Origin of the sequence: Delftia sp. WY8 (assembly GCF_018437695.1) — a bacterium.
GTDB lineage: Bacteria > Pseudomonadota > Gammaproteobacteria > Burkholderiales > Burkholderiaceae_C > Comamonas > Comamonas tsuruhatensis.
On the sequence record NZ_CP049795.1, the window covers coordinates 3686385 to 3743291 of the forward strand.

Annotated in this window: 46 protein-coding genes (2 of these 46 running past the window's edge); 30 read left to right on the forward strand and 16 right to left on the reverse strand. The window is 69.8% G+C overall.

The window, feature by feature from the left end; genetic code table 11:
* The 13 genes from G4D77_RS17015 to hutG all read left to right on the forward strand — a co-directional run.
* A protein-coding gene (locus G4D77_RS17015) for a LysR substrate-binding domain-containing protein (protein ID WP_046240486.1) crosses the window boundary here: on the forward strand, positions 1-415 show its final stretch. It extends 476 nt beyond the left edge of the window; 415 of the gene's 891 nt are visible here — the last part of the coding sequence; its start codon lies off the left edge, out of view; it ends in the stop codon at positions 413-415.
* Between the two features lie 272 nt (positions 416-687).
* Positions 688-1662, forward strand: a complete 975-nt coding sequence (locus G4D77_RS17020) for an ABC transporter substrate-binding protein (protein WP_154833037.1) — start codon at positions 688-690, stop codon at positions 1660-1662.
* Between the two features lie 63 nt (positions 1663-1725).
* On the forward strand, positions 1726-2565 hold the full coding sequence (locus G4D77_RS17025; RefSeq protein WP_154833038.1) for an ABC transporter permease: 840 nt from the start codon (positions 1726-1728) through the stop codon (positions 2563-2565).
* A complete protein-coding gene (locus tag G4D77_RS17030) occupies positions 2565-3344 on the forward strand; it encodes an ABC transporter ATP-binding protein (RefSeq protein WP_012202086.1) in 780 nt (259 codons plus the stop codon). Before G4D77_RS17025 ends, G4D77_RS17030 begins: the two co-directional genes overlap by 1 nt.
* Positions 3345-3370: 26 nt before the next feature.
* On the forward strand, positions 3371-4141 hold the full coding sequence (gene hutC / locus G4D77_RS17035; RefSeq protein ID WP_026062963.1) for a histidine utilization transcriptional repressor HutC: 771 nt from the start codon (positions 3371-3373) through the stop codon (positions 4139-4141).
* Between the two features lie 113 nt (positions 4142-4254).
* The gene (gene hutH / locus G4D77_RS17040; protein ID WP_213757694.1) at positions 4255-5826 is read left to right on the forward strand and encodes a histidine ammonia-lyase; all 1572 of its coding nucleotides are present in this window, start codon (positions 4255-4257) and stop codon (positions 5824-5826) included.
* A 39-nt stretch (positions 5827-5865) separates the two neighbouring features.
* Complete coding sequence (gene hutU / locus G4D77_RS17045; protein WP_016447381.1) at positions 5866-7599, forward strand: urocanate hydratase; 1734 nt, start codon at positions 5866-5868, stop codon at positions 7597-7599.
* Positions 7600-7622: 23 nt separating this feature from the next.
* A complete protein-coding gene (locus G4D77_RS17050; protein WP_043783094.1) occupies positions 7623-8183 on the forward strand; it encodes a HutD/Ves family protein in 561 nt (186 codons plus the stop codon).
* Positions 8184-8212: 29 nt separating this feature from the next.
* Positions 8213-9508: an imidazolonepropionase gene (gene hutI / locus G4D77_RS17055; RefSeq protein WP_154833042.1), complete on the forward strand. Its 1296-nt coding sequence runs from the start codon at positions 8213-8215 to the stop codon at positions 9506-9508.
* 10 nt (positions 9509-9518) lie between these two features.
* Positions 9519-10907, forward strand: coding sequence for an FAD-binding oxidoreductase (locus G4D77_RS17060; RefSeq protein ID WP_034397627.1), 1389 nt, complete (start codon positions 9519-9521; stop codon positions 10905-10907).
* The gene (locus tag G4D77_RS17065; RefSeq protein ID WP_154833044.1) at positions 10904-12049 is read left to right on the forward strand and encodes a histidinol-phosphate transaminase; all 1146 of its coding nucleotides are present in this window, start codon (positions 10904-10906) and stop codon (positions 12047-12049) included. Before G4D77_RS17060 ends, G4D77_RS17065 begins: the two co-directional genes overlap by 4 nt.
* Positions 12046-13446 (forward strand): formimidoylglutamate deiminase, encoded by a 1401-nt coding sequence (locus G4D77_RS17070; RefSeq protein ID WP_154833046.1) that lies wholly within the window; start codon positions 12046-12048, stop codon positions 13444-13446. Before G4D77_RS17065 ends, G4D77_RS17070 begins: the two co-directional genes overlap by 4 nt.
* Positions 13447-13460: 14 nt before the next feature.
* On the forward strand, positions 13461-14324 hold the full coding sequence (hutG, locus tag G4D77_RS17075) for an N-formylglutamate deformylase (RefSeq protein ID WP_213757695.1): 864 nt from the start codon (positions 13461-13463) through the stop codon (positions 14322-14324).
* Here hutG and soxR read toward each other — a convergent pair whose 3' ends face one another.
* The gene (gene soxR / locus G4D77_RS17080; protein ID WP_012202096.1) at positions 14325-14828 is read right to left on the reverse strand and encodes a redox-sensitive transcriptional activator SoxR; all 504 of its coding nucleotides are present in this window, start codon (positions 14826-14828) and stop codon (positions 14325-14327) included.
* Between the two features lie 224 nt (positions 14829-15052).
* Here soxR and G4D77_RS17085 point away from each other — a divergent pair, with 224 nt between their 5' ends.
* Positions 15053-15436 (forward strand): hypothetical protein, encoded by a 384-nt coding sequence (locus G4D77_RS17085; RefSeq protein ID WP_016447388.1) that lies wholly within the window; start codon positions 15053-15055, stop codon positions 15434-15436.
* Positions 15437-15467: 31 nt separating this feature from the next.
* Positions 15468-16280: an AraC family transcriptional regulator gene (locus G4D77_RS17090; protein WP_016447389.1), complete on the forward strand. Its 813-nt coding sequence runs from the start codon at positions 15468-15470 to the stop codon at positions 16278-16280.
* Positions 16281-16283: 3 nt separating this feature from the next.
* Here the strand turns inward: G4D77_RS17090 and G4D77_RS17095 are convergent, their stop codons facing one another.
* From G4D77_RS17095 to G4D77_RS17105, 3 genes are all read right to left on the reverse strand, one after another.
* Positions 16284-18293 carry a reverse transcriptase family protein gene (locus tag G4D77_RS17095; protein ID WP_154833050.1) on the reverse strand — a complete coding sequence of 670 codons (2010 nt, stop codon included), beginning with the start codon at positions 18291-18293 and terminating at the stop codon, positions 16284-16286.
* A gap of 307 nt (positions 18294-18600) precedes the next feature.
* On the reverse strand, positions 18601-20331 hold the full coding sequence (locus G4D77_RS17100) for an SWIM zinc finger family protein (RefSeq protein WP_154833052.1): 1731 nt from the start codon (positions 20329-20331) through the stop codon (positions 18601-18603).
* 31 nt (positions 20332-20362) lie between these two features.
* The gene (locus G4D77_RS17105; RefSeq protein ID WP_213757696.1) at positions 20363-23533 is read right to left on the reverse strand and encodes a hypothetical protein; all 3171 of its coding nucleotides are present in this window, start codon (positions 23531-23533) and stop codon (positions 20363-20365) included.
* Positions 23534-23940: 407 nt separating this feature from the next.
* Here G4D77_RS17105 and G4D77_RS17110 point away from each other — a divergent pair, with 407 nt between their 5' ends.
* The 9 genes from G4D77_RS17110 (at position 23941) to G4D77_RS17150 (ending at position 36957) form a co-directional block, all read left to right on the forward strand.
* Positions 23941-25155: an efflux RND transporter periplasmic adaptor subunit gene (locus G4D77_RS17110; protein ID WP_016447393.1), complete on the forward strand. Its 1215-nt coding sequence runs from the start codon at positions 23941-23943 to the stop codon at positions 25153-25155.
* 13 nt (positions 25156-25168) lie between these two features.
* Entirely contained in the window at positions 25169-28375 is a 3207-nt protein-coding gene (locus tag G4D77_RS17115; RefSeq protein WP_213757697.1) for an efflux RND transporter permease subunit, read from the forward strand.
* The gene (locus tag G4D77_RS17120) at positions 28368-29801 is read left to right on the forward strand and encodes an efflux transporter outer membrane subunit (RefSeq protein WP_154833056.1); all 1434 of its coding nucleotides are present in this window, start codon (positions 28368-28370) and stop codon (positions 29799-29801) included. The genes G4D77_RS17115 and G4D77_RS17120 overlap by 8 nt, the downstream gene beginning before the upstream one ends.
* Before the next feature lie 152 nt (positions 29802-29953).
* Entirely contained in the window at positions 29954-31108 is a 1155-nt protein-coding gene (locus G4D77_RS17125; protein ID WP_279993345.1) for an NAD(P)/FAD-dependent oxidoreductase, read from the forward strand.
* Between the two features lie 59 nt (positions 31109-31167).
* Positions 31168-32253, forward strand: coding sequence for a YkvI family membrane protein (locus G4D77_RS17130; RefSeq protein WP_154833058.1), 1086 nt, complete (start codon positions 31168-31170; stop codon positions 32251-32253).
* A gap of 54 nt (positions 32254-32307) precedes the next feature.
* Positions 32308-33003: a helix-turn-helix domain-containing protein gene (locus tag G4D77_RS17135; RefSeq protein WP_016447398.1), complete on the forward strand. Its 696-nt coding sequence runs from the start codon at positions 32308-32310 to the stop codon at positions 33001-33003.
* A gap of 247 nt (positions 33004-33250) precedes the next feature.
* Positions 33251-34315, forward strand: a complete 1065-nt coding sequence (locus G4D77_RS17140; RefSeq protein ID WP_154833060.1) for a homocysteine S-methyltransferase family protein — start codon at positions 33251-33253, stop codon at positions 34313-34315.
* A 22-nt stretch (positions 34316-34337) separates the two neighbouring features.
* The gene (locus G4D77_RS17145; RefSeq protein ID WP_154833062.1) at positions 34338-35660 is read left to right on the forward strand and encodes a Fe-S oxidoreductase; all 1323 of its coding nucleotides are present in this window, start codon (positions 34338-34340) and stop codon (positions 35658-35660) included.
* A gap of 298 nt (positions 35661-35958) precedes the next feature.
* Positions 35959-36957 carry a porin gene (locus G4D77_RS17150; protein ID WP_026062702.1) on the forward strand — a complete coding sequence of 333 codons (999 nt, stop codon included), beginning with the start codon at positions 35959-35961 and terminating at the stop codon, positions 36955-36957.
* Here G4D77_RS17150 and G4D77_RS17155 read toward each other — a convergent pair whose 3' ends face one another.
* Together G4D77_RS17155 and G4D77_RS17160 are read right to left on the reverse strand one after the other, a co-directional pair.
* Positions 36958-38610: a methyl-accepting chemotaxis protein gene (locus tag G4D77_RS17155; RefSeq protein ID WP_034365601.1), complete on the reverse strand. Its 1653-nt coding sequence runs from the start codon at positions 38608-38610 to the stop codon at positions 36958-36960. It abuts the gene before it with no gap.
* 672 nt (positions 38611-39282) lie between these two features.
* Positions 39283-40584 carry a CaiB/BaiF CoA transferase family protein gene (locus tag G4D77_RS17160; protein ID WP_154833064.1) on the reverse strand — a complete coding sequence of 434 codons (1302 nt, stop codon included), beginning with the start codon at positions 40582-40584 and terminating at the stop codon, positions 39283-39285.
* Between the two features lie 160 nt (positions 40585-40744).
* Between G4D77_RS17160 and G4D77_RS17165 the strand changes: the two genes are divergently transcribed.
* The gene (locus G4D77_RS17165) at positions 40745-41659 is read left to right on the forward strand and encodes a LysR family transcriptional regulator (protein ID WP_012202113.1); all 915 of its coding nucleotides are present in this window, start codon (positions 40745-40747) and stop codon (positions 41657-41659) included.
* 36 nt (positions 41660-41695) lie between these two features.
* Here G4D77_RS17165 and G4D77_RS17170 read toward each other — a convergent pair whose 3' ends face one another.
* Genes G4D77_RS17170 through G4D77_RS17185 form a run of 4 tightly spaced genes read right to left on the reverse strand, consistent with a single transcriptional unit; the run spans position 41696 to position 44925 of the window.
* Positions 41696-42124, reverse strand: coding sequence for a PaaI family thioesterase (locus G4D77_RS17170; RefSeq protein ID WP_034365600.1), 429 nt, complete (start codon positions 42122-42124; stop codon positions 41696-41698).
* 5 nt (positions 42125-42129) lie between these two features.
* On the reverse strand, positions 42130-43287 hold the full coding sequence (locus G4D77_RS17175; protein ID WP_013800068.1) for an acyl-CoA dehydrogenase family protein: 1158 nt from the start codon (positions 43285-43287) through the stop codon (positions 42130-42132).
* 25 nt (positions 43288-43312) lie between these two features.
* Entirely contained in the window at positions 43313-44524 is a 1212-nt protein-coding gene (locus G4D77_RS17180) for a thiolase family protein (protein ID WP_013800069.1), read from the reverse strand.
* Positions 44521-44925 carry a Zn-ribbon domain-containing OB-fold protein gene (locus G4D77_RS17185; RefSeq protein ID WP_026062701.1) on the reverse strand — a complete coding sequence of 135 codons (405 nt, stop codon included), beginning with the start codon at positions 44923-44925 and terminating at the stop codon, positions 44521-44523. Before G4D77_RS17185 ends, G4D77_RS17180 begins: the two co-directional genes overlap by 4 nt.
* A 366-nt stretch (positions 44926-45291) precedes the next feature.
* Between G4D77_RS17185 and fmdA the strand changes: the two genes are divergently transcribed.
* From fmdA to G4D77_RS17210, 5 genes are all read left to right on the forward strand, one after another.
* On the forward strand, positions 45292-46524 hold the full coding sequence (fmdA, locus tag G4D77_RS17190) for a formamidase (RefSeq protein ID WP_016452201.1): 1233 nt from the start codon (positions 45292-45294) through the stop codon (positions 46522-46524).
* Positions 46525-46541: 17 nt separating this feature from the next.
* A complete protein-coding gene (locus G4D77_RS17195) occupies positions 46542-46889 on the forward strand; it encodes a zinc ribbon domain-containing protein (RefSeq protein WP_154833066.1) in 348 nt (115 codons plus the stop codon).
* 146 nt (positions 46890-47035) lie between these two features.
* Complete coding sequence (locus G4D77_RS17200) at positions 47036-48061, forward strand: tripartite tricarboxylate transporter substrate binding protein (protein ID WP_016450260.1); 1026 nt, start codon at positions 47036-47038, stop codon at positions 48059-48061.
* A gap of 147 nt (positions 48062-48208) precedes the next feature.
* Positions 48209-49450, forward strand: a complete 1242-nt coding sequence (locus G4D77_RS17205; RefSeq protein WP_047473189.1) for an ABC transporter substrate-binding protein — start codon at positions 48209-48211, stop codon at positions 49448-49450.
* Positions 49447-50577, forward strand: a complete 1131-nt coding sequence (locus tag G4D77_RS17210; RefSeq protein ID WP_016450258.1) for a zinc-dependent alcohol dehydrogenase family protein — start codon at positions 49447-49449, stop codon at positions 50575-50577. Before G4D77_RS17205 ends, G4D77_RS17210 begins: the two co-directional genes overlap by 4 nt.
* A 68-nt stretch (positions 50578-50645) precedes the next feature.
* Here G4D77_RS17210 and G4D77_RS17215 read toward each other — a convergent pair whose 3' ends face one another.
* The 6 genes from G4D77_RS17215 to G4D77_RS17240 form a co-directional block, all read right to left on the reverse strand.
* Positions 50646-52037 carry an amidase gene (locus tag G4D77_RS17215; protein ID WP_016450257.1) on the reverse strand — a complete coding sequence of 464 codons (1392 nt, stop codon included), beginning with the start codon at positions 52035-52037 and terminating at the stop codon, positions 50646-50648.
* Positions 52021-52281 carry a hypothetical protein gene (locus tag G4D77_RS17220; protein WP_016450256.1) on the reverse strand — a complete coding sequence of 87 codons (261 nt, stop codon included), beginning with the start codon at positions 52279-52281 and terminating at the stop codon, positions 52021-52023. The genes G4D77_RS17215 and G4D77_RS17220 overlap by 17 nt, the downstream gene beginning before the upstream one ends.
* Positions 52259-53230, reverse strand: coding sequence for a tripartite tricarboxylate transporter substrate binding protein (locus G4D77_RS17225; RefSeq protein WP_016450255.1), 972 nt, complete (start codon positions 53228-53230; stop codon positions 52259-52261). The genes G4D77_RS17220 and G4D77_RS17225 overlap by 23 nt, the downstream gene beginning before the upstream one ends.
* Before the next feature lie 338 nt (positions 53231-53568).
* Positions 53569-55077: a class I adenylate-forming enzyme family protein gene (locus G4D77_RS17230; RefSeq protein ID WP_154833069.1), complete on the reverse strand. Its 1509-nt coding sequence runs from the start codon at positions 55075-55077 to the stop codon at positions 53569-53571.
* A 14-nt stretch (positions 55078-55091) separates the two neighbouring features.
* Positions 55092-56090, reverse strand: a complete 999-nt coding sequence (locus tag G4D77_RS17235) for a Bug family tripartite tricarboxylate transporter substrate binding protein (RefSeq protein WP_133072637.1) — start codon at positions 56088-56090, stop codon at positions 55092-55094.
* 156 nt (positions 56091-56246) lie between these two features.
* Positions 56247-56907 carry the 3' portion of a LysR family transcriptional regulator gene (locus G4D77_RS17240; RefSeq protein ID WP_017406639.1) on the reverse strand. 359 nt of this gene lie beyond the right edge of the window, so the window shows 661 of its 1020 coding nt (coding positions 360-1020); its start codon lies beyond the right edge, outside the window; its stop codon occupies positions 56247-56249.

Consider the following 56907-nt stretch of genomic DNA (forward strand, 5'->3'; position numbering starts at 1 on the left):
GCTGCCCGTGGCGGCGCTGCCGCCCTATGTGCTGCTGCCGCATCGCCATGCGCTGGCGGCCAGGACCAGCGTGAGCCTGGCCGAAGTGGCGGCCCACCCGCTGGTGCTGATCAACCTGCCGCACAGCCGCGAGTATTTCCTGTCGCTGTTCCGCGAGGCCGGCGTGACGCCGCTGGTGGCCCATGAGTTCGCCTCCATCGAGATGCTGCGTTCCATGGTGGCCAATGGCCACGGCCTGAGCGTGCTGACCACGCGACCGGTGGTGGACCGCGCCCACGATGGCCAGCGCCTGGCCTGCCGCCGCATCCGGGGCCGCGTGGCCCCCCAGCCCGTGGTGCTGGCTGTGCCGGCGGGCAATGCCTCGCCGCTGATTGCACCTTTTTTGAAGGTGGCGCGGGCTGTGATTGCACCGTAGCGGCGCGCCGTGCGGTGGCCTGCACCACGGTGGTGAATCGCGACCAGGGACTTTCCCCAGCTTGTATGGACAGGATGGGTTGGCACGGTGCTTGCTCTCGCTCTCTGTGTTGACCGCAGATGGATGCAGGTTTCCGCCCTTGCCAGGTTTGCCGGGTAATCCTGTATATACATGTTTGGTCGGCAAAAACACACTTCGGGCTTCCGCACCGGTCTGCCCGCGGACCCCGAAACTGCCATTGCCAACTTGCTTTCCCGACCGAGGAGTGCCACATGAGTTCGATCCCCACGTTCCGCCGCCTGCCCCTGGGGCCGCTGGCCGCCGCCCTCTGCCTTGCCGCCGCACTGCAGCCCGCTGCCGCGCAGGAGACCAAGATCACCCTGGGCATGTCGGGCTGGACAGGCTTCGCGCCGCTGACCCTGGCCGACAAGGCCGGCATCTTCAAGAAGAACGGCCTGGCGGTGGACCTGAAGATGATTCCGCAGAAGGACCGCCACCTGGCCCTGGCCTCGGGCGCCATCCAGTGCGCGGCCACCACCATCGAGACGCATGTGGCCTGGAACACCAACGGCGTGCCCATCGTGCAGATCTTCCAGATGGACAAGTCCTATGGCGCCGACGGCATTGCCGTGCGCAATGACGTCAAGGGCTTTGCCGACCTCAAGGGCAAGACCGTGGCCGTGAGCGCGCCGGGCACGGCGCCGTACTTCGGCCTGGCCTGGATGCTGCACAAGAACGGCATGACCATGAAGGATGTGAAGACCGTCTCGCTGGAGCCCCAGCCCGCGGCCCAGGCCTTCGTGGCCGGCCAGAACGATGCGGCCATGAGCTACGAGCCCTACCTGTCCACCATCCGCGCCAACCCGGCGGCGGGCAAGATCCTGGCCACCACCATCGACTACCCCATGGTCATGGACACCGTGGGCTGCGATCCCAAGTGGCTCAAGGCCAACGCGGCCGCCGCCAAGGCCCTGGCCCAGTCGTATTTCGATGCGGTGGCCATGATCGAGGCCGACAAGACCAAGTCCTTCGAGATCATGGGCACGGCCGTCAAGCAAAGCGGCGAGCAGTTCGGCAAGTCGGCCTCCTACCTCAAGTGGTCCGACAAGGACGCCAACCAGAAATTCTTCGCCAACGAGCTGGTGCCGTTCATGAAGGAATCGGCCGTGATCCTCAAGGAGGCCGGCATCATCCGCTCCATCCCCGAGAACTATGGCGTGATGTACGACGCCAGCTTCATCCAGTAAGCCCGCCAGGGGATGACCATGCAAGCCGCATCCACTTCCGCAGTCCAGCCGGCTAACAAGCCCATGACCCACGCCACACCGCACGCTCCCGCACACGCCGCGGCGCCAGCCCCCGTCCGCCGCCGCCGCATGGCGCCGCTGGAGCCCGTCAGCCCCACGGCCAAGTGGGTGCTGGGTGTGGCCTTCTTCGTGCTGTTCTTTCTCGTCTGGGCGGCTGTGACGCTGGGCGGCTTCGTCTCCCCGACCTTCCTGGCCAGCCCCATGACCATGGCGCGCGAGGGCGTGCTGCTGTTCACCGAGTACGGCTTCCTGCACGACATCGGCATGACGGTCTGGCGCGTGATGGGCGGCTTCATCCTGGCCTCGGTCGTGGCCGTGCCCCTGGGCATCGCCATGGGCGCCTGGAAGCCGGTCGAGGCCTTCTTCGAGCCCTTTGTCTCGTTCTGCCGCTACCTGCCGGCCTCGGCCTTCATCCCGCTGCTGATCCTGTGGGCCGGCGTGGGCGAGACGCAGAAGCTGCTGGTCATCTTCATCGGCTCGGTGTTCCAGATCACGCTGATGGTGGCCGTGACCGTGGGCGGCGCACGCAAGGACCTGGTGGAGGCCGCCTACACGCTGGGCGCCTCCAACACCGGCGTGGTGCGCCGCGTGCTGATCCCGGGCGCCGCGCCCGGCATTGCCGAGACGCTGCGCCTGGTGCTGGGCTGGGCCTGGACCTATGTGATCGTGGCCGAGCTGATCGGCTCGTCCTCGGGCATCGGCCACATGATCACCGACAGCCAGGCGCTGCTGAACACGGGCCAGATCATCTTCGGCATCATCGTGATCGGCCTCATCGGCCTGGTGTCCGATTTCATCTTCAAGACCGTCAACCGTCGCATGTTCGAGTGGAGCACCCTGTGATGAATCTGCTGTCCATTCAAGGTGTTTCGCGCACCTTCACCAGCCACAAGGGCACGAGCACGCAGGCCTTGTTGCCTGTGGATTTCGAGGTCCGCGAGAACGACTTCGTCACCATCCTCGGCCCTTCGGGCTGCGGCAAGTCCACCATGCTGCGCATTGCGGCGGGGCTGGATTTCCCGACCACGGGCCAGGTGCTGCTGGACGGCCGCGCCGTGGACGGGCCGGGCGCCGACCGCGGCATGGTGTTCCAGAGCTACACGCTGTTCCCGTGGCTGACGGTGGCCCAGAACATCCGCTTCGGCCTGCGCGAGAAGGGCGTGAGCGAGGCGCTGCAAAAGGAGCGCAGCGACTACTTCATCGCCAAGGTGGGGCTGCGCGGCTTCGAGAACCACTTTCCCAAGCAGCTGTCGGGCGGCATGCAGCAGCGCACGGCCATTGCGCGCGCGCTGGCCAACGATCCCAAGATCCTGCTCATGGACGAGCCCTTCGGCGCACTCGACAACCAGACCCGCGTGCTCATGCAGGAGCTGCTGCTGGGCATCTGGGAGGCCGAGCGCAAGACCGTGATGTTCGTCACCCACGACATCGACGAGGCCATCTTCATGGCCAACCGCGTGGCCGTGTTCAGCGCGCGGCCGGGCCGCATCAAGGCCGACATCCCCGTGAACCTGCCGCATCCGCGCCACTACACGGTCAAGACATCGCCCGAGTTCATGGAGCTGAAAGCCCGGCTGACCGAAGAGATTCGCGCAGAGTCGCTGGCCGCTGCTGCACACTGACGCTTTTCATGACCACTGCCCACACCATGTCTTCCCGCTCCACGGCTTCTCGTCTTTCCGCAACGACGGCGGAGGTGCCCATGGCCCTGTACCAGCAGGTCAAGGACCATGTGATGCGCAAGATCGCCGATGGCTCGCTGTCGGCCGGCGAGCGCGTGCCGTCCGAGCAGGAGCTGGTGCAGGAGTTCGGCGTGGCCCGCATGACGGCCAACCGCGCGCTGCGCGAGCTGGCCGAGCAGGGCGTGATCGTGCGGGTGGCGGGCGTGGGCTCGTTCGTGGCCGAGGAAAAGCCGCAGTCCACGCTGCTGCGCATCGCCAACATCGCTGAAGAGATCCGCCAGCGCGGCCATGACCACCGCTTCGAGCTGATCAGCGTGCGCCGCGAGTCGGCCTCGCCCGAGGCGGCGGCTTCGCTGCAGCTGTCCGCCGGCAGCTCGGTGTTCCACCTGCAGGGCGTGCATTTCGAGAACGACGTGCCCGTGCAGCTGGAAGACCGCCATGTGAACCCGCGCATGGCGCCGGACTTCATGGAGCAGGACTTCTCGCTGATCCAGCCTTCGGTGTACCTGGTGCGCAACGTGCCCTTCGACCAGATCGAGCATGTGGTGGACGCCATGCTGCCCACGCCCGAGCAGGCACGCTGGCTGCAGATGGAGACCGACCAGCCCTGCCTGACGCTGACGCGCCGCACCTGGTACCTGGGCACGCCCGTGACCTGGGTGCACTGCGTGCATCCGGGCATGCGCTACCGGCTGGGCAGCCGCTTTCGCACCGACGGCGGATCGCACGACGGCTGAGGCCGGAAAGGCGGGGTTCCCGCTCTTGCGCTGTTCCGCTTCGATTGATATTGTATAGACAGGCATAGACATCCATCCTGGCACATCCTTCCAGACACCGACAGGGCATCACCATGAACACCATCACGACTCCCGGCCTCACCTCCCGTCCCGGCACCGCGCTGACGCTGCAGCCCGGCCAGGTCAGCCTGGCCCAACTGCGGGCCATACAGCAGGGCGGCGTGCGCCTGTCCATGGCGGCGCCCGCCTACGAGCGCATGCGCGCCGCCCAGGCCCATGTGCAGCACATCGTGGATGAGGACCAGGTCGTCTATGGCATCAACACCGGCTTCGGCAAGCTGGCCTCCACCAAGATCGCCCATGACCGCCTGGCCGAACTGCAGCGCAACCTGGTGCTGTCGCACAGCGTGGGCACGGGCGAGCCGCTGCCCGACGCCGTGGTGCGCCTGGTGCTGGCCACCAAGGCCGTGAGCCTGGCGCGCGGCCACTCGGGCGTGCGCCCCGAGCTGGTGGACGCGCTGCTGGCCCTGGCCAACGCCGACGTGCTGCCCGTGATCCCCGCCAAGGGCTCGGTGGGCGCCTCCGGCGACCTGGCGCCGCTGTCGCACCTGGCCTGCGTGCTGATCGGCGAAGGCCAGGCCAAGATCGACGGACAGGTGGTGTCCGGCGCCGAGGCCATGCGCCACGTGGGCCTGGAGCCCTTCGTGCTCGGCCCCAAGGAAGGGCTGGCCCTGCTCAACGGCACCCAGGTGTCCACGGCCCTGGCCCTGGTGGGCCTGTTCCAGGGCGAGAGCGTGTTCGCGGCCGGCCTGGTGGCGGGCTGCCTGACGCTGGAGGCCATCAAGGGCTCGGTCAAGCCGTTTGACGCCCGCATCCACGAGGCGCGCGGCCAGCTTGGCCAGATCGCCGTGGCCGCCTCCGTGCGCGAGCTGCTGGACGGCAGCGCTATCGACACCTCCCACCCCCACTGCGGCCGCGTGCAGGACCCGTACTCCATCCGCTGCGTGCCCCAGGTCATGGGCGCCTGCCTGGACAACCTCAGCCATGCGGCCCGCGTGCTGGTGATCGAGGCCAACGCCGCCTCGGACAACCCGCTGGTCTTCGACAACGGCGACGTGATCTCGGGCGGCAACTTCCACGCCGAGCCCGTGGCCTTCGCGGCCGACATCATCGCCCTGGCCCTGGCCGAGATCGGCGCCATCTCCGAGCGCCGCATGGCCCTGCTGCTGGACACCGGCCTGTCGGGCCTGCCGGCCTTCCTGATCGCCGACAGCGGCGTGAACTCGGGCTTCATGATCGCCCAGGTCACGGCCGCCGCCCTGGCTGCCGAGAACCAGTGCCTGGCCCACCCCAGCAGCGTCACCAGCCTGCCCACCTCGGCCAACCAGGAAGACCATGTCTCCATGGCCACCTACGGCGCGCGCCGCCTGGGCGAGATGGCGCGCAACACCGCCGTCATCGTGGGCGTGGAGGCCATGGCCGCCGCCCAGGGCATGGACTTCGACCGCAGCCTGAGCAGCTCCGAGCTGATCGAGGCGCAGTACGCGCTGATCCGCAGCCAGGTTCCCCATCTCGACCGTGACCGCTACCTGGCACCCGACATCGAAACCATGCGCCAGTGGGCGCTTGCCACGGACTGGCCCCAGGCCATCGTCCGCCACCTGCCCAGCCACCAGGCTGCCTGAACCCCGCAACCGCTCACCCCCCGCATCCAGGAGATCGCCATGAACGCCAACGACGCCATCCTCAACGCCAACGCGGCCACGGCTGCCACCAATCCCCGCTATGACGCCAGCCGCGTCATCCGCGCCCCGCGCGGCAGCGAACTGCACTGCAAGAACTGGCTGGCCGAGGCCGCCTACCGCATGCTGCAGAACAACCTGGACCCCGACGTGGCCGAGAACCCCAAGGCCCTGGTGGTCTACGGCGGCATCGGCCGCGCGGCGCGCAACTGGGAGTGCTATGACCAGATCCTGGAGTCGCTGAAAAAGCTGGAGGCCGACGAGTCCCTGCTGATCCAGTCGGGCAAGCCCGTGGGCGTGTTCAAGACGCACGAGAACGCACCGCGCGTGCTGCTGGCCAACTCCAACCTCGTGCCCCAGTGGGCCAACTGGGAGCACTTCAACGAGCTGGACCAGAAGGGCCTGTTCATGTACGGCCAGATGACGGCCGGCAGCTGGATCTACATCGGCGCCCAGGGCATCGTGCAGGGCACGTTCGAGACCTTCGTCGAGGCCGGCCGCCAGCACTACAACAACGACCTCACGGGCAAGTGGATCCTCACGGCGGGCCTGGGCGGCATGGGCGGTGCCCAGCCGCTGGCCGGCGTGCTGGCCGGCGCCTGCGTGCTGGCCATCGAATGCCAGCAAAGCAGCATCGACTTCCGCCTGCGCACGCGCTACCTGGACAAGCAGGCGCGCGACATCGACCACGCGCTGGAGCTCATCGCCCAGCACACGGCTGCGGGCGAGGCCATCTCCATCGGCCTGCTGGGCAATGCCGCCGAAATCCTGCCCGAGCTGGTGCGCCGCGCAAAGGCCGGCGGCGCCCGCCCCGACATCGTGACCGACCAGACCTCGGCCCATGACCTGATCAACGGCTACCTGCCCGTGGGCTGGACCGTGGACGAGTGGCGTGCCGCCGCGGCCGACCCGTCGCGCCATGCCCAGCTCAAGGCCGCCGCCGCCCAGGGCTGCGCCCAGCACGTGCAGGCCATGCTGGACTTCCAGGCCATGGGCATTCCCACGGTGGACTACGGCAACAACATCCGCCAGGTGGCCCTGGACCAGGGCGTGAAGAACGCCTTCGACTTCCCCGGCTTCGTGCCCGCCTACATCCGGCCGCTGTTCTGCGAGGGCAAGGGCCCGTTCCGCTGGGTGGCCCTGTCCGGCGACCCCGAGGACATCTACAAGACCGACGCCAAGATCAAGGAACTGTTCCCCGACAACAAGCACACCCACCGCTGGCTGGACATGGCGCGCGAGCGCATCAGCTTCCAGGGCCTGCCCGCGCGCATCTGCTGGCTGGGACTGGGCGAGCGACACAAGGCGGCCCTGGCCTTCAACGAGATGGTGAAGAACGGCGAACTCAAGGCCCCCATCGTGATCGGCCGCGACCACCTGGACTGCGGCTCGGTGGCCAGCCCCAACCGCGAGACCGAATCCATGAAGGACGGCACGGACGCCGTCAGCGACTGGCCGCTGCTCAACGCCCTGCTCAACACCGCAGGCGGCGCCACCTGGGTCAGCCTGCACCACGGCGGCGGCGTGGGCATGGGCTACTCCCAGCATGCGGGCGTGGTCATCGTGGCCGATGGCACGGACGAGGCCGCCGCCCGCCTGGGCCGCGTGCTCTGGAACGATCCGGCCACCGGCGTGATGCGCCATGCGGATGCGGGCTACGACATTGCCGTGGCGGCCGCCAAGCGCCATCAGCTGAACCTGCCCATGGTCAAGTGAGCCGCTTGCAGGACACCACGGCCATGCAGCGTTTCGACCTGAACCAGATCGCCGCCAGCCCCTGGAAGAACGGGGGCGGCAGCACGCGCGAGATCGCCTGCTGGCCGCCCGGGGCCGGCATGGAGGCCTTTGGCTGGCGCATCAGCGTGGCCACCATTGACCAGCCCGGCCCGTTCTCGGCCTTTGCGGGCGTGGACCGGCAGATCATGCTGCTCGATGGCGACGGCGTGCACCTGCGCGGCGAAGGCATCGACCATGTGCTGGACGCGCGCTGGCAGCCGTTTGCCTTCTCCGGCGATGTGGCGCTGGGCTGCTCGCTGCTGGGCGGCACTTCCACCGACTTCAACGTGATGGCGCGGCGCGGCCGGTGGCGGGCGCAGGTCCAGGTGCTGGACAGCGCTGCCGACGCCGGCCGCGCCGACGCCGGCCTGTGCATGGTGCTGCAGGGCAACTGGCAGGCGGATGGCGCTGCGCTCATCCCCGGCCAGGGCCTGTGGTGGAGCGCGCAGCAGCCCGACCCGCAGCAGCTGGTGCCGCAGACCGACGACGCGCGGCTGGTGCAGGTGCTGCTGCAAGCCTGCTGACGACCCACGACATCCAAGGAATCCCCCCCATGACCGAGCCCCACGCACCCGCTTCTGCACCTGCTTCCGCACTCGCTCCATCCTCTTCGGCCGACGGCTGCTGGCAGAACCTGCGCCTGGCGCCTGACATGTTCGAGGCCGGCCAGGCCGTGGGTGACGGGGAGGATGCCTGCATCGTGGTGCAGCAGGGCCGCGTGGCCTGGGTGGGGCCGCAGCAGGCCCTGCCGCCCGCATATGCGTCCCTGCCGCGCCATGACGGCCAGGGCATGCTGGCCACGCCGGGCCTGGTCGATTGCCACACCCACCTGGTCTATGGCGGCGAGCGCGCCAACGAATTCGCCATGCGCCTGGACGGCGCCAGCTACGAGGAGGTGGCACGCGCCGGCGGCGGCATCGTCTCCAGCGTGCGTGCCACGCGCGAGGCCAGCGAGGACGAGCTGTTCGCCCAGGCCCTGCCGCGCCTGCAGCAGCTGCTGGACGAGGGCGTCTGCGCCATCGAGATCAAGTCGGGCTACGGCCTGGCGCTGGAGCACGAGCGCAAGCAGCTGCGCGTGGCCCGGCGCCTGGGCCAGGCCCTGGGCGTGACCGTGCGCACCACCTTCCTGGGCGCGCATGCGCTGCCGCCCGAGTACGCAGGGCGCAGCCAGGACTACATCGACCTCGTCGCCGGCACCATGCTGCCCGCGCTGGCGGCCGAGGGCCTGGTCGATGCGGTCGATGTGTTCTGCGAGCGCATCGCCTTCTCGCTGGCCGAGACCGAGCAGGTCTTCCAGGCCGCACGCGGCCTGGGCCTGCCCGTCAAGCTGCATGCCGAGCAGCTGTCGAACATGGAGGGGGCGGCCCTCGCGGCCCGCTATGGCGCGCTGTCGTGCGACCACATCGAGCACCTGTCCGAATCCGGCATTGCCGCCATGCGCGACGCGGGTTCTGTGGCCGTGCTGCTGCCCGGCGCCTACTACACGCTGCGCGACACCCACATGCCGCCCATCGCGGGCCTGCGTGCCGCGGGCGTTCCCATGGCCGTCTCTACCGATCACAATCCGGGCACCTCCCCCTGCCTGAGCCTTTTGCTCATGGCCAACATGGCCTGCACCCTGTTCCGGCTCACCGTGCCCGAGGCCCTGGCGGGCATCACCCGCCATGCCGCGCGCGCCCTGGGCCTGCAGGACGAGCATGGCCTGATCGCGGCCGGCCGTCCCGCCCACTTCGTGCTCTGGCCCGTGCGCCATGCGGCCGAACTGGCCTACTGGTTCGGCAGCAAGCCTGACTGCACCATCGTGCGACAGGGCCGCATCGTGCGGACCCGCGGGCAGGGGAGCTACTGAAAGCCTGCTCATGTCCCATGCACTGTTTCTCGATGAATTGATTTCCACCCTGGGCGCCGAAGTGGCGCAGCGCGGCGACGATGTGCCCGCGCGCTACCACACCGACTGGAGCGGCACGCCGCCCCAGCGCCCGCTGGCCCTGGTGCGCCCGCGCAGCACCGACGAGGTCAGCGCGCTCATGCGCCTGTGCACGGCCCACCGCGTGCCTGTCGTGCCCCAGGGCGGGCTCACGGGCCTGGCCGGTGCGGCCGTGCCCGTGCCGGGTGCTGTGGCCGTCTCCATGGAGCGCATGAATGCCATCGAGGACGTGAACGCGCGCACCGCGCTGATGACCGTGCAGGCCGGCGCCACGCTGCAGGCCGTGCAGGAGGCGGCCGTGGCCGCAGGCATGGTCTTCGGCGTGGACCTGGGCGCGCGCGGCAGCTGCCAGATCGGCGGCAACGTGGCCACCAATGCGGGCGGCAACGGCGTGCTGCAGCACGGCATGATGCGCGAGCAGGTGCTGGGCCTGGAGGTGGTGCTGGCCGACGGCACGGTGCTGCCCATGCTGCGCCCCATGCTCAAGAACAACACGGGCTACGACCTCAAGCAGTTCTTCATCGGCTCGGAGGGCACGCTGGGCATCGTCACGCGCGTGCTGCTGCGCCTGCGCCCCGCGCCCCAGGCCCGCGCCACGGCCCTGGTGGCCGTGCCGGACTTCGATGCGGCGCTGTCCGTGCTCGCGCGCATGCAATCGCGCTTTGGCAACGGCGTGGCGGCCTTCGAGCTCATGTGGGACAGCTTCATCCAGGCCTCCATCCGCTGGCAGAAGCTGCAGCCGCCCTTTGGCCAGGCGCATGCGCTGCTGGCCCTGATCGATGTGGACGGCAAGGACGAGGCCACGCTGCGCGCCGACGTGGAAGAGGCCCTGGGCGAGGCCATGGAGGCCGGCGAGGTGGCCGATGCCGTCATCGCCCAGTCCGTGGCCCAGGCGCGCCAGCTGTGGAAGCTGCGCGAGGCGCCGGCCGAGCTCAACACGAACATGCATCCGCCCGTCAACTTCGACGTCAGCCTGCCCCAGGCCGACATCGGCCGCTTTGCCGATGCCTGCCGCGCCGCGTTCGACGCGCGCTGGCCCGGCCACCACTCGCTGTTCTTCGGCCATGTGGGCGACGGCAACCTGCATGTCTCGGTGGACGGTGCCACCGCCAACGGCGACTGCGAAGGCGTCGAGGCCGCGCTGTACCACCTGGTCGGCGAGTTCGGCGGCAGCGTCTCGGCCGAGCACGGCATCGGCCTGCACAAGAAGCCCTATCTCGGCGCCAGCCGCACCCCGGCCGAACTGGCCGTGATGCGCGCCATCAAGCAGGCGCTGGACCCCCTGCATCTGTTCAACCCCGGCAAGGTATTCGACCTATGAACGCTCCCGCCATCCACGCGATCCACACCCTGGCACGCCCCGAAGTGCCGCCGCTGCCGCCGTACAACGCAGGCCTGTCCTCCGAGGCCGTGCGGGCGCGCTACGGCGTCACCGAGATCGCGCGGCTGGCGAGCAACGAGAACCCCTTTGGCGCCAGCCTTGCCGTGGCCCGCGCCCTGGCCGACCTGGCCCTGCATGTGGGCACCTATCCCGATGCGCAATGCACGGCGCTGCGCGCGGCCATCGCAGCGCGCACCGGCGTGCCGGCCGAGGCCATTGCCGTGGGCAACGGCTCCGAGGACATCCTGCAGATGCTCTGCCAGGCGTTTCTCTCGCCCGGCGACCGCGTGCTCACCCAGCGCCCGGCCTTCGGCCTGCACGAGATCTACCCGCGCATGATGGGCGCCCGCGTCGAGCTGCTGGAGCTGACGCCCGCGCTGGGCTTCGATGTCGATGCCTGGTGCCAGGCGCTGGCGCGCGGCCCCAAGATCGCCATGCTGGCCAATCCCTCCAATCCCGTGGGCTGCATGTTCAGCGCCGGCGATTTCGTGCGCCTGCTGGACGCCACACCGCCGCAGACTCTGCTGGTGGTGGACGAGGCCTACTACGAGTACGCCCTGCACGCCGACGGTTACCCCGACGTGCTGACCCTGCTGCGCGGCCGCGCCATGCCCTGGATCGTGCTGCGCACCTTCTCCAAGGCCTGGGGCCTCGCAGGCCTGCGCGTGGGCTACGGCCTGGCCAGCGACGCGGCCCTGGTGCAACTGCTGGACCGCGTGCGCACGCCCTTCAACGTCAACCAGGCCGCCCAGGCGGCGGCGCTGGCGGCCTGGGGCGACGAGGACTTCATGCAGCGCGGCGTGGCCGAGACCGTGCGCCTGCGCGATGTGCTGGCGCAGCGGCTGGCCGCCCCGCCTGCCCTGCCCGCACTTCGGATAGCGCCTTCGGCCGCCAACTTCCTGTTCATCGACATCGGCCGCCCCAACGGCCCCGTGAACGAGGCGCTGCTGGCCCGGGGCCTGATCGTCAAGCCCTGGAAGGAGCCGGGCTTCGAGCACTTCATCCGCGTCTCCGTGGGCACCGAGGCCGACAACGAACGCTTCGTGCGCGCGCTGGCCGAGATCCTGGAGGCCGTGCAATGAGCGGCATCGACCAGAGTTCCGACAGCCGCACGCTGTTCGCCGAGCATGCGCTGCTGCCCACGGGCTGGGCGCGCAATGTACTGCTGCGCTGGGATGGCGCAGGGCGCCTGCAGGCCGTACAGGCCGACGCCCCGCCCGGCAGCGCGCCGCGCGCGCCCGGCCCCGTGCTGCCCGGCATGCCCAACCTGCACTCGCATGCCTTCCAGCGCGCCTTTGCGGGCCTGACCGAATACCGCGCCGAGGCCCAGGACAGCTTCTGGAGCTGGCGCGACCTCATGTACCGCTTTGCCGCGCGCATCACGCCCGAGTCGCTGGAGGCCATCGCTACCTGGCTGTACGTGGAGATGCTGGAGGCCGGCTACACCTCGGTCTGCGAATTCCACTACGTGCACCACGACCGGGATGGCCGCCCCTATGCCGACGACGCCACGCTGTCCCTGGCCCTGCTGCGCGCCGCGCGCAAGGCCGGCATGGGCATCACCCTGCTGCCCGTGCTCTACCAGACCAGCGGCTTCGGCGGCAAGCCGCCACGCGCCGACCAGGCGCGCTTCATCCGCAGCACCGACAACATGCTGGCCCTGCTGCAGCGCCTGCTGCCCGAGGCCCGAGCCCAGGGCGCGGCCCTGGGCCTGGCGCCCCACTCGCTGCGCGCCGTGCCGCCCGACAGCCTGCGCGTGGCCGTGGAGGGCCTGACGGCGCTGGACGCGCGCGCGCCCATCCACATCCACATTGCCGAGCAGACCCAGGAGGTGGACGACTGCCTGGCCTGGAGCGGCCAGCGCCCCGTGCAATGGCTGCTGGAGCATGCCCCCGTGGACGCACGCTGGTGCCTGGTCCACGCCACCCACATGACGCCCGGTGAATACACGGGCGCCGCGCGCAGCGGCGCCGTGGCCGGCATCTGCCCCACCACCGAGGCCAACCTGGGCGATGGCATCTTCGACATGCCGCAATGGCTGGGCCACGGCGGCGCCTGGGGCGTGGGCTCGGACAGCCATGCCTGCGTCAACGCGGCCGAGGAACTGCTGATGCTCGAGTACAGCCAGCGCCTGTCGCTGCGCCAGCGCAACGTGCTGGCCGGCCCCGACCCGCAGGTGGGCACCGCGCTGTGGACCGCCGCCGTGCAGGGCGGTGCCCAGGCCGCAGGCCGCCCCGTGGCCGGGCTGGCCGTGGGCCAGCAGGCCGACTTCCTGGCGCTGGACGCAGGCCATGTGGCAGTGGCCGGCCTGCCGGTGCAGGCCGTGGTCTCGGCCCATGTCTTCGGCAGCCACCGCAGCAGCGCCCTGCACAGCCTCTGGGTGGGGGGCGAGCGCCGCGTGCAGGCCGGCCGGCATGCGCTGCACGAGGCGGCGGCCCGCGGCTTTGTCGCGGCCCGCGCGGCCACCCTGCAATCCTGAGGCCCCCGCATGCCATGGGCCCGCGAAACCCGCCAGAAACGTTCCAGAATCACGCCATGACCGATACCGCTCCCCCTCCCTTCATCTTCCACCAGGGCACGGCGCCGCTGCTGATCTCCATGCCGCATGCGGGCACCCATGTGCCGCCCGACATCGCCGCGCGCCTGACCGAGGAAGCCCGCCACGTGCCCGACACCGACTGGCACCTGCCGCGCCTGTACGAGTTCGCCAAGGCCATGGGCGCCTCCATCCTCGTGGCCACGCATTCGCGCTATGTGGTGGACCTGAACCGTCCGCCCGATGGCGCCAGCCTCTACCCGGGCCAGAGCGTCACCGGCCTGTGCCCCGTGGACACCTTCGACGACACGCCGCTGTACGCCGACCCGGCCGATGTGCCCGCGGACGCCGAGATCGCCGCGCGCCGCGAGGCCATCTGGGGCCCGTACCACGCGCAGCTGCGCGCCGAGCTGGACCGCCTCAAGGCCGTGCACGGCACCGTGGCGCTGTGGGACGCGCACTCCATCCGCTCGGTGCTGCCGCGTTTCTTCGAAGGCAAGCTGCCCGACCTGAACCTGGGCACCGGCAAGGGCACGAGCTGCGCGCTGGAACTGGCCGAGCATCTGCTGGCCATTGCGCAGACCGCGCCGGGCCACACCGCCATACTCAACGGCCGCTTCACGGGCGGCTACATCACGCGCCACTACGGCCAGCCCGAGGCCGGCATCCACGCCGTGCAGCTGGAGATGACGCAGTGCAGCTACATGCAGGAAGCCCTGCCCTTCGGCTACCTGCCCGAGCGCGCCGAACAGATCCAGCCCACGCTGCAGCGCATGCTGCAGGCGGTGCTGGACTTCGTCACGACACGGCGCGTGTCCTGATCAGCCTTCGTCGTGGCAGTGGCCCGGGCAGGGCCCGCCCATGGCCACGGGCGGCGGGTCGCCCAGCCAGCGGCGTGGCCCGGGGCCGTTCTGTGCGCACAGGTCGCCGGGGTTGTGCAGCACGCAGTGGCGCAGCGACAGGCAACCGCAGCCAATGCACTGGTCCAGGCTCTCGCTGAGCCGCTGCAGCTCGCCTATGCGGTCGTCCAGCCGCTGCTTCCAGACCCGCGACATCTTCTGCCAGTCCCCGCCCGTGGGGACATGGCGGCTGGGCAGCTTGGCCAACTGCTCGGCGATCTCCTCCAGCGTGAAGCCGATGCGCTGGGCGAACACCACGAAGGCGATGCGCCGCAGCGACGAGCGGTGGTAGCGCCGGTGGCCGCTGGCGCTGCGCACGGACTCGATCAGGTTCAGCGACTCGTAAAAGCGCAGCGCCGAGGCCTTGACCCCGCTGCGCTGCGCCACGTCGCCGATGCTGAGCAGCGGATCATCCTCGGTTTTCATGGTGGCTTTCCTTCGTGGCTTGACTTCAAGTTCACTTGAACTCGAAGAATGCGGCCATTCTGAGCGAAAGCGCAGGAACAGGGCAACCGGGGCTTGTACCGCCCCTGCAGGCGTCCTGGCCGGACTGCGAAATTCTTTGGCCGAGTGCTGCAATGACGCAGCTGCCGTTCATTCATACAGTAATGGGTCTCATTTGTATTGAATGGCAGCGGCCGGAGGTTTCCATGTACATCGACAGCAGCAGCTTTCCCCTGGTCCGCATGGGCTACGAGCGCGACAAGGCCGTGCCCGTGGACCGCTTGCTGGAGGACTTCTCGGCCCTGCTGGCCCGCGGCCAGGCCTTTGTCTTCTTCAGCGACGGCGACATGTCCCAGGAGGAGCGCTCGCCCGAGGAGCGCAAGCAGGTCGTGCTGTGGATGAAGGCCCGCCGCCCCGAGCTCAAAAGCCTGGTGCGCGCCCTTGTCCACGCCGAGCCCGATGCGCACAAGCGCGCCGAGGCCGAGGCCTTCGCACAGATGTTCGGCAAGGCCTGGGGCTATCCCATGCTGCTGGTGGCCTCCCCCGAGGAGGCGCAGCAGCGTGCACGGGAGCTGCTCGGGTCCGATTGATGACCGATTGACATGAACTGAGAGAAACACCATGAATGCCGTGGATTCCGCCCTGCTCAAAGTCCTGCCCGAGAGGTGGGATCCCGACCATGTGGACCGTCCCGTGATCGTCCTGCCGATGCGCTCGGGCCCGGGTGACTGGGCAATGGACTTCCATGCCCACCGCAAGAGCCAGCTCATGGTCACCAATGCGGGCCTGATCACGCTGGAGACCGAGGCCGGAGTCTGCGTGGTGCCGCCGCGCAGCGCCGCCTGGATTCCGGGCGGCACGCTGCACCGCGTCAGCTGCAGCGGTGCGGCCAGCGGCCATATCGTCTTTGTGGAATCCGGCGCGGCGCGCCCCGCGCCCGGCCCCTGCCATGCGCTGGCCGTCTCGCCCTTTCTGCATGCCCTGCTGGAGCGCGTGCAGGGCCTGCCGCAGGACTACGAGCCCGACAGCGGCGATGGCCGGCTCATGCAGGTCCTGCTCGATGAAATCCAGAACGCGCAGCCCGAGGGCCTGCACCTGCCCCTGCCGCGCGACCGCCGCCTGCGCCGCATGACCGGCGCCCTGTGCGAGCAGCCCCAGCTGCAGGCGCGGCTGGCCGACTGGGCCCAGCGCATCGGCATGAGCGAGCGCAGCATGACGCGGCTGTTCCTGGCCGAGACCGGCCTCACCGTCAACCAGTGGCGCCGCCAGCTGCATGTGCTCACCGCGCTGCAGCAGCTGTCCCAGGGGCTGCGCATCCAGACCGTGGCCGATGCCCTGGGATACGAAAGCGCACCGGCCTTCGTGACCATGTTCCGCAAGGCCGTGGGCACCTCGCCGCGCCGCTTTCTGGCACTGCGCAGCGCGGTGCGCTGATCGCTACGAAAGCCGCAATCCCAGGCCGACCAGCACGGCCACCACCATCGCCGCCCCGAAGACATCCCAGCGCTGGATGCGCCGGTACCTGAGGATGACGACCAGGACGATGCCGATCAGCGTGATCAGCCGGGCCTGGAACACGGTGCCCAGCAGGAAGCAGATCACGATCTGCGCCCAGTAGGTGAGCAGGCCGGCCATCGGCGGCCTTTTCGATGCGGGCGGATTCGGGTCCGGTGCGGCCGGTGATGGCGATGGCGATGGAGAGGTCGATGCCGCGGGCAGGGTGCTTGCGGCGCCGGGGGCAGGGCCAGCCGCCTGCCGGGCGACCTGCCGTTCCTCCTGGCGCTGCTCGCGCCGCTGCTGGTCGGTCTTCTCCAGCACGGGCGCTGCGGGTGCGGCCGGCTGCCACCATGGCTTGCCGCTGGCCAGCGCAGGTGCCTGCCCGCCGGCTGCCAGGCGCCGGAACGTGGCGTTTGCGGCGGGCTTGGCGCGCGCGGCGGCGCGGTCCTGCCGGCTGGCCTCGAGCAGGGCGTCGTTCGCCCGGTCCACAGGGCTGCGCGTGAGCTGCCGGGCCTGTGCCAGCAGCGGCCCGCCCTGCACGGGATCGACCTGGTGGACGAACTGCGCCATTCCCAGCAACTGCGAGGCATGGGCCGGCTGGCCTTGCCAGTGGGGCGCCTGGGCAGGCTGGACAGATTGGCCTGGCAGGCCTGTCCCGGCCTGCGTGGCGCGGTGCAGGGCGGCGCGCAGGCGCCTGCGCGTCTGGCGCGATACGCCGGGCTTGTCCGCGTTCACCACCAGCCCCGTGACCTCCTGGCGGCGGCCCTTGCGCATCACGCGCTCCTTGTCGGGGTGGGGCGTGAAGCCTTCGTCGCGCAGTATCCAGCGCACGCGGCCCAGCAGCCGCCCCACGTTGTCGCGCGCGGCCTCGCCCGAGGCCGAGAAGGTCAGGTCGTCCGCATAGCGCGTGTACACAAAGCCCAGCTGCCTGGCCAGGCCCAGCAGGCGGCGGTCCAGGCGGCGGCACAGCAGGTTGGTGAGCATGGGGCTGGTGGGCGCGCCCTGGGGCAGCACGCGCTCGCGCGCCTTGCCGCCAACGAAGAGCTTCTCGCCATCCACCTGCCAGGCCTGGGCGCGGTTTTCGCTGCACAGCAGGGCCAGGAGGGTGGCCATGGCCTCGCCATAGCCCAGATGCCGGAACACGCCCTTGATGCGGCCGAAGGCAATGCTGGGAAAGAAGTCCTTCACGTCCAGGTTGATGACCACGTCGTGGCCCGCATGCGGCGCGGCATTGCTCACGATGGAGCGGCCGGCCAGGAAGCCGTGCGCGGCATCGTGCGCGGGCACCTTGGCGAGGATGTTGTCCAGCACCCAGTACTGCGCGCGCTTGAGGCGCGGCATGGGCGCGGAGATCAGCCGCTCGCCGCCGGTCTTCTTGGGCAGGGTGAACGAGTGGTAGTGGTGGGTGCGGGCCACCTCGCGGTGAAAGCCCAGGAAGCGCAGCTCGGCCACCGTGATGCCCATGGCCTGCGCCAGCTGGGCGGCATCGGCCAGCTGCGGCAGGCCGTGCCGGGCGAGCCGCTGCGGATCGGCCTGCCGGCGCTCCGTGCCATCCCGGGCGGCATCCTGCAGGGCCGCGGAGACGCCGGGGCCCAGATAGCCCACGTGCGTGGACCGCCTGGCATGCCAGGCCAGCGCCTTGTCATGGCGTTCCTGGGCCTGGCGGCGTTTGGTTTCCTCGCGCTGGGCCAGCGCCTTTTGCATGCGCTCCTTGCGCATCTGGCGCAGTGCGCGCTCGGGGTTCTGGCGCACGGCGATCTGCTGGCGCAGCTCGGCCAGCTCGCGCTGCAGCTCGCCTTCGCGCTGGATGTGGGCGGCGGCCAGCTGCGGCTGTCCCTCGCCCTTGGGCCAGAAGCCCAGGCGCTGCATTTCCTCGAGGATGACTTCCTGTTTGCTGGAGGCCTTGATGCGCTCGTAGATCTCGGCGCGCGTGGGTTGCGGCTGGCTCATGCGGCAACCCCTGCAAGGCGGGCCCGGCCGGTGCGAGGCGGGCAAGAAGGTGGAGCGACGCGCTTCTCGTCGAAGAGCCCGCAGGGCTCACGGGACGGGAGCTGTTCGCTCGACGCCACCCCGCGACGGTATGCGTGTTTCGCTTGTGGCAAGCCACTCAGGAAAACGCATACCGTCGCTGGGGTGGCACAGTGAAAACGGCGCCCGTGGTGCATGAAACGGCAGTTCACAAGGGTGGCGAAACACCACCCGGGTTGCAAGAGCCTGCGCGTCGCTCCGCGTGGCAGTGTAGAGCAATTGAGGCGGTTCACGCGATTTCTCCTTGTCCTGCTGCGGCCGCCTGCTGCGGGCCTGCCGGCTGGCGTGCGGCATCGAGCTGGGCCTGCGCCACCAGGCGCAGCGCAATCATGTGCTCGCAGGGCCCCTGGCGCAGCCGGTGCTGCTGGTAGTGGTTGCAGCTGCAGCGCGCATCGGTCAGGCGCTCGTCCGCGTTGAGTTCGAGCTGGGTGTCGAACAGGCGCTTGCCGTCGGCGCGCGGTATCTGGCCGGTGATGCGGCTGAAGCCGTCCTTGCGGTCGATGCGCGGCGGGGCAATGGCCTTGCCGCGCACCAGGGCCAGCGCCTTGTCCTCCTCGGGGTTGGCGGGCTGCAATTGCTGCGCCGTCAGCGGCTCGCGCAGCAGCTCGCGCCAGGCGTAGCGCCCGGCGTCCAGGTCGTAGACCGCGCGCCCGGCCTGCATCCAGCGTGTCATGGCCGTGTGCACCTGGGCCGGAACCAGGCCCGTGGCCTGGGCCAGTTCCTGCGCGCCGGCCTGCCAGCACGACTGCAGTTGCCGGCCCACGGCCTCGACCTGGGCGGGCGTGACCTCGGCCTGCGGCGCCATCAGGTGAAAGCGCGCGCTGGCGGCCCAGTCGTTGGCGCTCCAGCCCGACAGGCCCAGCGTGACCGTGACCTGGCCCAGCTCCACCACCCAGAAGCTGGGCATGCCGCTGCCCAGCAGGTGCACGCGCACGCGCGTGGCCTGCGGGATCAGCCGTTCCAGCGTGAGCAGGCGCCGGCGCCCCCACAGGCGGATGGTGCCGCCGCCCGTGCCCAAGGCATCGCTGACGACGTGCGAGCGCCGGGTGGCCAGGCGTTCCTCCCAGGGCTCGAACACCACGGCGGGCGGCTGCCCCGGCGTCAGCTCGAAGCGCAGCGCGCGCGGGCCATGGCGCTCGCGCCGGGCACGCAGCCGCGCGCAGATGTTGAACAGGTCCATGGGGTGCAGTTCCACCACGGTGGCGGGCATGGCCATGGCGCTGGAGACCTGCACGAAGCCGCGCAGCCAGCTGTCGGGCAGGTCGATCTTTTCCTCGCGCAGTGCCGGATCGGCGCCCACCTGCACGGCAAAGCCGGCCGGGTCCAGCGTCAGCCGCGTGTCCCGGTAGCTGCGGATCTTCTGGAACTCTTCGTAGAGGCTGGCCGAGTAGTCGATGTTGGTGGTGCCGCAGATGCGCTCGCCCGCATGCTCGAAGGCCTCGTGCCGGATGCTGACCGCGCAGTAGCTGGACTCGTCCTGGCTGAAGGCCTCGAACAGCAGCCGGTCCGGGTGCACGGTGATCACGGGGTCGAGCACGTACCAGGCATCGCGGTTGGCCTGGTACAGCCAGTCGAAGTATTTGCGCTGCGCCTTGTAGAAGGGCGCGAGCACCTGGTTGCGGGTCTCGCGCAGGTCCTTGAGTTCGGCGCTGATTTCCTTGGCGCGCGCCTGGGCGCCGCCGGTGTCGGCCATGAAGCCGGCCAGCAGCTGGGACTCATGCTCCTGCAGCCATTCGCGGTAGGCCGTCTTGTCGCGGCCGCGCGTGCGCATGTCGCTGACCACCACGCTGTGCAGCGCGCTGAGGCCTTCGCGCACCTGCAGGAAGGCCGGGCCGTCGCGCCGGAGCAGGCCGTCGAAGCGCGTGGGAGGCCGCAGCAGGTCGGGCGCGAAGGAAAACGCCTGTTGCGTGGCCGTGTCGCTGACCTGCGTGCTGCCGTAGTACTGATAGCGAAATTCCATGTCCGTTCGACTCCGTGCTGTGAACAGGCGCTCAGGTGGAAGACGGGGCCTGGCCGCGCCGCTCCGCCGCCAGGGGCTGCATGAAGCTTTGCGCCAGATGGGGATGGCGCTGCACGATGTCGCGCAGCCCGGCCACATAGTCGGGCTGGTCGGCCTGGCTGGCGCTGACCACCTGCCGCGCGAAGATGGCCGCGACCACGGCCGCAGTCTCGGGCGCATCGACCTGGCCGCGCAGGAAATGCAGCACGCGCGTCTTGCTGGCGCGCGCGCGGTGCACCTGGCTGAGCACAGTCAGGAAGTAGGGCTGCAGCTCCTGCAGGCGCGTGGCGCGCTGGGGCGCGGGCTCGTCGGGCAGGGCCAGCAGCCATTGCGTGACGAACAGCTGCACGCCGGGGGCCGGGTGCTGGGCCAGGCGCGCGAGGTAGAGGCTGGCCTCGGGCGCGCTCATGTGCTGCTCGAGCCGCTGGCGGCCCAGGGCCTGTACCCAGGACTGGGGATGGTCCACCCAGCCGATCAGCAGCTCGGGCGTGAGCGCATTGGCCGGCAGCCGCTGGCCGAACATCTCGCGTGCGTACTGCTGGGTGTCGGCGAACAGGGCGTCGGCCAGCGGCAGCAGCTGTTCCGCCTGCTCGGGCCGGGTCTGTTCCATGGGCGTGAGGCGCGTGTCGATGCTCTGGCGGCTCAGGGCGCGCACATCGGCATCGGCATGCCGCGCCAGCGTGGACCACTGGCGCAGGGTGTAGGCCTGGATGTCCAGCGCCTTCAGGCCCCAGGCGCCGTAGCGTTGCGCACCCGTGGCCTGGGCCTGCAGGGCGCGCCAGATGCCCGAGGCATCGCGGGCCGGGGCCACGGCGGCCAGCGGGCCGGTGAGCAGGCGCAGCGCCGCGTCGTGGACGCCTTCGGCCTTTTCCGCACGGAACAGCACCTCGTGCAGGCGTTCGGCGATCTGGGCGTTGCAGCGCGCGTTGTACAGAGGGGTGCCGGCCAGGCGCTCGACCAGGGGCGCGGCCGCTGCGCGCAAGGCGGCATGGGGCGATACCGCAAACCCGGCCAGCATGTCGGCCTGCTCGCACAGCAGATCGTCGGCCAGGCTGCCCATGAGCCGTATGCCGCAGGCCATGCGCGCAGGTTCCTCGGATTCCAGCAGCCCGCGCAGCGCCGCCGCAGGCAGGGTGCGCAGGCCTTGCGGGTGGACCAGCAGCCAGGCGGTCGCCATCTCCACCAGTGCCGTCACCGAATGCGCCAGCAGGTGGTGCAGCGGCGGGGCCGGAACGCCGGGCGCGTGCGCGACCAGCGGTGCCTTGTCCGCGAAGAGGGCCTGCACCGCATCGCGGATGTCGGCCAGCGCAGCGCCGTCCGCATCCAGCGTGGGCAGCGCCGCCAGCAGGGCCAGGGCCACGGCGGCGCCATCGGCATAGAGCAGCAGGGCCAGTGCCTGCGTGCGCGAGCTGGCGGCGGGCGACAGCAGCAGGGCCGCCACCAGCTCGGCATCGCGCGCGGCGGCTGCGCGGTCGCGCGACAGCCAGGCGCCCAGGTAGCGGGCGGCCGGCCCCTCGCCGCATTGCGCAAGCGCCAGCAGCCAGGGGCGGCGCGCCGCATCGTCGGTGAGAGCGACCATGCGCTGCTGGGCAATCTCCAGGCCCAAGGCGGCGGCGGGCGCATAGGTTTGGTGCAGCAGCGGCGCGGCGGCCGCCGCATCCAGGCTGTCCAGAAAGGCCTTCTGGTCCTGCAGAGCGCGCGTGAGCGACCACAGCAGCAGCGTGGACTGCGAGCGGCCCACCAGCTGCAGCAGCCGCTCGGGGTGGGCATCCCACAGGGGCGACAGCCCTTCCACGCGCTGCGCGGGCAGCTGCTGCAGGTCCAGCGGCTCGTCGGTGTACCAGCCATGGGCGCGTGCCGAGGCATGCAGCTGCGGCCAGCGCGGCAGCAGCAGCCGGGCGGCGAGCAGCCAGCGCGATTCGGGCAGGCGGCCGGAGCGCGAGGAAGCCTGGCCCGCGCAGCGGCGGTCCATGGCCTGGAGCAGGGCCGTGGCCTGCGCGGCGCCTTCGCTGTGCCCGGCCGAGACCATGCGCCGCAGCTGGCGCCAGCCGCGCAGGCGCAGGTACAGGGAGGTGTCGCGGCTGAAGACGGCACCCTCGTCGCGCGGGCCATCGAAGCGGGCATGCAGCACGGCCAGCAGGGCGTGGTCGCGCCGCCACTCGGCACGCTTGTGGATGCGCCGTATGGCAGGCCACCAGGGGCGTGTGAAAGGGATGCGCTCCATCCAGGCCAGCAGCTGCCGGTGGACGGCGCCATCGTGCGCTCCCAGCGTATCGGCCGCCAGCAGCGCCTGGGGCGTGAGGGCGTTGAACACGGCCTGCTGCGCCTGCGAGCCGTCCTCCGGCGGGGCGGTGCGTGTCTCTTGTTCCCCCTGTGCCCCTTGCTCCCCTTGTACCCACTGCTCCCACTGATCCCACTGATCCCGGTGCTCCTGCAGCGCCGCCTGGCGCTCCTGCGGCGCGAGCAGCGCCAGCCAGGCCTGGTGCGCCAGGTCGCGCGTGGCCTCGCTGGCGCCGCGTTGCGAGAGCGCCTGCAGGGCCACCGCCGCGCCGCCATCGCCCAGGCGGCCCACCAGATAGGCCAGGCAGTAGTCGAGCAGGTCGTCGCCCGTGCCCAGCAGGGCCACCAGGCGCGGCACCTGCGCATGCAGCAGGCGCTGGGCGCCGCCGCCGCGCGCGGCATCCGCATATTCCGCCAGGCGCCACACCAGGCGCGCCTGCTGGCCTGCGGGCATCAGCCGCCAGGCATTGCCGTCCAGGCGCCGGCACAGGGCCGGTATGGCGGCGGCCTGCACGGGCGACTCCGGCAGCTGTGGCGGCTGCGGCGCCGGTTCCTGGGCGTGGACAGTCAAGGGCAAGGCTTGCACGCCATCCAGCTCGGCAAAACCTTGCTGGGACTGCAGCACATCGCCGGCCGCCAGGCGCTGGCGCAGATAGGCCAGTGCGCGCTGGCGTGCAGGCTCCAGTGCCAGCGGCAACGGGGTCAGCGTGCTGTCATCGACCTGCGCGACGACGCCGGCCTTCCATTGCGTGACCTGCAAGGTCACGACATGGCGCGCCGCCGCGTCGCGCCCCTGCGGGTCCAGGGCCACCAACGTCACGGTGCTGATTCGTTCATTGCGTCCCTGCGGGCGGGACAGTACGGCTTGAGCAAGCAGGTTCATGCGGCAGGCATCCAGTGCTTTTCCATATGGGGTTGGCTGGCGGGAACAACCAGGGCCGCAAAGTGTTCGCTGCCGTCGTTTCCCGCTGGCCAACGCAGGGTCAGATGGCATCGCAGTGTAGTGCCTCGATGCCCTGCGGGCGCCGCCCGCCGCGTGCCCGCCGCAGTGCCGATGGCCGCTGCGCTTGTCCGATCCGGCCATTGATTCCCCTGGCAAACCGTCCTCAATTTTCGTGGTGTCTTTGTGGCTGGATCTTGACTTCAAGTTCACTTGAACTTGAAGAATGCAACCCATTGTGAGCAGCCGCCGGCAAGGCCTTCAGAGCCTGCGGTACAGCCCCCTTTTTCCGGCCCTGCACCGTCCCCGGCAGCAGGGCCTTGCCCATCCCCCTCAAGGAGAGTCGATCCATGCCAGTTCTTCCCCCGCCGCCGTTGCGGCGTGCCCTGTTCGGAGGCGCCCTGGCGGCGCTGGCCCTGCTTGCCGGCTGCCGCCCGCAGGCCGTGGGCGATGCCCATGCCAGCGACGGCCCGCCGCCTGCGCCCGAGGTGCTGGTGAGCGAGGTCGTGCCGGCCAGCGTGCGTGTCTGGGACGAGTTCAACGGCCGCATCGATGCCGTGGACTCCGTGCAGCTGCGCCCGCGCGTGTCGGGCTATATCGAGCGCATTGCCTTCAGCGAGGGGCAGGAGGTCAGGAAGGGCCAGCTGCTGTTCGTGATCGACCAGCGGCCCTACCGCGCGGCCCTGGCCAGCGCCGAGGCCGAGCTGGAGCGCACACGTGCCGGCGCCGCCCTGGCGCGCACCCAGGACCAGCGTGCCCGCCAGCTGGTGGCCGAGCATGCCGTCTCGCGCGAGGAAGCCGACACGCGTGCCGGCGCCATGGCCCAGAGCGCCGCCCAGGTGCGTGCCGCCGAGGCCGCGCTGGCGGCCGCGCGGCTCAACCTGGACTTCACCGAGGTGCGCGCGCCGGTCTCCGGCCGCGCGGGCCGCGCCCTGCTCACCGTGGGCAACCTGGCCCAGGCCGACCAGAGCGTGCTGACCACCGTGGTCTCGCAGGACCCGGTGTATGTGTATTTCGATGCGGACGAGCACAGCTTCCTGCGCCACCAGCAGGCCGCCAACGCCGCCAACGGCGGCAAGGGCCGGCCCGTGCGCATGGGCCTGGCCAGCGATGAGGGCTTCCCGCACAAGGGCACGCTGGATTTCACCGACAACCAGCTCAACGCCGGCACGGGCACGGTGCGCATGCGCGCCCGCATGCCCAATCCCGACCGCCTGCTGACGCCGGGCCTGTTCGCGCGCGTGCAGTTGCAGTCAGGGCAGTCCGAGCAGGGCGGCGGCGGGCAGCAGGCGCTGCTGATCGACGACAAGGCCGTGCTCACCGACCAGGACCGCAAGTACGTGTATGTGGTGGGCGAGGGCAACAAGGCCGAGCGCCGCGACCTGGAGCTGGGCCGCATGGTCGATGGCCGGCGCGTGGTGCAAAAGGGCCTGGCGGCGGGCGACCGCCTCGTGGTCGGCGGCCTGCAGCGCATCTACTACCCCGGCATGCCGGTCAGCCCCAAGCCTGCGCCCGGCGATGGGCAGGCGGCGGTGGCCCAGGCGTCGGCCGTGGCCGCGCAGTGAACCGGGACGCACCATGGATTTCTCCAAATTCTTCATAGACCGCCCGATCTTCGCGGTCGTGCTCTCCATCATCCTGTTCGCCGTGGGCCTGGTTGCGATTCCGCAGCTGCCCGTGGGCGAGTATCCCGAGGTCGTGCCGCCCAGCGTGGTGGTGCGCGCCACCTATCCGGGCGCCAATCCCAAGGAGATCGCCGAGTCGGTGGCCGTGCCGCTGGAGGAGGCGATCAATGGCGTCGAAGGCCTGATCTACCTGAAGTCGGTCGCGGCCTCGGACGGCAGCCTGCAGGTGGTGGCCACCTTCCGCGCCGACGTGGACCCCGACACGGCAGCCGTGCGCGTGCAAAACCGCGTGAGCCAGGCGCAGAGCCGCCTTCCCGAGGAAGTGCGCCAGTACGGCGTGACCACGCAAAAGCGCTCGTCCACGCCGCTGATGTATGCGGGCCTGACCTCCAGCGACGGCAACCATGATGCGCTGTACCTGCGCAACCATGCCACGCTCAAGATCAAGGACGAGCTGGCGCGCATCCCCGGCATCGGCGAGGTGGCGCTGTACGGCGCAGGCGACTATGCGATGCGCGTCTGGCTGGATCCCAGCAAGGTGGCCGCACGCCAGCTCACCGCCGCCGAGGTGATCGCCGCCATCCGCGAGCAGAACGTGCAGGTATCGGCCGGCCAGCTGGGCGCCGAGCCCAGCCCCAAGGGCTCGGACAAGCTGCTGTCCATCAATGTGCGCGGCCGCCTGAAGACGGCCGAGGAGTTCGGCTCCATCGTGCTCAAGGGAGGTGCCGACGGCCAGGTCGTGCGCCTGTCCGACGTGGCGCGCATCGAACTGGGCGCCAGCGACTACAGCATGCGCTCGCTCAGCGACACGCGGCAGATGGCGGCCGTGGGCATCTTCCTGTCGCCGGGCGCCAATGCGCTGGGCGTGGCGCGGGAGGTCTACGCCACCATGGAGCGCCTGTCCAGGGATCTGCCCGAAGGCGTGAACTTCGAGACCGTCTGGGACCCCACGGTCTTCGTGCGCGACTCCATCAAGGCGGTGCAGAGCACGCTGATCGAGGCGGTGATCCTCGTGGTGCTGGTGGTCATCGTCTTCCTGCAGACCTGGCGTGCTTCCATCATTCCGCTGCTGGCCGTGCCCGTGTCCATCGTCGGAACCTTCGCGGGGCTGTACCTGCTGGGCTACTCCATCAACACGCTGACCCTGTTCGGCCTGGTGCTGGCCATCGGCATCGTGGTGGACGATGCCATCGTCGTGGTGGAGAACGTGGAGCGCTACATCGAGGAGGGCCACACGCCCCTGGAGGCGGCGCACCTGGCGATGAAGGAGGTCTCGGGCCCCATCATCGCCATCGCCCTGGTGCTGTGCGCGGTCTTCGTGCCCATGGCCTTCCTCAGCGGCGTGACGGGCCAGTTCTACAAGCAGTTCGCCGTGACGATCGCCATCTCCACGGTGATCTCGGCCATCAACTCGCTGACGCTGTCGCCTGCACTGGCGGCCAAGCTGCTGCAGCCGCGCGGCGCGCCGCGCGATCTGCTGTCGCGCGGGCTGGACCGCAGCCTGGGCTGGTTCTTCCGGCCCTTCAACCGCTTCTTCGACCGCAGCGCGCACGGCTACCAGAACTCCGTGGGGCAGTCGCTGCGCCGCCGCGGCCTGGTGTTTGCGGTCTACGCGGCGCTGCTGGCGGGCACGGCCGTGCTGTTCCAGGCCGTGCCGGGCGGCTTCATCCCGCTGCAGGACAAGCTGTACCTGTTCGGCGGCGCCAAGCTGCCCGAGGGCGCCTCGCTGGGCCGCACCGCCGAGGTGACGCGCCAGATCGTGGAGCTGGCCCACAGCGTGGAGGGCGTGGACAAAGTCGCTGCCTTCGCAGGCTTCAATGCGCTGCAGACCACGACCACGCCCAACCTGACCAGCTCCTACATCATGCTCAAGCCCTTCGGCGAGCGCACGCGCAGCGCCGAGGAGATCAATGCCGAGCTGGGCGCCAAGTTCGCGCAGATCGAGGGCGGCTTCGCCTACGCGCTGATGCCGCCGCCCATCCAGGGCCTGGGCAACGGCTCGGGCTACTCGCTGTTCCTGCAGGATCGCGCGGGCCTGGGCTACGCGGCGCTGCAGCAGGCGCTGCAGGCCTTCCAGGCCGAGATCGCCAAAACGCCGGGCATGACCTATCCGGTCAGCAGCTACCAGTCCAACATCCCGCAGCTCGAAGTCAAGGTGGACCGCACCAAAGCCAAGGCGCAGGGCGTGGCGCTGACCGACCTGTTCCAGACGCTGCAGGCCTACCTGGGCTCGGTCTACGTCAACGACTTCAACGCCTTCGGCCGCGTCTGGCGCGTGATGCTGCAGGCCGATGCCGACCACCGCCAGGCCGTGGAGGACATCGCGCGGCTGCGCACGCGCAATGCGCGCGGCGAGATGGTGCCCATAGGCTCCATGGTCACCGTGGTGCCCAGCTTCGGGCCCGACCCGGTGCTGCGCTACAACGGCTTCCCGGCGGCCGACCTGATCGGCGACTCCGACCCGCGCGTGCTGTCCTCGGGCGAGGTGCTGACCAAGCTCCAGGAGATCGCGCAGCGCACGCTGCCGCGCGGCATCGAGCTGGCCTGGACCGACCTCAGCTACCAGCAGGTGGAGCAGAGCAACGCGGCGGCCGTGGTCTTCGCCATCGCCGTGATGCTGGTCTTCCTGGTGCTGGCCGCGCTCTACGAGAGCTGGACGCTGCCGCTGGCCGTCATCCTCATCGTGCCCGTGTGCATCTGCGCGGCGCTGTTCGGCGTCTGGCTGGCCGGCGGCGACAACAACGTCTTCGTGCAGGTGGGGCTGGTGGTGCTGATGGGGCTGGCCTGCAAGAACGCCATCCTGATCGTGGAGTTCGCGCGCGAGCTGGAGCTGCGCGGCGTGGGCATCGTCGATGCCGCGCTGCAGGCCTGCCGCCTGCGGCTGCGGCCCATCGTCATGACCTCGATCGCCTTCATCGCCGGTGCCGTGCCCCTGCTCATCGGCGGCGGCGCGGGCAGCGAGGTGCGCGCGGCCACGGGGGTGACGGTGTTCTCCGGAATGCTGGGCGTGACCCTGTTCGGCCTGTTCCTCACGCCGGTGTTCTACGTCACGCTGCGCCGGCTCTCGGGCCGGGCGCTGACGGGGCATGCGCCTGCACATGCCGCGCCTGCCTCCCCACCCTCCGACAAAGCCGCACCCCTGGAGCCCCACCATGTCTGAAATCCGCAAATCCCTGAGCCGACACGCGCTGGCGCTGGCGTCTGCCGGGCTTGTGGCCGGCTGCGCGGTCGGCCCCGACTTCAAGGCGCCTGCGGCGCCGCAGGCCGGAGCACAGTTCGCGCGGGCCGAGCCTGCACCGGCCACCCCGCAGGCCGAGCCCGATGCCGCCTTCTGGCGCCAGTTCCAGGACCCGCAGCTGACGCGGCTGGTGGAGCAGGCGCTGGGCGGCAACCAGGACCTGCAGGTGGCGCTGGCACGGCTGGACGGCGCCCAGGCGCTGCTGAGCGAAAGCCGCTTCGACCAGTTCCCCACGGTCACGATGTCGGGCCAGGCCACGCAGCAAAAGCGCAGCGAGAGCGAGGCCTTCTACGGGCCGCGCAGCCAGCGCAGCTACACGGCCGGGCTGTCGGCCAGCTGGGAGATCGACGTGTTCGGCCGCGTGCGGCGCAACATCGAGGCGCGGCGTGCCGACCTGCGCGCCGACGCGGCCGATCTCGCGGCGCTGCAGGTGGCCATCGCGGCCCAGGTTGCGGGCAGCTATGCCGACCTGCGCGGCTGGCAGCAGCGCCTGGCCCTGGCCCGGGCCAACGCGGCCAACCAGCAGGACACGCTGCGCCTGGTGCAGCTGCGCCTCACACACGGCAGCGGCACCGAGTTCGACCTGGCGCGCGCCCAGGCCCAGTTGGAGGCCACGCGCTCGCGCATCCCGGCACTGCAGGCGCAGATCGCCATGGCCCAGCACCGGCTGGCCGTGCTCACGGGCCAGGTGCCCGAGGCGCTGATCGCCGCGCTGGATGTGCCTGCCGCCCTGCCGCAGCTGCCGCCGGCCATCGACCCCGGCACGCCGGCCGGCCTGCTGCGCCGCCGTCCGGACGTGGCCGTGGCCGAGGCACGGCTGCATGCGGCCACGGCGCGCATCGGCGTGGCCACGGCCGACCTGTTCCCGCGCCTGTCGCTGGGCGGGCTGCTGGGCAGCACGGCGCTGCACGGCGGCGCGCTGTTCGAGGGCGGTAGCGCCACCAGCAGCGTGTTCCTGGGCGTGGACTGGTCCTTCCTCGACGTGGGCCGCGTGCGGGCGCGCATCGCGGCCAGCGAGGCCGGCGCCCAGGCCGCGCTGGCCCAGTACCAGCAGACCGTGCTGCTGGCGCTGGAGGACGCCGAGAACGCCCTGGTGCGCCTGCAGCGCACGCGCACCGAGGATGCCCACCTGGCCCAGGCCGCCGAGCAGCGCCAGCGCGCAGAACAGCTGGCGCTGCGCCGCTACCACCTGGGCAGCGTGGGCCTGTACGAAGTGCTGGATGCGCAGCGCGACCTCTACGCGGCCCAGGACGCCGCCGCCGACAGCCGTGCGCGCGGCCTGCGCGCCGCCGTGGCGCTGTACCAGGCCCTGGCCGGTGGCTGGGACGGGAAGCTGCCGCCAGCCTGAGCACAAGGCGTGCGTTGCAAAAAGGGACGGCTAGGCGCCGTCCCTTTTTTTCTTGTCCGGCGCACCCGGTGAAAACCACGAGGACCAGGGGCTTGCCTCATTTTTTTCTTATCGGATAATTTTCTCATTGGAAAAAAATGGAGCGATGGATGATGGAAAGCCAGGTTCTGGATTTCGCCGTGATCGGTGCCGGCATGGCCGGCGCCTCTGTGGCCTGGCGGCTGGCCGGTGCGGGCGCCTCGGTGCTGGTGCTCGAGCGCGAGCCGCAGCCCGGATACCACGCCACGGGCCGCTCGGCCGCCATGTTCATGGAAAGCTACGGCACCGCGCAGATACGCGCGCTGACACGCGCCAGCCGCGCCTTCTACAGCGCGCCGCCCGAAGGTTTTTGCGAGCACGCGCTGCTGCAGCCGCGCAGCGTGCTCTACATAGGCACGGCCGGCCAGGAGCCCCAGCTGGACGATGCCCTGGCCATGTACCGCCGCGACGGGCTGCGCGCCGAGCGCATCGACGCGCGCCAGGCCTGCACCCTGGTGCCCTGCCTGGACGAGAGTCAGCTGGTGGGTGCCGTGCATGACCTGGACGCCATGGACATCGACGTGGCCGAACTGCACCAGGGCTTTCTGCGCGGCATGGCGCGTGCCGGTGCGCGGCTGCGCTGCGGCGCCGAACTGTCCGGCGCCGAGCGCGAGGTGGATGGTGATGGCCAGGGCCTGTGGACCCTGGTGCTGCAGGACGGGTCGCAGGTCCGTGCCCGCGCCGTGGTCAATGCCGCAGGCGCCTGGGCCGATGCCGTGGCCCGGCTGTGCGGCGCGCAGCCGCTGGGCATCGAGCCGCGCCGCCGCTCGGCCTTCACCTTTGCCGCACCGGAGGGCGAGGACATCCACGGCTGGCCTGCCGTGATCGGCGTGGACGAGAGCTTCTACTTCAAGCCCGATGCCGGCCAGCTGCTGGGCTCGCCCGCCAATGCCGATCCCGTGCCGCCGCATGACGTGGTGGCCGAGGAACTGGACGTGGCCATGGGCATAGACCGCATCGAGACACTGACCCGCCTGCGCATACGCCGGCCGCGCCATGTCTGGGCCGGGCTGCGCAGCTTTGCGCCCGACGACGACTTCGTGATCGGCTGGGACGCGCGCCGTGAAGGATTCTTCTGGCTGGCAGGGCAGGGCGGCTACGGCATACAGACGGCCGCCGGCGCCTCGGCCGCCGCGGCCGCGCTGCTGATGCGCGAGCCGCTGCCCGCCGAGCTGCTGGCCCAGGGCGTCGATGCCCTGCGGCTGAGTCCGGAGCGCTTCGCGGCCTGAGACGCCTGCCTTTTCGCTTTTTCAGCCCCCGCAACACACAACAATCCAAGGAGACAGGCATGGGTGCATTCAAGGAAGTGAGCAGGATTGCCGGCGCCTTCGTCGGCGTCATCGTCGGGGCGGGCTTCGCCTCGGGGCAGGAGATACTGCAGTTCTTCGCGGGCTTTGGCGCCATCGGCCTGGCGGGCTGCCTGGTGGCGGCCCTGGCCTTCGTCTTCCTGTCCATGGCGTTCTCCACCATGGGCCAGCGCCTGCAGGCCGGCTCGCACAAGGAGGTGGTGCAGGCCCTGCTGGGCCGGCATGTGGGCATGGTGTTCGATGTGCTGATCACCTTCTTCCTCTTCGCCATCACGGTGGTCATGCTGGCGGGCGCAGGCTCGCTGCTGCACCAGTGGCTGGGCCTGCCCGAGGTCTGGGGCAGCGTGCTGGCCACCGTGGCCACGGTGCTCATCGTCTGCCTGGACGTGGGCCGGGTGATCGCCTTCATCGGCGCGGTCACGCCGCTGCTGGTGTTCATGACCGTGGTAGTCGCAGGCTACGTGCTGGTGACGCCCCAGGGCGAGCCGGCCGCGCTGGAGGCCGCCACCGCCACCCAGCCCCGGGGTGCGGGGCACTGGCTGGTGGCGGCGCTGCTCTATGTCTCCTACAACGTGGTGGCGGGCATGCCCTTCCTGGTGATCATGGGCGGCCAGGCCAGCTCGCGCCGCGTGGCGCTGTGGGGCGGCGTGGCCGGCGGGCTGCTGCTGGGCCTGCTGATGCTGCTGATCGCGGCCGCCATGGTCTGGCGCATGGACACGCTGGGCGGCCTGTCCATGCCCATGCTGGCGCTGGCCACGCAGATCTCGCCCTGGCTGGGGCACCTGATGTCGCTGGTCATCTTCGGCATGATCCTCAACACCGCCGTGGGCATGCTCTATGCCTTCGTGGCCCGCATCCTGCCGGCCGGCACGCCGCGTTTTCGCTGGGGCACGGGCGTGGCGGGCGTGGTGGCACTGGGCGGCAGCTTCGCGGGTTTCATCACGCTGGTGGGCATGGTGTACCCGGTCTATGGCTACATCGGCTTCGCGCTCATGGCCTGCGCGCTGGCAGGCTGGCTGCGCATGGGCCGCAGGCCGGCGCCCCAGGCCGATCTGCGCGGCACCTGAGGGGGCGGGCCTGACCCTAGAATCGGGCGGTCGCCAGCCCCGATCGCCCGCTTCATGCCCAGCCCCCGTCCTCGCACCAGTCCCGCCCCTGGTCCCGGCCCCAGCCCTCGTTCCAGTCCGCTTCCCACGGCAGACCAGGTCCTTGCCGCCGTGCTGCCGGGCGCTCGCACGGCCGCCGCCCTGCCCGCAGGCAAGCACGAAGTGGGGGCCAAGCTGCGCAAGGCCCGCAAGGAGCGCGGCCTGACGCTGCAGCAGGTGGCCGAAAGCAGCGGCCTGGCCGTGTCCACCATCTCCAAGGCCGAGCGCGGCCAGATCGCGCTGAGCTACGAGAAGGTGCTCATGCTGGGCAATGCGCTGGACATCGACATGACACGGCTGTTCATGGTCGGGGACGCCCAGCAGGCGGCCGGCGACACGCCCACCGTGGTCAAGGACCGTTTCGAGGACGTGCAGCGCTACGAGACCGACCAGTACCTCTACAGCGTGCTGTGCGGCGCCTTCCCGGGCAAGAAGATGCAGCCCCTGGTGGCCGTGATCAATGCGCGCGAGGCAGGCGAATTCTCGGAGACCATCCGCCATGCGGGCCAGGAGTTCGTGATGGTGCTCTCGGGCCGGGTGCGCATCCTGTTCGAGAACGGCGAATCGGTGGAACTGGGCCGCCATGAGGCCGCGTATTTCGACAGCGGCGTGGGCCATGTGTATGTGAGCCTGAGCCGCCAGCCGGCGCAAGTCGTCTCTGTCTGCAGCTGAAATGGTTAGCACCCCCTGAGCGGCTGCGCCGCTTCCCCCGTGTGCACGGCGCCCTCTCTCGCTACGCGGGAGGGGGCGACACCCTCGGTGCGGGGCGGCGCGGCCGGCATAGGCCCTTCCTCGGTGTCTCTGGCGTGGGGGTGCGCTAGTTTCATAGGTCGCGCCTCTTGTTTGGGGCGCAGGCCGTTTTTCTGGGGGAATCCTCGTGCCCGGCACGGCCGCCCCGGAATTCCTACAATCGCTGCCCATGAGCCTGCCCCAGTACACCCGCGCCAAAGAGCTTCCCGCCATCCTTGCCAAGCGCCTCGTCATTCTTGACGGCGCCATGGGCACCATGATCCAGCGCTTCAAGCTGGGGGAGGCCCAGTACCGGGGCCAGGGCTACACGGGCCCGGGCAGGGTGGGCGACCGCTTCAAGGACTTCCCGCATGACGTCAAGGGCAACAACGAGCTGCTGTCGCTCACCCGCCCCGACGTGATCCGCGACATCCATGAGAAGTACCTGGCCGCCGGCGCCGACCTGATCGAGACCAACACCTTCGGCGCGACCACGATTGCGCAGGACGACTACCACATGGCCGATCTGGCGCGCGAGATGAATCTCGAGAGCGCCCGGCTGGCCCGCGCGGCCTGCGACAAGTACAGCACGCCCGGCCATCCGCGCTACGTGGCCGGCGCCCTGGGTCCCACGCCCAAGACGGCCAGCATCAGCCCCGACGTGAACGATCCGGGCGCGCGCAACGTGAATTTCGAGCAGCTGCGCCAGGCCTACCTGGAGCAGACGCTGGCGCTGATCGAGGGCGGCGCCGACGTCATCCTGGTCGAGACCATCTTCGACACGCTCAACGCCAAGGCCGCGCTGTTCGCGGTGGACGAGGCCTTCGAGCAAAGCGGCGAATGCCTGCCCATCATGATCAGCGGCACGGTGACCGATGCCTCGGGCCGCATCCTGTCCGGGCAGACGGTGACGGCCTTCTGGCACAGCGTGCGCCATGCCAACCCGCTGTCCATCGGCCTGAACTGCGCGCTGGGCGCGGCGCTGATGCGCCCCTACGTCCAGGAACTGAACAAGGCCGCGCCCGAGACCTTCATCAGCTGCTACCCCAACGCCGGCCTGCCCAATCCCATGAGCGACACGGGCTTTGACGAAACGCCCGAAGTCACCAGCCGCCTGGTGCATGAGTTCGCGGCCGAAGGCCTGGTCAACATCGTGGGCGGCTGCTGCGGCACCACGCCGGACCACATCGGCGCCATCGCCAAGGCCGTGGGCAGCACGCCCACGCGCCGCCTGTTCTACCCGGAATCGGCCTGATCGCGCGGGCGGAGCCTCTGACATGAGTTCGCCGCTGCCGCCCGTTCCGTCTCCAGCCGCAGGGCTGCCGCAGCCCGTGGCGGCGCCTGTGCCCGGCCCGGCCGCTGGTGCGCCGGTGGCGCCGGCTTCACCCGCGTCATCCGCCTCACCCTCCGTTCCCGTCACGCCGCCAGCGGCCACGGCCGTGCGCTGGTCGCCCGAGATGCTGCAAAGCCTGCGCCTGCAGGCCTTCGAGCAATTGGTGGCCCAGCTGGCGCGCCAGGTGCAGGCCAGCCCCGGCGCGCCTGCACCGCAGTGGCCGGCCAGCGGCGTGTCCGAGGCGCTGGGCCGGCTGCTGCAGGCCCTGCTGGCCCAGGTGGGCACCCAGCAGGGCCAGGCCCTGCAATTGCTGGCGGCCCAGCCGGGCTCGGCGGCATTGCTCCAGGCGCTGGCGGCAGGCACGACGGCGCCTGGCGGGCAGGATCCCCGGAGCGCTCCATCGGCCCAGGCCGGACCGCCCATCCCGTCCGCATCGACAACGCCTGCGGCCTCCATGCCGCCCACCGCTGCCGCAGTGACGCTGGCCGTGGCGGCTGCCAAAGGCAAGGTGATGGATGCGCTGCTGGCCGGATCCGGGCTGGCGCGGCAGGCCGGGGCGCGCCCAGCAGGGGGCATTGCAGGCGGCGCTGCCGGGGGGGCCACACAGACCCTGCCCGCCCTGCAAAGCTGGTGGGTGCAGCAGGGCACGCTGCTGACGCCGCAGGGCGAGCGCGGCTTCACGCTGAGCCTGCAGGTGCCCCAGGCCTGGGCCCAGGCGCAGGGCGCGGCCATGGCGCTGGCGGCCGCATCGGCTTGCGCGCCGGGTGCGGCCCCTTTCACGGCGGCGGCCCTGCCTGCGGGCGCTGCGCTGCCCTTGGCGGGCGCGCAGGCCACGGAGCCGGGCCTGCGCCTGCCGCTGGATGCATCGCTGCAGTCCCTGGCCTCGGGGCCGGTGGCCGTGGTGGTGCAGCCGCGTGGCGCCGATGCGCTGCGCACCAGCGCCCTGCTGCTGCTGGAGCTGCAGCCGCTGCGCCAGCCCGGTGGCGCCATGGCATCGCCGGCCGGGCTGGCCTCGGTGGCGTCGCTGTCGCCCGCGTTCGCGCAGGAGGTGCAGCAGATGCTGCAGCAGCGCAACGATCCCTGGCTGCACATGGCGGCGGCCCAGGCTTCGGGCGCCCTGCCGCGCGAGCGCCGGGCCTTCGAGCACCAGTCGCATTTCTGTACCACCGAAGGCTGCCAGTACGAGGGCCGCGCGCCCTGTGCCCAGCCCTTTTGCAGCGAGATGAACCGGCTCTGGGACGTGTCGCGCACCGAGCGCAGCCGCTGAGACCGGCCTTGCGAAACTGACCGGGCCTGACGGTGGCGTGGTCATCGCCGGCCCCTGCTTTCATAATGCCGCCTGTTGCCCGCCACCTGCGCGGTTGACGTCTTTGGCCGGGATGTTTGACGAATGTGCAGCGATCATGCTGCGATCTGCATCCTGGCTGCCTCCAAGTCGCGGCTGGCCACCAGCCCGCCGCGCACCTTTCCAGCCACCCCCGTTGTGGCAGCCCCCGTCGCCGTTCGCGCATGCCCCCGGGCCGCGCCGGTGTTGTGCCATCTTTCATTTCAGGAACCCGTTCAGGATGCGTTGTACCTCCCGCTTGACCCTTGCCTCTCTCGCCATCGCTGCCGCCCTGCCGGTGGCCGCCCAGTCATCTGGCGCCGGCTCCAACGTCACCATCAGTGGCTATCTGGACGCGGGTGTGTTCCGGGATTTCGACAAGACCAGCAAGCTGGGAACGATTCAGCGCAGCAACCTGGCCATTGCCGGCTTCGAGGACCTGGGCGGCGGCCTGAAGGCCACCTTCCGCCTGAGCACGCGCTTCGACCTGGACACGGGCCTGACCGAGGACTATCCGAAGAAGCCCTTCTGGCATGACGAGTCCACCGTGGGCCTGCAGGGCAACTGGGGCCACCTGCGACTGGGCCGTGCGCTCAGCGCCATGTGGAGCCAGGAGTGGCAGTTCGATCCCTGGGGCAACTTCAACCGCATCGCCTCGCCGGCCTGGCACATGGCCCACTACCTGACGCCCACCGACCGCGCCAGCAACAACGGCTCGCCCGAATACGGCCGCATGTCCAACGGCGTGTTCTACGACTCGCCCAAGTTCGGCGGCTTTTCCCTGCACCTGAGCGCCTCGCCCGAACGCACCCAGGCGCCCGGCCGCCAGGGCCGTGCGCGCTCGGTATCGGTCAACTACGACCAGGGCGCGGTGGCGGCCATGGTGGCGCACGAGCGCAACGGCAGCGGCGACACCGACCTGTACATGGGCGGCAAGTACCGCATCGGCACGGCAGCGGTGATGCTGGCCTATGACCGCAGCAAGTCGGGCACGCCCGGCACGGGGCCCGACAAGTCGCGCATGGTGTCGCTGGGCGCCACCTACGGCATGGGCGCGACCACGCTCAAGGCCAGCTATGCGCGCCAGCGCCTGGACCGAGACACCAACAACATGCTGTCGCTGGGCGCCGAGTACGCGCTGTCCAAGCGCACCATGCTCTACACCAGCCTGGGTCATCAGCGCTACGAGAACCAGAGCTCGCGCACGGCCTTCGGCGTGGGCATGGCCCATTCGTTCTGATCAATGCGCTTCCCAGCGGCCTGACTGGGCTGCGCTGGTGATCCTGGCCAGGTCTGGAGCCGGCATGGGCTGAGGGGTGGCGGGCAGGGCGGTGAGTTCCATGCCGCGCTCCAGCTTGAAGACGCTCACGGCCTGCTGCAGGCCGTAGGCCTGTTCCTGCAGGGACTGTGCTGCGGCGGCGGCTTGCTCGACCAGGGCCGCGTTCTGCTGGGTGACCTGGTCCATCTGGGAGATGGCCTGGTTGATCTGCTCCAGGCCCGCCGTCTGCTCCACGCTGGCAGCGGTGATCTCTCCCATGATGTCGGTCACGTTGCGCACGCTGCTGACGATGTTCTGCATGGTCTGGCCGGCCTGGGCGACCAGGGCAGAGCCCGTGCTGACCTTGCCGTTGGAGTCCTCGATGAGGAGCTTGATCTCCTTGGCTGCATCGGCGCAGCGCCGCGCCAGTGCGCGCACCTCGGCCGCCACCACGGCAAAGCCCCGGCCCTGCTCGCCCGCGCGCGCCGCCTCGACGGCGGCGTTGAGCGCGAGGATGTTGGTCTGGAAGGCGATGGCGTCGATCACGCCGATGATGTCGGCGATCTTGCGCGAGGAGGCATGGATGGCGTCCATGGTGTCCACCACCTGGGACACCACCTCGCCGCCTTGCTGGGCGACGGTCGAGGCCGAGGCTGCCAGCTGGTTGGCCTGGCGCGCGTTGTCGGTGTTCTGGCGCACGGTGACGGTGAGCTGCTCCATGGAGGCGGCCGTCTCCTGCAAAGAGCTGGCCTGGTGCTCGGTACGCAGCGACAGGTCGTTGTTGCCCGAGGCGATCTGGCTGGAGGCCGTGGCGATCGAGTCCGTGCCGTTGCGCACCTGCCTGACGATGTGGATGAGGCTCTGGTCCATGCGGTGCAGCGCGTGCAGCAGCTGGCCTGTTTCGTCGGTGGTAGTGGCCTGGATGCGGCGCGTCAGGTCGCCTTCGGCCACGGCCTGGGCCACGCCCACGGCCTCGATCAGCGGCCGCGCCACGATGCGCGCCAGCGCCAGCGCCAGCGCCAGTCCCAGCGCGATGCTGGCGGCCAGCAGCCCCACCACCCAGGCGCGCGCGCTGCGGTACAGATCATTGGCGTGCCTGTTGGCCTCCTGGCCGGCATCGTGGTCGATCTGCACCATGCGGTCGATCTGGTCGTACAGGCGCCGGCTCAGCTCCAGCGATTCACCCTGCGCCAGCACCAAGGCTTCGTCCTTTCGGCCGTTGCGTGCCAGGGTCATGATCATGGCGTGCTCCCTGGCATATGCGCTGCGCAGCCGGCCCAGCTCGTCGTAGGACGCCCTTTCCTGCTCGGTTTGGATGAAGCTGGCGTAGTTGTCGTAGTTCGTCTGGATCTTGCTCCACAGGTCGCTCATGATGGCGTCGAAGGCCTTGATATCCTGGTCGCTGGTGGAGATCAGGTACTGAAGCTCGTTGGCGCGGTAGCGCGCCGTGGTGGCGCGGATGGTGAGCAGCATGCGCGACGAGGGCATCCAGCGTGTGGCGATGTCGACGGACGCCTGGTTGATCTGGCTGAGCCGCATCACGGCATACAGGCCCACGAAGGTGGTCAGCGCCAGCACGGCCAGGAAGGCCAGCAGCAGCTTGGAGGAGATCTTGAGGTTGCGAAAGGCTTGCATGGCGAAGTTCTGAAGTCGTATCCCTTGAACGGCAAGGGAGCAAAAAAAGGCGTGCAGCAGGGCACACCTGGCCTGCGGTGCAGAGCAAGGTGGAAAGGGATCAACGAAGGCAATGACGAGGGCCGGCGCGTGCGCTCAGGGGGGGAACCAGCCCGAGGTCCGGCAGATGCGGCCCTTGATGCGGGGTCTCATGGCGCAGGCCTTTCCAGGGCGGCAGGACTGCGGCTGGCCATGCGCGGGCCTGATGCAGGGCAGGGGCGGTGGATGCGGAAGATGCCGAGCCGTCCGCCTACACCTTTTGGCGCCCGGACGCCAGCTGCGGCCCGGTGCTTGGCGGCGGCTGCAGCCTTCTGCGCCCAGGTGCTGCGGATGGGTGTCCTAGGGATTTCGGACAGGAAAGAATTGGCTATGTGCATCTGTGGTGGGGATTATTTCCGCACCGTCAGATGATGAGAATGCTTCCTATCTGATTTTCGATAGGACGTGTCCTAAAAGCGGTTTGCGGGCGCGCGACACGGCCGTCCGCACCGTCTTCGCACCGGCTTTCGCTCCGTCATTTGTGCCGTCATGTGTGCCGTCATGTGCGCCAGTGCGACGGGCCGGCCCCCAGCCTTCAGGACGTCAGGACAGCCGCGCGACAGCGTGTGCCAGGTGCCTGCCGATGCCGGTCGTTCAGACCACGCCCTGGTCGCGCAAGGCCTGCAGCTGCTGTGCATCCAGGCCCAGGCGCTGGCGCAGCACTTCGTCCGTGTGCTGGCCCAGGGCCGGCGGCGCATGGCGCAGCGTGGTGGGCGTGTCCGACAGGCGCAGCGGGCTGGCCGTGGTCACTACGCGGTTGATGGTCTCGCCGGCAGGCGGCGTAGCGCCCGGGTAGCGTTCCTGCTCCACGCGCAGGCCGCGTGCACGCACCTGCGCATCGTCGAAGGCCTGGCCGATGTGGTTGATGGGGCCGCAGGGCACGGCCTTGTCCTCCAGCAGCGCGATCCATTCGGCCGTGGGCCGGCCGCGCGTGAGATCGGACATCAGCGGGATCAGCGCGTCGCGGTGGGTGACGCGGCCGGCATTGGTGGCAAAGCGCTCGTCGCTCGCCCAGTCCGTGCCAGCCGCCTCGCAAAAGCGCGCGAACTGGCCGTCGTTGCCAATGGCCAGCAGCATGCGGCCGTCGGCCGTGGGGAAGTCCTGGTAGGGCACGACGCTGGGGTGGGTGTTGCCCTGGCGGCCCGGCACATGGCCGGTGTTCAGGAAGCCCGCGCCCTGGTTGGCCAGCACGGCCATGGCCACGTCCAGCAGGGCCATGTCGATGTGCTGGCCGCGTCCCGTGCGGTGGCGGGCCTCCAGTGCGCCCAGGATGGCCGTGGTGGCATACATGCCCGTGAACAGGTCGATCACGGCCACGCCCACGCGCAGCGGGCCGCCGCCGGGCTCGCTGTCGGCGCGGCCCGTGATGCTCATGAGGCCGCTCATGGCCTGCACCAGCAGGTCGTAGCCGGCGCGCGGCGCATAGGGCCCAGTCTGGCCGAAGCCCGTGACCGAGCAATAGATGAGGCGCGGGTTCAGCGCGCTCAGCGAGGCGTAGTCCAGGCCGTAGCGCTTGAGGCCCCCGGTCTTGAAGTTCTCCACCACCACATCGCTTTGCATGGCCAGCTCGCGGATCAGCCGCTGGCCCTCGGCCGTGGCCATGTCCACGGTGACCGATCGCTTGTTGCGGTTGCAGGCCGCGAAGTACACGGCGTTGTCCGAGGGATTGCCTTGCGCATCGGGGAAGAAGGGCGGGCCCCAGTGGCGCGTGTCGTCGCCCTCGCCGGGCTTTTCGATCTTGATCACGTCGGCCCCCATGTCGGCCAGGTTCTGGGTGCACCAGGGGCCGGCCAGCACGCGCGAGAGGTCGAGCACGCGCAGATGGCCCAGCGCTCCTGCGGTCTGGGTGGCCGTGTTGTGGATGGGGCTGGGGGAGGGGGTTGCTGTGTGGTTCATGGGCTGAGGCGGCTATCCCGGGCAGATGGGCCATGCTACGGCGCGGCGGCCCGCCGTGGCTTCGCATTTGTGAAAGCGCGCGTTCGCGCCCGGCCGGCACTGCGGTTTGTACTGACGCGCAGGGCTCAGCCGGGGCCGCTGCGGCTTTCTACAATGCCGGATGGCCATGCATTTCGATCTTGTGGATCTGCGCCTCATGGTGCACATCGCCGACGCCAACAGCATGACGCGTGGCGCGGAACTTTCCTTCATTTCCCTCCCGGCGGCCAGCACGCGCATCAAGAACCTGGAAGAGAGCATCGGCACCAAGCTGCTGTACCGCACCAGCCAGGGCGTGACGCTGACGCCGCCGGGCCAGGCCTTCGTCACCCATGCGCGCATGGTGCTGGGCCAGATCGAGCATCTGCGCGGCGACATGCAGGAGTACGTGCGCGGCATCAAGGGCCATGTGCGGGTGTTTGCCAACACCACCTCGCTGGGCGAGTTCCTGCCGCCCGTGCTGCGCCACTACCTGCGCCGCAATCCCGACGTGAACATCGACCTGCGCGAGCGCCTGTCGCACGACATCGTGCGCGCCGTGACCGAGGGGCAGACCGACATCGGCATCGTCGCCGGCCTGGTGCGCACCGAGAACCTGGAGACCCTGCCCTACCGCCGCGACCGCCTGGTGCTGGTGGTGCCGCGCGGCCATGCGCTCGATGGCGAGATGCAGATGGCCTTTGCCGACACGCTGGACCTGGACCATGTGGGCCTGCACGAATCCAGCGCCATCCACGCCTTCCTGCGCCAGGCCAGCGACCAGCTGCACCGGCCCATCAAGCAGCGCATCCAGGTGGGCAACTTCGAGACGGCCTGCCGCATGATCGAGTCCGGCGTGGGCGTGGGCGTGCTGCCCGAATCGGCCGCCAGCCGCCATGCGCATTCCATGGACATCGCCATCGTGCCGCTGTCCGATGCCTGGTCGGTGCGCGAGATGCAGATCTGCGTGCGCAGCCTGGAGGCCCTGCCGTCCTTCGCCCAGGAGCTGGTGGAGCTGCTGGTGGCCGACGCACAGGGCCGGCTCACGCTGGAATAGCCGCCGGCCAACGGCAGCCCGCCGACCGCCGCCCGTTCAGTCGGCCTGGGCCGTGTCCCGGTCCAGCGTGGTCGGTGCCAGCCAGTATTTGAAGGTGCCGGTGGCCGTGGCCACCAGCTTTCCGTCTTCATCGAGCAACTGCGCCGCGCAGCTGCACAGGCTGCGGCTGGCGTGCACCACCCAGCCTTCGGCCAGCAGCGCGCCCTTGCCCGGGCGGTGGAAGCGGCTGCTCATCTCCACCGTCACGGCGGTCTGCGATGGCGCACCGGGCAGCTCGCCGGCGGCGCGCGACATCACGGAGTCCAGCAGCGTCATGAGCACGCCGCCGTGCGCGGCGGGCAGCTGGTTGAGCAGCTCCTCGCGCATGTGGGGCAGGCGCACATGGACCTTGCCGGGCGGCGCGGGCACCTGCGAGGCGCCGATCAGCCGCATGAAGGCATTGCGGTCGGGGGGCGGTGCACTCATGCGGCTCATGCGGCGCGCGCCTCGCGCACCATGTTGCGCGCGATGATGACCTGCTGGATCTGGGTCGTGCCTTCGTACAGGCGGAACAGCCGCACGTCGCGGTAGAAGCGCTCGATGCCGAACTCGGCCAGGTAGCCCGAGCCGCCCAGGATCTGCACGGCGCGGTCGGCCACGCGGCCCACCATTTCGGTGGCGAACATCTTGCAGCACGAGGCCTCGGTGGAAACGTTGCGGCCCTCGTCGCGGCGGCGCGCTGCGTCGATCACCATGCACTCGGCCGCATACAGCTCGGCCTGGCTGTCGGCCAGCATGGCCTGCACCAGCTGGAACTCGCAGATGGGCTGGCCGAACTGCTTGCGCTCCAGCGCATAGTTCAGCGCGTCGCGCAGGATGCGCTGCGCCACGCCCACGCTCACGGCCGCGATGTGGATGCGGCCCTTGTCCAGCACCTTCATGGCGGTCTTGAAGCCCTGGCCTTCCTTCAGGCCGATGAGGTTGGCCGCCGGCACGCGCACGTTGTCGAAGAACACGTCGCAGGTGTGCGCGCCCTTCTGGCCCATCTTCACGTCGTTCTTGCCGAAGCTGATGCCCGGCGACTTCGCATCCACGATGAAGGCCGAGACGCCGCCCGCGCCCTTGTTGGCCGGGTCGGTGCGCGCCATCAGCGTGAACATGCCCGCATGCGGCGCATTGGTGATGAAGCGCTTGTTGCCGTTGACCACGTAGTGGTCCCCATCCCTGATGGCGGTGGTGCGCAGCGAGGCCGCGTCCGAGCCCGCCTCGGGCTCGGTCAGCGCGAACGAGGCCATGATCTCGCCCGTTGCCAGCTTGGGCAGCCAGGCCGCCTGCTGCTCGGGCGTGCCGTCGATGAGGATGCCCTGCGAGCCTATGCCCACGGTCGTGCCGATCACCGAGCGGAAGGCCGGCGCGGTCTGGCACAGCTCGAAGAGCACGCGCACCTCTTCCTCCATGGTCAGCTCCAGCCCGCCGAACTGCTCGGGGATGGTCATGCCGAACAGGCCCAGGTTGCGCATCTCCTGCACGATGGACTCGGGAATCTCGTCGGTCTCGGCCACTTCGTTCTCGGCGGGCACCAGGCGCTCGCGCACAAAGCGGCGCACGCTGTCCAGCAGGGCTTCGAGGGTTTCTTGGTCGCGGATCATTGCGGTGTTCTTTCTCTCTACGGAATCAAAGCGCTTCGGCCGTACCCAGCACAGCCGTGGACTGGCTGGAAAGGGTGCCGCCATTGCCATGGACCACGGCCGTGCGGTGGCGTCCCAGCTGGCGCTGGCCGGCCTCGCCGCGCAGCTGGCGCACGGCCTCGATCAGCGCAAAGATGCCGTACATGCCCGGGTGCACGCAGGACAGGCCGCCGCCGTTGGTGTTGACGGCCAGCCGCCCGCCGGGCGCGATACCGCCCTTGGACACGAAGGCGCCGCCCTCGCCCTTGGCGCAAAAGCCCAGGTCCTCCAGGAACAGCAGGGTGTTGATGGTGAAGGCGTCGTAGACCTGGGCCATGTCCATGTCGGCAGCGGTGAGCCCCGCCATGGCAAAGGCCTGGGCGCCCGACTGCGCGGCGGCCGTGGTGGTCAGGTCGGGCATGCAGGAGATCTGGCGGTTCCAGATGGCCGTGGCATTGCCCAGCACGTAGACGGGGGGGCGCGGCAGGTCGCGGGCGCGCTCGCCGCGTACCAGCACGATGGCGCCCGCGCCGTCCGTCACCAGGCAGCAGTCGCGCACGCTCAAGGGGCTGGCGATGGGGCGGGCCGAGAGCACGTCCTCGATGGTCAGCGGGTCGCGCATGAAGGCTTCGGGGTTGAGCTGGGCCCAGGCACGTGCGGCCACGGCCACCTCGGCCAGCTGCTCGCGCGTGGTGCCGAACTCGTGCATGTGGCGCGCGGCCGCCAGCGCATAGGCGGTCACGGGCAGCACGGGCTCGTAGGGGAACTCGTAGGGCTGCGGGTCCAGGAAACGCCGCGCCGCCTGGCCTTCCTTGCGGCCGAAGGTGGCCGAGCGCTGGGCGCTGCCGTAGCACACCAGCACGGCCTTGCACTGGCCGGCCTCCAGCGCGCGGATGGCGGGCAGCAGGTGGGCGATGAAGCTGCTGCCGCCGATCATCGTGCCGTCCACGTAGGTGGGGTTGATGCCCAGGTGCTCGATCACGGGCATGGTCCACATGCTGGCGTTGACGCTGCAGGTGGCCAGTCCGTCGATGTCCTGCATGGTCAGGCCCGCATCGGCCACGGCCGCATGGGCGGCGCGCACCAGCAGGGTCATGTCGTCCATGCCGGGGGCCTCGCCACAGCCATAGGTGGCGGCGCCGGCAATGGCCACGCGCCCGCGCAGCGGGCGGTTCACGGCGGCGGCGTCCAGGGTGGATTGGGGGATGCGGGTGTTCATGCTGCACCTCCACGGGAAGCCTGTGGAGCCGGTTGCAGCGCGGGCTGGAACAGCACCAGGCCGCGTCCGTCCTTGCTCGCCACATGAGCGCTCACGCGCTGGCCTATGCGCACGTCGGCCGGCGCAATGCCTTCGACGCGGCCCATCATGCGCACGCCTTCGTCCAGGTCGATCAGGGCCACGTTGTAGTCGCCGCCGGCATCGCTCTTGCGTGCGACGGTGGAGGTGGAGTAGACCGTGCCCTGGCCGCTGGCGCGCACCCAGCGCAGCGGGCTGGCGCCGCAGTGCGGGCACAGCTCGCGCGGGGTGAAGACATGGCGCGTGCATTGCGGGCACTGCTGTATGCAGAAACGGCCGGCATCGAGTTCGGCCTGGTAGTGGGTCTGTGCGCTCAGGTGCATGGGCGGTGTTTCCATTCTTTGTGTTCTTGGCGCTGCGCCCGGCGGCATGCAGGGCAGCGGCTGTCCGCCAGCATGCCCGCATCGCGGGGCCGCTTCAATTCGCCAATCTGGAAGGGTGGCTTCACCAGCGCCGGCGTCCGGATGTCAACCCAGGGTTGCTGCCTAGGCGGGCCGGCAGGCACGGCTGCTATGGTGTTTATGCATTCCCGGCCTTTTCTTCATACCCGCCCTGCGCCGCCTGCCGGCGCACCGAGGGCGCGCCGCCGCTTTGGCACGGCGTGGCGCCACAGGAAGGCCGGCAATGGCGTGCCGCACCCCGGCCCGTTCTCCGCTGTCGATCCCCACCCACCCAGGAGGTTTTTGCACATGACGGATACGCTGATCAAGGTGGACCTGAACCGCCCGCCCACCGACAACGAAAGGGTCCACAACCGGTGGCACCCGGACATTCCCATGGCCTGCTGGGTCCAGCCCGGCGACGACTTCATCCTGGAGACCTACGACTGGACCGGCGGCTTCATCAAGAACAACGACAGTGCCGACGATGTGCGCGACATCGACCTGACCACGGTGCACTACCTGTCCGGCCCCGTGGGCGTGAAGGGCGCCCAGCCCGGCGACCTGCTGGTGGTGGACCTGCTGGACATCGGCGCCAAGCCCGACAGCCTCTGGGGCTTCAACGGCTTTTTCTCCAAAAACAATGGCGGCGGCTTCCTGACCGACCATTTCCCCTCGGCCCAGAAATCGATCTGGGACTTCAAGGGCATGTTCACCAGCTCGCGCCACATACCAGGCGTGAACTTCCCCGGCCTCATCCATCCCGGCCTCATCGGCTGCCTGCCCGACCGGCCCATGCTGGAGATGTGGAACGAGCGCGAGCGCGCCCTCATCGCCACCGACCCCGAACGCGTGCCCGGCCTGGCCAACCCGCCGTCGGCCGGCACGGCCCACATGGGCCAGATGCGCGGCGAGGCCCGCGACAAGGCCGCCGCCGAAGGCGCACGCACCGTGCCGCCACGCGAGCATGGCGGCAACTGCGACATCAAGGATCTGTCGCGCGGCGCCAAGGTGTTCTTCCCCGTCTATGTGGACGGGGCCGGCCTGAGCGTGGGCGACCTGCACTTCAGCCAGGGCGACGGCGAGATCACCTTCTGCGGCGCCATCGAGATGGCCGGCTGGGTGCACATGAAGGTCGGACTCATCAAGGGCGGCATGGCCAAGTACGGCATCAAGAACCCCATCTTCAAGCCCAGCCCCGTCACGCCGCGCTATGACGACTACCTGATCTTCGAGGGCATCTCGGTGGACGAGAGCGGCAGGCAGCACTACCTGGATGTCAACGTGGCCTACCGCCAGGCCTGCCTGAACGCCATCGAATACCTGAAGAAGTTCGGCTACAGCGGCGCCCAGGCGTATTCCATCCTGGGCACGGCGCCCGTGCAGGGCCATATCAGCGGCGTGGTGGACGTGCCCAACTCCTGCGCCACGCTGTGGCTGCCCACGGGCATCTTCGACTTCGACATCAACCCCAACGCGGCGGGGCCCGTCGTCCAGTTCGACGGCAGCGTGGACATGCCCCTGTCCCCCGACCTGCGCTGACGCCAAGGAGCCCGCCCATGCCCACCTACGACTACGACTGCGCGCAATGCGGCGGCTTCGAGGCCCTGCGGCCGCTGCGCCTGCGCGACGAGCCTGCGGCCTGCCCTGGCTGCGGCACGGCGGCTGCGCGCGTGCTGGCCGCCGCGCCCCGGCTGGCGCTGATGGCCGGCGGAACGCGCCGCGCCATGGCCACCAACGAGCGCGCGCGCCACGAGCCCGCCAGCTCGCGCGACTATGACTATGCGCGGCTCAGGCACCCGGCAGGCTGCGGCTGCTGCGGATCGGGGCGGCGCAGCGCCACGGTGACGGCGCCCAACGGCGCGAAGTCCGCGCCCTCGCGGCGGCCCTGGATGATCAGCCACTAGGCTGCATCGGGGTGGACCGCTTCCCAGGGTTTCCACCGCTTGGGAGCCCTGGAAGCGCGCCTTCCACATTCGCGAAACACGGCGCAGGGCGGCTTGCCCAGAATGGGCCGCGCGGCAAGCCGCCGCCCGTTGCCCGGAGTTTCGCCATGCCCCCGTCTTCCTTCCTGCCTTCTGCCACTTCCTCCTTCTCTTCGCGCCGCCGCCGCCTGCTGTCCGCCGGTGGCGCGCTGGCGGCCGGCAGCCTCTTGCCTGCAGTCCGGCCGGCGTTTGCGGCCGATGCCTGGCCCACGCGGCCCGTGCGTTTCATCGTGCCCTTTCCGCCCGGCGGCCCGGTGGACACCACGGCGCGCGCCTTCACCCAGAAGCTGGGCGAGATCTGGCCGCAGCCCTGCATCGTGGACAACCGCGCGGGCGCCGGCGGCATGGTGGGCGCGGCCCTCGCAGCCAAGGAGCCTGCCGACGGCTACACGCTGTTCGTGGGCTCCATCCATCACGCGGTCAACCCGGCGCTGCAGCCGAAGATGACCTACGACATAGAGCGCGACTTCGCGCCCGTGAGCTTTGCCGCCATGTTCCCGGTCTTCCTGGTGGCCCATCCCTCGGTGCCCGCCCGCAACGTGCGCGAGCTGATCGCGCTGGCCAAGTCCGGCAACGGGCTGAGCTTCGGCTCCTCGGGCAATGGCGGCGGCACGCACCTGGCCGGCGAGCTGTTCAACATGCATGCGGGCATCAAGCTGCAGCACATTCCCTACAAGGGCAGCGCGCCGGCCATGAACGACCTGCTGGGCGGCCAGGTGCAGCTGATGTTTGCCGATGCGCCCAGCGCGCTGCAGCACATCAAGTCGGGCCGCATCAAGGTGCTGGGCGTGGCCAGCCGCCAGCGCTCGGCCATGCTGCCCGAGGTGCCCACCATTGCCGAGTCGGGCCTGCCCGAGTACGAGGCCTATTCCTGGGCCGCGCTGTTCGCGCCGGCCCGCACGCCGCCCGCCGTGCTGGCGCGCATCAATGCCGACTTCAACACCGCGCTGCGCGATGCCGCCGTGCGCGAGCGCCTGCTGACGGCCGGCGCCGAGGCCGACCCCGGCACCCAGCAGCAGATGCGCGAGCGCCTGAGCAGCGAGCTGCGCAAATGGGCCCAGGTGGTCAAGGTGGCCGGCATCCAGGCGGACTGAGCACGGCGGCGTGCCCGTACCCGGGACAAACCCGGCTTCGCAGCGCTGCAACCCGGTCTTTCGCAATCGCGCATAGGCGGTCCGGGCCTGCCTGCTTAGGCTTGCCTCCGGTATCCAGAAAAACAACCCCGAGACAAGGAGACGGATATGCGGAAAGGCTTGATGCGAGGCGGCTTGACCAAGGCGCGCGCTGCCGGCTGCGCGCTGGGCGCCGGCCTGCTGTGGACGGCGGCGGCGCAGGCGCAGCAGATATCGGACGACGTGGTGCGCATCGGCGTGCTCAGCGACATGTCGGGCCTGTACGCGGACACGGCGGGGCGCGGCTCCGTCGAGGCCGCGAAGATGGCCGTGGCCGACTTCGGCGGCCAGGTGCTGGGCAGGAAGATCGAGGTGGTCTGGGCCGACCACCAGAACAAGGCCGACGTGGGCGCCACCCATGCGCGCACCTGGTTCGACCGCGACGGCGTGGACCTGATCGTGGACATCAACAACACGGCCGTCGCCATCGCCGTCAACAACCTGGCGCGCGAGCGCGGCAAGATGGTGATCAACACCGGCGGCGCCTCCGACATCCTCACCAACGAGCACTGCGCGCCCACGGCCATCCACTACACCTACGACAGCTATGCGCTGGCCAATGGCGCGGTGCGCGGCATCCTGGCCCAGGGCAAGAAGGAATGGTTCATCCTGGGCGTGGACTATGCCTTCGGCAAGGCCATGACGGCCAACGTGACCGACTTCCTGAAGGACGGCGGCGGCAAGCTGGTGGGCACCACCTTCCATCCGCTCAATGCCAGCGATTTCTCGTCCTTCCTGCTGCAGGCCCAGGCCTCCAAGGCCTCGGTGATCAACCTGGCCAATGCCACCAGCGACACGGTCAACGCCATCAAGGCCGCGCACGAGTTCGGCATCGCGCCCAGGCAGACCCTGGTGCCCAGCCTGCTGTTCATCAACGACGTGCATGCGCTGGGCCTGCGCTACGGCCAGGGCATGGTGCTGACCACGGGCTTTTACTGGGACCGCACCGAGGCCACGCGCGCCTGGTCGCGGCGCTTCTTCGAGAAGATGAAGAAGATGCCCTCCATGATCCATGCGGGCGCCTACTCGGCCGTCACCAACTACCTCAAGGCCGTGCAGGCTACCAGGGGCGACGACGGCAACGCGGTGGCGCGCCAGCTCAAGCAGATGCCCATCGAGGACTTCTTCGCCCAGAACGGCAAGGTGCGCGAGGACGGCCGCATGGTGCACGACATGTACCTGGTGCAGATCAAGAAGCCCGAGGAATCCAAATATCCCTGGGACTACTACAAGGTGCTCTCCACCATCCCCGGTGACGAGGCCTTCCGCCCGCTGTCCAGGAGCAGCTGCAAGCTGGTGAAGACATCATGAAGACACGCGCCGCCGTACTCACGAGAACGGGCGCAGCCGCGCCCTATGCCGACAGCCGCCCGCTGGAGATCTGGGAGGTGGACCTGGCGCCGCCCGGCCCCGGCGAGGTGCTGGTCAAGGTGGCCGCCGCAGGCGTGTGCCACTCCGACCTGTCCATCATCAACGGCGACCGTCCGCGCGACACGCCCATCGTGCTCGGCCATGAGGCCGCAGGCGTGATCCAGGCGCTCGGCGAAGGCGTGACCGACCTGGAGGTGGGCGACCATGTGGTCATGCTCTTCGTGCCCGGCTGCGGCAACTGCCAGCCCTGCGCCGAAGGCCGGCCCGTGCTGTGCGAGCCCGCAGGCCAGGCCGGCGTGGCGGGCACCCTGCTGTCGGGCGCCAGGCGGCTGTCGCGCAATGGCCAGCCCATCTCGCACTTCGTCGGCGTCTCGGCCTTTGCCGAGCATGCAGTGCTCTCGCGCCGCGGCGTGCACCGCATCGACAAGTCGGTGCCGCTGGAGCTGGCTGCGCTGTTCGGCTGCGCCGTGATGACCGGCGTGGGCGCGGTGGCCAATACCGCCAGGGTGAGCCCCGGCCAGAGCGTGGCCGTGGTGGGGCTGGGCGGCGTGGGCCTGTCCTCGGTGATGGGCGCGGCGGCGGCGGGTGCGGCCCGCGTGGTGGCCGTGGACCTCAATGCCGACAAGCTGGCCATGGCGCGCGATTTCGGCGCCACCGACACCGTCAACGCCGGCGACGAGGATGCCGTCAAACAGGTGCGGGCGCTGACGGGCGGCGGCGTGGACCATGCCTTCGAGATGGTGGGCTCGGCCAAGGCACTGGAGATGGCCTACCGCATCACGCGGCGCGGCGGCCAGACCGTGACGGCGGGCCTGCCCTCCAGCGCCCAGGCCATCAGCCTGCCGGTCTGGCACCTGGTGGCCGAGGAGCGCACGCTCAAGGGCTGCTACATGGGCAGCTGCGTGCCGCGCCGCGACATCGACCGCTACCTGGCCCTGCATGCGGCCGGCAGGCTGCCCGTGGACCGCCTGGTCACCGGCCACCTGACGCTGGACCAGATCAACGAGGGCTTCGACCGCCTGGCGCGTGGCGAGGCCATACGCCAGATCATCCGCATGGAGGCCTGATAGGAGGTCAGGCTGATCAGCGAGGACCGGGGCTGCTGCTGCGGCTGTGTCCAAGCCAAGCACGGCGGTCAGGTGCCGTCGGGCAGCAGCTGGTTTTCCCAGCCGGTCAGCCGCTCGATGGCCCGGGCCACCTGCAGGATGCGGGCCTCGTCGAAGTAGCGTCCCACCACCTGCACGGCCAGCGGCAGGCCCTGGGGTGACAGGCCCACCGGCACGCTGACGGCCGGGTGCCCGGTCACGTTGAAGGCATGGGTCTGCACCGGCCAGTGGCGGAAATGCGGCATGGGGTCGAAGCGCGGCGCCGTATCCAGGGTGATGGCGGTCAGCAGCACGTCGCAGCGGTCCAGCGCAGCGTCCACGCGCGCCGCCAGCATGCGGCGCACACGCAGGGCGTTCAGGTAGTCCTCCGAGGACACGGTGGCGCCCAGCAGCAGCCGCGCCGCCGTGAGTTCGCCATAGTCCAGCGGGCGCGAGCGCAGGTCCTGCGCATGGATGGTGAACATCTCGGCACTGAGGATGACGCGGCCGGCCGCCAGGAACTGCTGGCTGTGGGGCAGGCTCACGTGGATGGGACGGGCGCCGGCCTCGGCCAGCAGCGCGGCCGTGCGGTCGAAGGCCGACAGGAACGTGGGCGACGCCTGGGGCGACGACTGGAAGTGGTCCTGCGGCACGCCGATGGTCAGGCCCTTCACGCCCTGCTCCAGCCCCGTGCAGTAGTCGTCCACGGGTTCGGTGGAGCTGGCCGGGTCCAGCGGGTCGTGCCCGGCCAGCACCTGCAGCGCGATGGCCGCATCCTCCACGCTGCGCGACAGCGGGCCGCAGTGGTCCAGCGTCCAGGCCAGGGGGAACACGCCGTGCTTGGAGACGCGGCCGTAGGTGGGTTTCAGCCCCACGGCACCGCACCAGGCGGCCGGTATGAGGATGGAGCCGCCCGTGCAGGTGCCCAGGGCCAGCCGCGTGAAGCCTGCCGCAATGGCGGCGCCCGAGCCCGACGACGATCCGCCCGGGATATGGGCCAGGTCCCAGGGGTTGCGGGCTGCGGGAAACGGCAGGTCGGGGCTGGGCGCGCCGATGGCGAACTCATGCGTGGCCAGCTTGCCCAGGATGACGGCGCCCGCATCGCGCAGGCGCCGCACCGGCGTGGAATCGTCTTCGGGCACATAGTCCAGGCTCAGCCAGGACTGGCAGGTGGTCGGCAGGCCGGCCACGTCGTAGACGTCCTTGATGGCCACGGGAATGCCGTGGAGCAGCGGCAGATCGGCGCTTTCTCCACGCGCCATGTCTGCGTTGCGCGCAGCCTCCATGGCACCGCTGGCATCGAGATTGGTGAAGGCATGGATGTCGATGTCCATGGCGCGGATGCGTCCCAGCGCCGCCCGAGTCAGCATCTCCGAAGTGGTCTTGCCGGCGCGCAGCGCGCTGGCCATCTGTCGTATCGAAAGTTCAGGACTGCCGCTCATGCTTGCTCTGACGGGAGATGGTGGTGTGGATCTGCGAGGGTCCCGCCTCATGCGCCAGTTCGTTGACGAGGCCGCGGTGCTCCATCAGCAACTGGTGCTCCGCCAGGATGGGTCCCAGCCGCTCGAAGGGGATGTCGATGCCGTGCTTTTTCAGCGCATTGAGCAATTCGTGCAGCGCATTGACATCGGGCCCTGCCAGTTTCTGCGGCGAAGGGGGTATTTCAGATTTTCGCGATGCCGGCATCACTGACCACCTTTCTCCATTTTCTGGCGTCGTCGGATACGAATGCCTTGGTGCTGTCCACGGATTTCCAAAGGGGAATGCTGCCAAGCTCCATGAATTTCTTCTGCACCTTTTCGTCGGTCAGGATATTTTTCATCTGTGCATTGATGGCGTTCACTATCGCGGCCGGCGTGCCCTTGGGTGCCATGAGCACATTCCATGAGGTCTCGTTGAAATTGCCGAGCCGGGCCGGGCTTTGCTCGCTGAGCGTCTGCCAGTCGGGCATGAGGGGCGAGCGCTCGCGCGTGGCCACGCCCACGCGATTGACCTTGCCCTGGTGCACATACTGCTTGGCCGTGATCAGCAGGTCGAAGGCGATATCGACCTGGCCGCTCACCAGGTCGCTCATCATGGGCGCGGCGCCCTGGTAGGGGATGTGCAGCATGCGTATGTCGGCGGCCAGGCTCAGGGCCTCGGCCGCCATGTGGCCCGCGCTGCCGTAGCCCGGCGTGGCATAGGTCAGCTTGCCGGGGCTGCGCCGCGCCAGCTCGATCAGGTCCTGCACCGACGCCAGCTTCAGGCCCGGGCGTGTGATGAGCACCAGAGGACCGTCGTTGATGGTGGAGATGGCTTCGAGGTCGTTGACCACGTCATAGCCGGCCTGCGTGTACAGCGCGCCCGAGATGGTCTGGGCCGTGGAGCAGATCAGCAGCGTATATCCATCGGGACGGGCCTTGGAGACCTGGCGCGCACCGATGTTGCCCGAGGCGCCAGGGCGGTTTTCCACCACCACGTTGACGCGCAGGCGTTGTGCAAGCTCCTTGGCGATGATGCGCCCCACGATATCGGTGCCACCGCCTGCCGGGAAAGGTACAACCAGCGTGATCTGCCGGTCTGGCCAGGCCGCATGAACCAAGCTGGCAGCGATCAGGAAAATACCTCCGAAAATCAGATTGAGGATTTTTTTCATTCGCTTGATTCAAATGTTTGCGGAAATGGGGCTTGTCTTTTTGCAGACGTGAGCAGGCACATGGGATGTGCACCACTGCGGCTGCCTGCAGCCCGGGCCTGGCAAGCGTTCAGTTAATGAATCTTTTTAAACTATCGAGATATTAAGTTCCATAGTTTTACATCATGAAAGAAGGGGTGCAAGGCCTGCGCCACGCTTGGCGTAGGGGTGTTGCATCGATGCCGCAGATAAGGGTTTCCGACGGCGATGGCCTTGGCGCGCGTCGGGATTCAGGGCAGGGAGGGTGAAAGGTTGCACCGGCAGTGGCACCGGCGCAACGATTCAGCGGGCGTGTTGGCTCAAACGCGCAGCGCCTGCTCCTGCAGCAGGCGCTTGAGCACCTTGCCGTTGGGGCTGGTGGGCAGCTCGGACAGGGGCACGATGCGGGCGGGCAGCTTGTAGGGCGCCAGCCGTTCTCGCAGGTGGGCACGCGCAGCAGCGTTGTCCAGCGTGGCGCCGGGCTGCAGCTCGACGAAGGCGATGACCTCCTCGTTGCCATCGTTTTCGGGGCGGCCGACCACGGCGCTGCGCTGCACGCCGGGCAGCTCGTTGAGCGCCAGTTCCACCTCGGCCGGATACACGTTGAAGCCCGAGCGGATGATCATTTCCTTGAGCCGCCCCACCACGAAGAGCGCGCCGTCGGCATGCAGCTCGCCCAGGTCGCCGCTGGCGTACCAGCCGCCCTCGCGCATCACGGCGGCCGTGGCCTGGTCATCGCGGAAGTAGCCGTGCATCAGGCCGCGCCCGCGTATCCACAGCTCGCCGCGCTCGCCCACCGGCAGGGGCCGGCCCGTGGCCGGGTCCACGGCGCGCACCTCGGCGCCTTCCACCACGTAGCCGGCGCTGGTGTCGGGCCGTTGCTCGCCCTGTCGCGTGAGGTGGACCGACCCTGCGTATTCCGACAGGCCGTAGCCATGGTGCAGCGCCTGGCCGAAGGCGGCCTCCACGCGCTTTTTTAGCGTCAGGTCCAGCGGGCCTGCGCCTGTGTAGACATAGCGCAGCGCCGGCGCCTGAGGGTGTGCAATGCCCTGCTCCTGCAGATGGGCCAGCAGGCGCGCGTACAGCGCAGGCGGCCCCTGCAGTTGCGAGATGCCGTGGCGCGCCAGCGCATCCAGCAGGTCGGCCGGGTCGAACTGCGGGCGCATCACCATCTGCGCGCCCGCATGCAGCGAGGCCAGCAGCACCGTGCCCAGCCCGAAGATATGGGTCATGGGCACGAAGGCGTAGCTGCGGTCCTGCGGACCCAGGCCGCGGGATGTGGCCGAGACGCGCGCGAACAGCGTCAGCGCGTCATGTCCCACCATCACGCCCTTGGGCGTGCCCGTGGTGCCCGAGGTGAAGATCAGCGCCGCCACCTCGTCCTGCAGCGCGCCGGATTCGGCCACCGCCTCAGCGCGCACGGGGCTGTGCTGCATGCCGGCCAGGGCCGAGTCGCCTGCGCCAAAGCGCCGCGCGTGGCCGCTGGCGCTGTCCGATGCGGCCGAGGTGAAATACACCACGCGCGCATCGGCCTTGGCCGCAAAGGCATCGATCTCGCCGGGCGCCATGCGTGCGTTCACGCCGCAGGACCAGGCGCCCACGCGGCTGCAGGCCAGGATCAGCGCCGCATGCTCGGGGCAGTTCTCGGCCACGACCAGCACGCGGTCGCCGGGCCGCACCTGCAGCGCGCGCAGCTCGGCCTCGGCCGTGTCCGCCAGCGCGCCCAGGTCGGCAAAGCTCAGGCTGCTGCCGTCGGGCAGGTGGATGAAGGGACGCTGCGGCGCTTCGGCCAGCCAGCGGTCCAGCAGATGGTGTATTCGTTGACTCATGCTCCGCGTATCCCTCAGTCCACCACAATGCCTTGCGTGACGGTGGCCCACATGGCGCGCTCCTTGGCACCGCGCTCGGCCAGTTTCTGGGGTGCGCCGGTCCACTCTTCGTAGCCCAGTTCCTTGAGGCGCTTGCGCAGCTCCGGCTGGGCCAGGGCGGCGTTGATGGACTTGTTCAGGCGGGCCACGAGTTCGGGCGACATGCCCTTGGGCCCATAGACGCCATACCAGCCGCCCACGTCAAAGCCCTTGAGGCCTTCGATGCCGGACTCGGCAAAGGTGGGCACATCGGGCAGGGACGCATTGCGCTGCGGCGAGGTGACGGCGATGGCCCGCACCTTGCCGCCCTGGATGTAGCTGCTGGCGGTGCTGATGATGTCCAGCATCATGCTCAGCTGGCCGCCGATCACGTCGGTCATGGCCGGTGCGTTGCCCTTGTAGGGGATGTGGTTCATCTCGATGCCGCTGCGCCGCGCGAACAGCAGCGCGCCCAGGTGGTTGGAGCCGCCCACGCCGGCCGAGCCGTAGTTGAGCTTTTGCGGATGGGCCTTGGCATAGGCCACGAGCTCGGCCGTGGTCTTGTAGGGCTCGTTGTTGTTGACCACCAGCACGTTGTAGTAGCTGAGCACGGGCGCCACGGGCGTGAGATCACGGGCCGGGTCGAAGGACATCTTGCTCATCACGTTGGGGCTGATGGTGATGGTGGGGCTGGCCGCGAACCACAGCGTCAGCCCGTCGGGCCTGGCGCGCACGACCTCGCTGCCGGCCATGGTGGCGTTGGCGCCGGGCTTGTTCTCCACCACCACCGAGGCGCCCAGCTCCTTGGTCAGCGCCACGCTGAGCAGGCGGGCGCCCTGGTCCACGGGGCCACCGGCCGAGTAGCCCACGATGAGGCGCACGGGCTGCGCGTCCTGCGCGGCGGCGGGGAGGGTGGCCAGGGCGGTCACCAGGGACGCCAGAAGCGGGGCATGGGCCAGGGTGGCCAGGGCCTTGCGGCGGTGTTGGGCGGGCATGTGCATGTCTCCTGCAAAAGATGAATGAAGCGCTGCCGTGGCCTGCACGGCGGCGCGCCCGGTCTGCGCCGGACATGCAGGCAATGGTGCGCAGGCGGGCGCTTCTTGGGAATCTGCTTTTGCCAAAGCCAGGGTTTGCCGGCTGTTAGGGCAATCCTAGGAAGAGCGGTGCGTGCAGCCCCCTCCGCCGCCTTCTTCACCACCCTCTTCAGCCCCCGCCTGCCAGCTGGGTGCGGCGGTGACGATGGCCTCGCGCAGGAACTGCTGGAAGGCGCGCGCGGCCATGGTGGGCTGGCGGTCGGGCATGCGCACCAGGTACATGGCATTGCCCAGGCCGGAGAACACCACCTGGTCCAGCACGGCCACCAGCGTGCCGCCGGCCAGCGCGGCCGAGGTCACGTAGTCCGGGAGCAGGGCCAGGCCCAGGCCGTCCAGCACGGCGTCGTACAGCAGGCGGTAGTCGCCCGATTGCAGCGAGGGCAGCACATCGAGGGCAGCGGCCACGCCATCGTCGCCGCTGCCGGCCAGCCAGGCCAGCCTGCCGCCCATGGCCAGCGGCAGGATGAGGCGGGCCTGCAGCAGGTCGGCAGGCGCGCGCAGGGGCCGGCCCAGCGACTGCTCCAGCGCCTGCAGGCAGGCGGGCGTGGCCACGAAGTTCCAGCGCACATCGCACAGCCGCGTGGCCACCAGATCGTCCAGCGGCGCGGAGGTGATCTGCACCGCCAGATCGACCTTGGAGGCCACGAGGTCGGCCATCTGGTCGTTGATCAGCAGGCGCAGGCGGATGTCGGGATGCTCGCGGCAAAAGCCCAGGATC

What these genes read in the sequence shown, in the direction of transcription:
- G4D77_RS17020 (WP_154833037.1), top strand. Translation starts at nt 688, where the DNA reads ATGAGTTCGATCCCCACGTTCCGCCGCCTGCCCCTGGGGCCGCTGGCC.
- G4D77_RS17025 (WP_154833038.1), top strand. Translation starts at nt 1,726, where the DNA reads ATGACCCACGCCACACCGCACGCTCCCGCACACGCCGCGGCGCCAGCC.
- G4D77_RS17030 (WP_012202086.1), top strand. Translation starts at nt 2,565, where the DNA reads ATGAATCTGCTGTCCATTCAAGGTGTTTCGCGCACCTTCACCAGCCAC.
- hutC (WP_026062963.1), top strand. Translation starts at nt 3,371, where the DNA reads ATGTCTTCCCGCTCCACGGCTTCTCGTCTTTCCGCAACGACGGCGGAG.
- hutH (WP_213757694.1), top strand. Translation starts at nt 4,255, where the DNA reads ATGAACACCATCACGACTCCCGGCCTCACCTCCCGTCCCGGCACCGCG.
- hutU (WP_016447381.1), top strand. Translation starts at nt 5,866, where the DNA reads ATGAACGCCAACGACGCCATCCTCAACGCCAACGCGGCCACGGCTGCC.
- G4D77_RS17050 (WP_043783094.1), top strand. Translation starts at nt 7,623, where the DNA reads ATGCAGCGTTTCGACCTGAACCAGATCGCCGCCAGCCCCTGGAAGAAC.
- hutI (WP_154833042.1), top strand. Translation starts at nt 8,213, where the DNA reads ATGACCGAGCCCCACGCACCCGCTTCTGCACCTGCTTCCGCACTCGCT.
- G4D77_RS17060 (WP_034397627.1), top strand. Translation starts at nt 9,519, where the DNA reads ATGTCCCATGCACTGTTTCTCGATGAATTGATTTCCACCCTGGGCGCC.
- G4D77_RS17065 (WP_154833044.1), top strand. Translation starts at nt 10,904, where the DNA reads ATGAACGCTCCCGCCATCCACGCGATCCACACCCTGGCACGCCCCGAA.
- G4D77_RS17070 (WP_154833046.1), top strand. Translation starts at nt 12,046, where the DNA reads ATGAGCGGCATCGACCAGAGTTCCGACAGCCGCACGCTGTTCGCCGAG.
- hutG (WP_213757695.1), top strand. Translation starts at nt 13,461, where the DNA reads ATGGGCCCGCGAAACCCGCCAGAAACGTTCCAGAATCACGCCATGACC.
- soxR (WP_012202096.1), bottom strand. Translation starts at nt 14,828, where the DNA reads ATGAAAACCGAGGATGATCCGCTGCTCAGCATCGGCGACGTGGCGCAG.
- G4D77_RS17085 (WP_016447388.1), top strand. Translation starts at nt 15,053, where the DNA reads ATGTACATCGACAGCAGCAGCTTTCCCCTGGTCCGCATGGGCTACGAG.
- G4D77_RS17090 (WP_016447389.1), top strand. Translation starts at nt 15,468, where the DNA reads ATGAATGCCGTGGATTCCGCCCTGCTCAAAGTCCTGCCCGAGAGGTGG.
- G4D77_RS17095 (WP_154833050.1), bottom strand. Translation starts at nt 18,293, where the DNA reads ATGAGCCAGCCGCAACCCACGCGCGCCGAGATCTACGAGCGCATCAAG.
- G4D77_RS17100 (WP_154833052.1), bottom strand. Translation starts at nt 20,331, where the DNA reads ATGGAATTTCGCTATCAGTACTACGGCAGCACGCAGGTCAGCGACACG.
- G4D77_RS17105 (WP_213757696.1), bottom strand. Translation starts at nt 23,533, where the DNA reads ATGAACCTGCTTGCTCAAGCCGTACTGTCCCGCCCGCAGGGACGCAAT.
- G4D77_RS17110 (WP_016447393.1), top strand. Translation starts at nt 23,941, where the DNA reads ATGCCAGTTCTTCCCCCGCCGCCGTTGCGGCGTGCCCTGTTCGGAGGC.
- G4D77_RS17115 (WP_213757697.1), top strand. Translation starts at nt 25,169, where the DNA reads ATGGATTTCTCCAAATTCTTCATAGACCGCCCGATCTTCGCGGTCGTG.
- G4D77_RS17120 (WP_154833056.1), top strand. Translation starts at nt 28,368, where the DNA reads ATGTCTGAAATCCGCAAATCCCTGAGCCGACACGCGCTGGCGCTGGCG.
- G4D77_RS17125 (WP_279993345.1), top strand. Translation starts at nt 29,954, where the DNA reads ATGGAAAGCCAGGTTCTGGATTTCGCCGTGATCGGTGCCGGCATGGCC.
- G4D77_RS17130 (WP_154833058.1), top strand. Translation starts at nt 31,168, where the DNA reads ATGGGTGCATTCAAGGAAGTGAGCAGGATTGCCGGCGCCTTCGTCGGC.
- G4D77_RS17135 (WP_016447398.1), top strand. Translation starts at nt 32,308, where the DNA reads ATGCCCAGCCCCCGTCCTCGCACCAGTCCCGCCCCTGGTCCCGGCCCC.
- G4D77_RS17140 (WP_154833060.1), top strand. Translation starts at nt 33,251, where the DNA reads ATGAGCCTGCCCCAGTACACCCGCGCCAAAGAGCTTCCCGCCATCCTT.
- G4D77_RS17145 (WP_154833062.1), top strand. Translation starts at nt 34,338, where the DNA reads ATGAGTTCGCCGCTGCCGCCCGTTCCGTCTCCAGCCGCAGGGCTGCCG.
- G4D77_RS17150 (WP_026062702.1), top strand. Translation starts at nt 35,959, where the DNA reads ATGCGTTGTACCTCCCGCTTGACCCTTGCCTCTCTCGCCATCGCTGCC.
- G4D77_RS17155 (WP_034365601.1), bottom strand. Translation starts at nt 38,610, where the DNA reads ATGCAAGCCTTTCGCAACCTCAAGATCTCCTCCAAGCTGCTGCTGGCC.
- G4D77_RS17160 (WP_154833064.1), bottom strand. Translation starts at nt 40,584, where the DNA reads ATGAACCACACAGCAACCCCCTCCCCCAGCCCCATCCACAACACGGCC.
- G4D77_RS17165 (WP_012202113.1), top strand. Translation starts at nt 40,745, where the DNA reads ATGGCCATGCATTTCGATCTTGTGGATCTGCGCCTCATGGTGCACATC.
- G4D77_RS17170 (WP_034365600.1), bottom strand. Translation starts at nt 42,124, where the DNA reads ATGAGTGCACCGCCCCCCGACCGCAATGCCTTCATGCGGCTGATCGGC.
- G4D77_RS17175 (WP_013800068.1), bottom strand. Translation starts at nt 43,287, where the DNA reads ATGATCCGCGACCAAGAAACCCTCGAAGCCCTGCTGGACAGCGTGCGC.
- G4D77_RS17180 (WP_013800069.1), bottom strand. Translation starts at nt 44,524, where the DNA reads ATGAACACCCGCATCCCCCAATCCACCCTGGACGCCGCCGCCGTGAAC.
- G4D77_RS17185 (WP_026062701.1), bottom strand. Translation starts at nt 44,925, where the DNA reads ATGCACCTGAGCGCACAGACCCACTACCAGGCCGAACTCGATGCCGGC.
- fmdA (WP_016452201.1), top strand. Translation starts at nt 45,292, where the DNA reads ATGACGGATACGCTGATCAAGGTGGACCTGAACCGCCCGCCCACCGAC.
- G4D77_RS17195 (WP_154833066.1), top strand. Translation starts at nt 46,542, where the DNA reads ATGCCCACCTACGACTACGACTGCGCGCAATGCGGCGGCTTCGAGGCC.
- G4D77_RS17200 (WP_016450260.1), top strand. Translation starts at nt 47,036, where the DNA reads ATGCCCCCGTCTTCCTTCCTGCCTTCTGCCACTTCCTCCTTCTCTTCG.
- G4D77_RS17205 (WP_047473189.1), top strand. Translation starts at nt 48,209, where the DNA reads ATGCGGAAAGGCTTGATGCGAGGCGGCTTGACCAAGGCGCGCGCTGCC.
- G4D77_RS17210 (WP_016450258.1), top strand. Translation starts at nt 49,447, where the DNA reads ATGAAGACACGCGCCGCCGTACTCACGAGAACGGGCGCAGCCGCGCCC.
- G4D77_RS17215 (WP_016450257.1), bottom strand. Translation starts at nt 52,037, where the DNA reads ATGAGCGGCAGTCCTGAACTTTCGATACGACAGATGGCCAGCGCGCTG.
- G4D77_RS17220 (WP_016450256.1), bottom strand. Translation starts at nt 52,281, where the DNA reads ATGCCGGCATCGCGAAAATCTGAAATACCCCCTTCGCCGCAGAAACTG.
- G4D77_RS17225 (WP_016450255.1), bottom strand. Translation starts at nt 53,230, where the DNA reads ATGAAAAAAATCCTCAATCTGATTTTCGGAGGTATTTTCCTGATCGCT.
- G4D77_RS17230 (WP_154833069.1), bottom strand. Translation starts at nt 55,077, where the DNA reads ATGAGTCAACGAATACACCATCTGCTGGACCGCTGGCTGGCCGAAGCG.
- G4D77_RS17235 (WP_133072637.1), bottom strand. Translation starts at nt 56,090, where the DNA reads ATGCCCGCCCAACACCGCCGCAAGGCCCTGGCCACCCTGGCCCATGCC.